The following is a 56746-nucleotide window of genomic DNA, read 5'->3' as shown; positions in this document are numbered from 1 at the left end:
CAGTCCCCTCTCCCCCTGGGAGAGGGTTAGGGTGAGGGGCTTTTGACCTCAGGCTTTACGCCAATTCAAAATCACCAGCGTCAAAACCCCCGCGACGATCCCCCAAAACGCCGAACCAATGGAAAACAACGTCAGCCCCGACGCCGTGACCATAAAGGTAATCAACGCCGCCTCCCGTTCCTTCACCTCGGCCATGGCAATGCTCAAACCATTGATGATCGAACCAAACAGCGCCAGCGCGGCAATCGACAGCACCAATTCCTTCGGCAGCGCGGCAAACAACGCTGCCAACGTGGCGCCGAACACCCCGGCAATCCCGTAGAAAATCCCGCACCAGACCGCAGCGGTGTAGCGCTTGTTGCGATCCTCATGGGCATGCGGCCCGGTGCAAATCGCCGCGCTGATGGCCGCGAGGTTGATGCCGTGGGAGCCGAACGGCGCCAGTAATAGTGAAGCGATGCCGGTGGTGGTGATCAGCGGCGAGGCCGGGACGTTGTAACCGTCGGCGCGCAGGACGGCGATGCCGGGCATGTTCTGCGAGGTCATCGCGACCACGAACAGCGGAATGCCAATGCTGATGGTCGCTGCCAACGAGAAGTGCGGCGTGGTCCACACCGGCGTCGCCACTTCCAGATGAAAACCGCTGAAATCCAGCAGCCCCATGAAGCCAGACAGCGCGGTGCCGATCAGCAGCGCGGCGAGCACGGCATAACGCGGCGACAGACGCTTGACCAGCAAATAAGTGAAGAACATCCCCAGCACCAGCCCGGTGCGATGCTGCGCGGCAACGAAGATTTCGCTGCCGATCTTGAACAGAATCCCCGCCAGTAGTGCTGCCGCCAAGGAGGCCGGGATCTTTTTTACCAGGCGTTCGAAGCTGCCGGTCAGGCCGCAGATCGTCACCAGCACGGCGCAGGTGATGTAGGCGCCAATGGCCTCGCCATAACTGACGCCGCCGAGGCTGGTGATCAGCAACGCTGCGCCCGGTGTCGACCAGGCGATGGTGATCGGCGTGCGATAGCGCAGCGAGAGGCCGATCGAACACACCGCCATGCCGATCGAGATCGCCCAGATCCACGAAGAAATCTGCCCACTGGTCAGACCCGCCGCTTGCCCGGCCTGGAACATCAGCACCAGCGAGCTGGTGTAGCCGGTCATCATCGCGATGAACCCGGCGACGATGGCTGAAGGCGAGGTATCGGCCAGCGGGCGCAGTTGAGTGTGCGTGGCGTCGTTCATGACAACGGTGTTCCTTATACCAATGAAGATGTCCGCCATAACGCAAACCCTTGTAGGAGCTGCCGAAGGCTGCGATCTGTTGATCTTGCTTCTCAAAATCAAAGTCAAAAGATCGCAGCCTTCGGCAGCTCCTACAGGGTAGGTGGTGTTCTGGCAGCGGATTCTGCGATCAAGCCTAAACTCAAACGTAACGGATCGTTGCAATACAGCGGAGGTCACAAACAGCCATACAGTCGTGTTGCCACCATCCATTGTGTACAATCGCGCTGTTTTTTACGCGATACTTGCCAGCGACCTACTGTGCCGTATTACAGTCACGGTCTATTCGCCGCAGTTCTCCCGACTCGAGTGCCCATGAACGAACAGTTGCAACCCCTCAAGAAACAACCGCGAGCAGGCAAAGCCGGCCGCAGCGGAACCCAGGACGATATTGTCTACGCGCATATCTTCGAGGCCATCCTCGAACAGCGTCTGGCGCCCGGCACAAAATTGAGCGAAGAAGCGCTGGGGGAAATCTTCGGGGTCAGCCGCACCATCATTCGCCGCGCGCTCTCGCGTCTGGCCCATGAAGGCGTGGTGCTGTTGCGGCCGAACCGTGGCGCCGTCGTCGCCAGCCCGAGTGTTGAAGAGGCGCGTCAGGTGTTTCTCGCTCGCCGTCTGGTCGAGCGTGCGATCACAGAGTTGGCCGTGCAACACGCCACCGCCGAGCAGATTGCCGAGTTGCGCCAGATGGTCAACGACGAGCGCGACAGCTTCTCGCGCGGTGATCGCGGCGCCGGTATTCGTCTGTCGGGCGAATTCCACCTGAAACTGGCAGAAGCGGCGATGAACGCCCCGTTGATCAGCTTCCAGCGCAGCCTTGTTTCGCAGACGTCGCTGATCATTGCCCAGTACGAAAGCGGCAACCGCTCGCACTGCTCGTATGACGAACACACCCAGTTGATCGACGCGATCGAGAAGCGCGACGGTGAGCTGGCGGTGAATCTGATGATGCATCACATGGATCACATCGACAGCAAGCTCAATCTCGACGAGGAAGGCGCGTCGGATGATCTGCATGCGGTGTTCTCGCATTTGTTGCAGACCAAGAAGCCGGGGCGCCCTGCGGCCAAGCTCTAAATGACACCGAGTCGCCCCAATCGCTGGCAAGCCAGCTCCCACAGGGAGTTGTGGGGTTCACCAAATCTGCGATACATCGAGAAACCTGTGGGAGCTGGCTTGCCAGCGATAGCAATCTGACAGGCAACAAAAAATCCCCCGGGGTACACACCACCGGGGGATTTTTTATGCCTTGGAAAAGCTTAGCGCTGATGCACCAAAGCACCTGCCGCATACGTCTGCTGCACCGTGCGGTCATCGCCCAGTGTCATCAACACAAACAACGTCTCGGCAATATTGTTGGCCTGCTTCAAGCGATAGCTCAGCAGCGGCGTAGCGTTGTAATCCAGCACCAGGAAGTCAGCATCCGAACCCGGTTGCAGGTTGCCGATCTTGTCTTCCAGACGCAGCGCCCGCGCGCCGCCCAGCGTCGCCAGATACAGCGACTTGAACGGGCTCAGTCGCGCACCTTGCAGTTGCATCACTTTGTACGCTTCGTTCAGTGTTTGCAGCAGCGAGAAACTGGTGCCGCCACCGACGTCAGTGCCCAGACCGACATTGAGTTTGTGCTTCTCGGCCATCGGCAAGTTGAACAGACCGCTGCCGAGGAACAAGTTCGAGGTCGGGCAGAACGAGATCGCCGAGCCGGTTTCCGCCAGGCGCGCGCATTCGTCGTCGCACAGGTGCACGCCGTGGGCGAATACCGAGCGCTCGCCGAGCAATTGGTAGTGATCGTAAACGTCGAGATAGCCTTTACGCTCCGGGAACAGCTCCTTGACCCACTCGATTTCCTTGAGGTTTTCGCTGATGTGGGTCTGCATGTACAGATCCGGGTATTCGCTCAGCAGTTGCCCGGCGAGGGTCAGTTGTTCCGGAGTACTGGTCGGCGCGAAGCGTGGAGTAACTGCATAGTGCAGGCGACCCTTGCCGTGCCAGCGCTCGATCAGCGACTTGCTTTCGACGTAGCTCGATTCGGCGGTGTCGGTCAGGTAGTCCGGCGCGTTGCGGTCCATCATCACCTTGCCGGCGATCATGCGCAGGTCGAGCTTTTCGGCGGCTTCGAAGAACGAGTTTACCGACTGCGGGTGCACGCTGCCGAAGACCAGCGCGGTGGTGGTGCCGTTGCGCAGCAGTTCCTTGATGAAAATGTCCGCGACCTCATCGGCGTGGGCCTTGTCGCCGAACTGGCTTTCGCACGGGAAGGTGTAGGTGTTCAGCCAGTCGAGCAATTGCTCGCCGTAGGCACCGACCATGCCGGTTTGCGGCAGGTGAATGTGGGTGTCGATGAAGCCCGGGGTAATCAGCGCGTCTTTGTAGTGCTCGATTTCGATGTCCGCCGGCAGGGTCGGCAGCAAATCACTGGCGTGGCCAAGGGCGCTGATCTTGCCGCCATCGACCACCAGCAGGCCATCCTCGAAATATTCGTAGGAGGCTTCGATCCCGACTTCGGCGGGGTCGGCGATGCTGTGCAGGATGGCGGCGCGGTAGGCTTTGCGAGTCAGAGGCATGAGGGTTCTCTAATCAGTTTGAGGCTTTGAGTTTGGTCGCCTGACTGCGCCGCGAAACCGGCAGCAGTTTGGCAATCGGTTCGGCGCTGGCAGTCTGCTGGCCGAAGTTGGCGTTGTAGGTGGCGATGATTTCGCCGGCGATGGAGATGGCGATTTCCACAGGCAGTTTGCCTTTGACTTCGCCGATGCCCATCGGGCAGCGCATGCGTTGCACGACGCCGCTGTCGAAACCGCGATCACGCAAACGGTGTTCGAACTTCGCGCGTTTGGTCTTCGAACCGATCAGGCCGAAGTAGGCGAAGTCGTTGCGCTTGAGGATCGCGGCAGTGAGTTCAAGGTCGAGCTGATGGTTGTGGGTCATGACGATGCAATAACTGCCGGCGGGCAGCTCATCGATTTCATCCACAGGCTCTTCGGAAACGATTTTACGCACGCCGTGGGGGATCTGTTCGGGGAATTCGGCCTCGCGCGAATCGATCCAGCGCACCCGGCAGGGCAGGCTGGCGAGCAGCGGCACCAAAGCGCGGCCAACGTGACCGGCACCGAACACGGCGATTTGCGCCTGCACCTGGCCCATCGGTTCGAACAGCAACACGGTGGCGCCGCCGCAGCACTGGCCCAGGCTGGCGCCAAGGCTGAAGCGCTCCAGATGAGTGTCCTGCTTGCCGCTGGCGAGCATGTCGCGGGCGATCTGCATGGCTTTGTATTCCAGGTGCCCGCCACCAATGGTGTCGAAGCTCTGGTTCGCGCTGATGACCATTTTCGAACCGGCGTTACGTGGCGTCGAGCCGAGTTCTTCGATGATCGTCACCAGCACACAGGGTTCGCCCTGGTTCTGCAGGTCGGCGAGGGCGTCGATCCAGTTGTACATAGTTCACCCCTACAACATCGTTGTCTGTTCGGGCCTCATCGCTGGCAAGCCAGCTCCCACAGGATTTGCGGTGTAACGCCTATCGGTTAAACGCCACAAAAACCTGTGGGAGCTGGCTTGCCAGCGATTGGCCGCGCCTCGGTCTTTAGAGCGGAGCCAGTTCGGTTTCAGCTTCAACGGCTTTCACCGCTTTGAGCTGACGCATCTGCTCACACCCCCACAACACCCGCTCCGGCGTCGCCGGCGCATCGATCTGCGGCTGATGCTTGTAATCACCGAGGCTCGCCACCGCATCCTTGATCGCACACCACGAAGCAATCCCGAGCATGAACGGCGGTTCACCGACAGCCTTGGAATGGAACACGGTGTCTTCCGGGTTCTTGCGGTTTTCCACCAGTTTCACCCGCAGATCCAGAGGCATGTCCGCCACCGCCGGGATCTTGTAGCTGGCCGGGCCGTTGGTCATCAGCTTGCCTTTGTTGTTCCAGACCAGCTCTTCCATGGTCAGCCAGCCCATGCCCTGGATGAAGCCACCCTCGACCTGACCGATGTCGATGGACGGGTTCAGCGAGGCGCCGACGTCGTGAAGAATGTCGGTGCGCAGCATCTTGTACTCGCCGGTCAGGGTGTCGACGATCACTTCGCAGCACGCCGCGCCGAAGGCGAAGTAGTAGAACGGACGCCCACGCGCCTGGCTGCGGTCGTAGTAGATTTTCGGAGTCTTGTAGAAGCCAGTGCTCGACAGCGACACCTGATTGAAATACGCCTGCTGGATCAGCGCTTCAAAGGTCAGGATATGGTCGCGAACACGCACATGGCCGTTGTGGAATTCAACGTCTTCTTCAGTGACTTTGTAGTGACGGGCAGCGAATTCGATCAGGCGTTTCTTGATGATTTCCGCCGCGTTCTGTGCCGCTTTACCGTTCAAGTCGGCACCGCTCGACGCTGCCGTCGGCGAGGTGTTCGGCACCTTGTCGGTGTTGGTCGCGGTGATCTGCACACGATCGATTTCGACCTGGAACACTTCGGCCACGACCTGCGCGACTTTGGTGTTCAGGCCCTGACCCATTTCGGTGCCGCCATGGTTCAGGTGGATGCTGCCATCGGTGTAGATGTGGATCAGCGCGCCGGCCTGGTTCAAGAAGCTGGCGGTGAAGGAAATACCGAATTTCACCGGGGTCAGCGCCAGGCCTTTTTTCAGGATCGGGCTGTTGGCGTTGTAGCGACGAATGGCTTCGCGGCGCTCGTGGTACTGGCTGCTTTCTTCCAGTTCGGCGGTCATCTCTTCGAGCATGTTGTGCTCGACGGTCTGGTAGTAGTGGGTGACGTTGCGTTCGGTCTTGCCGTAGTAGTTGGCCTTGCGCACGGCAAGTGGGTCGAGCTGCAGGTGACGGGCAATCGCGTCCATCACTTCCTCGATCGCGACCATGCCTTGCGGACCACCGAAACCACGGTAAGCGGTGTTCGACGCGGTGTTGGTCTTGCAGCGGTGACCATTGATGGTCGCATCGCCGAGGTAGTACGAGTTGTCCGAGTGGAACATCGCCCGGTCAACGATCGACGCGGACAAGTCCGGCGAGCAGCCGCAGTTGCCGGCCAGATCCATGTTGATCCCGTGCAGGCGCCCGGTGCTGTCGAAGCCGACGTCGTATTCGACGTAGAACGGGTGACGCTTGCCGGTCATCAGCATGTCTTCGACGCGTGGCAGGCGCATCTTGGTCGGCTGACCGGTGAGGTGCGCAACCACCGCGCACAGGCACGCCGGGCTGGCGGCTTGAGTTTCCTTGCCGCCGAAGCCACCGCCCATGCGGCGCATGTCGACGACGATTTTGTTCATCGACACGTCGAGCACTTCGGCGACCAGTTTCTGCACTTCGGTCGGGTTCTGCGTCGAGCAGTAGACGATCATGCCGCCGTCTTCGGTCGGCATCACTGAAGAGATTTGCGTCTCCAGATAGAAGTGTTCCTGGCCGCCAATGTGCAGCGTGCCTTGAATGCGATGTTCAGCGGTCGCCAGTGCCGAGACCGAATCGCCGCGCTGGTGGGTGTGGCTGTCGAGCACGAAATGGCGTTTGCGCAGGGCTTCGACGACGTCCAGCACCGGCTCGAGATCTTCGTATTCGATGATCGCCGCCATCGCGGCTTTGCGCGCGGTTTCCAGATCTTTCGCGGCGACGGCGAGCACTGGCTGACCGACGAATTGCACGTCATCGATGGCCAGCAGCGGGTCGCCCGGCAACAATGGGCCGATGTCTTTCAGGCCCGGCACGTCTTCGTGGGTGATGGCGATGCGCACGCCTTCGAAGGCGTAGCACGGCGAGGTGTCGATGCTGATGATTTTCGCGTGGGCGCGGTCCGACAGGCGTGCGTACAGGTGCAACTGGTTGGGAAATTCCAGGCGGTCATCGATGTACTGCGCCTCACCAGACACGTGCTTGGCGGCGCTGTCGTGCTTGACGCTGCGGCCGACACCTGTGGTCAGGTCCTTGGCGAACAATTCAGCCAGTTCAGCTTGAGTTTTCTCTACGCCGTGATGGTTAGACATAAGCGGTCACCCGAGTCTCGATGTGCGGTGTTTGCAGTTCGATGAAGTATTTGCGCAGTAGGTTCTGCGCGCTGAGCAGGCGATATTCCTTGCTGGCGCGGAAGTCCGAGAGCGGGGTGAAATCTTCCGCCAGCGCAGCGCAGGCGCGCTCGACCACGGCGTTGTTGAACGGCGCACCGATCAGTGCGGCTTCACAGTGGGCGGCGCGTTTCGGGATCGCGGCCATACCACCGAACGCCATGCGCGCATCGGTGATTACGCCGTTTTCGACGCGCAGGTTGAACGCGGCGCAGACGGCGGAGATGTCATCGTCCAGACGCTTGGAGACTTTGTAGGCGCGGAACAGTTGCTCGGCGCTGGCGCGCGGCACGATGATCTTCTCGATGAATTCACTTTCCTGACGGGCGGTGACTTTGTAATCGATGAAGTAATCGTCGAGGTTCAGGGTGCGGCGGGTTTCGCCTTTGCACAGCACCACCTGCGCGCCGAGGGCGATCAGCAGCGGTGGCGAATCACCGATCGGCGAGGCGTTGCCGATGTTGCCGCCGAGGGTGCCCTGGTTGCGGATTTGCAGGGAGGCGAAGCGGTGCAGCAGTTCGCCGAAGTCCGGGTACTCGGCGTTCAACGCTTCGTAGCAGTCGGAGAGGGCGGTGGCAGCGCCGATTTCGATGCGGTCGTCGAAGGTGTCGATGCGCTTCATTTCGGCGACGTTGCCGACATAGATCATCACCGGCAAAGTGCGGTGGAACTGAGTGACTTCCAGTGCCAGATCGGTGCCGCCGGCGAGCAGGCGCGCTTGTGGGTACGCGTCATAAAGGTCGGCCAGATCAGCGACGGTCAGCGGCACCAGGCAGCGCTTGTCGCCGCTGTTGAGTTCGCCGATATCGGTCGGCGCGATGGCTTTCAGGCGGGCGATGGTCTCCGCTTCGCGGGCATCGAACTGATCCGCTTGCTTGCCGCAGCAGGATTGTTCGGCAGCGGCCAGAATCGGCCGGTAGCCAGTGCAGCGGCAGAGGTTGCCGGCCAGCGCTTCGTGGGCCTTGGCCTGATCCGGTGCATCGCTGTTCTTTTGCAGGGCGAACAGCGACATGACGAAGCCGGGGGTGCAGAAACCGCACTGCGAGCCATGGCACTCGACCATGGCTTTCTGCACGCTGTGCAGTTCGCCTTGGTGTTTGAGGTCTTCCACGCTGATCAGTTGTTTGCCGTGCAACGACGACACAAAGGTCAGGCACGAGTTGAGGCTGCGATAGCGAATGTGTTCGCGGCCAGCGTCATCCGTCTGTAACTCGCCGACCACCACGGTGCAGGCGCCGCAGTCACCGCTGGCGCAACCTTCTTTGGTGCCGGACTTGCCCACGTGGTCACGCAGGTAATTGAGCACAGTCAGATTCGGGTCCAGGGCGTGCTCGCTACGGAGTTCCTGGTTAAGTAAAAACTGGATCACGGAAGGCCTCGCAGACTCATTATTGTTGTTAACCGACGTGAACCGAATTTAGCAGGTCTGACTTTTCGGTCAATGGTTTTCTGACTTAAAGGTCAGGAAAATGCGTTTCGTCGATCAACTACGTGTCTATTCAGTATTGACCCTCATTGGATCCCCTGCTTTTTTGCGGGAATCGTGCCAAAAACCGCTGAGTGGGCACTCCGCCATGACCGTGCATTTGCGCTACACTGCGCCGCTTGTGCAGATCGATAGAGTTTGAAGGACAACCATGACGTTCAAGGCGCCGGACAGCCTCGCCGAGCAAATCGCTCACCACCTCGCCGAACGCATCATTCGTGGCGAAATGAAGCCGGGAGAGCGCATCCAGGAACAGAAGGTCACGCTGGCGCTGAACGTCAGCCGCGGTTCGGTCCGCGAAGCCTTGCTGATCCTCGAACGCCGCCACCTGATCGCGATCCTGCCGCGTCGTGGCGCGCACGTCACCGAACTGACGCCGCACAAGGTGCAGAGCCTATGCACGCTGATGAGCGAGTTGTACATCCTGCTCGGCAATTCGGTGGCCAATGGCTGGCAAGTGCAGTCGGACATGGCGCCGTTCGTGCAGATCCAGCAGCGCCTGACCGCCAGCTACGAGCGTCAGGACATCCGCAGCTTCGTCGATGAAAGCTTCGCCGTGATGCGCGCCGCCTATCCGTTCGCCAACAACCCGTACCTGCAAGAGACCGTCGAGAACCTGCAACCGGCGATGAGCCGCGCCTACTTCCTCGCCCTCGAACAGCGCAAGGCTTCAATGAGCGAGTTCCTCGAACTGTTCGAACGCCTGCTGGCCGCCGTGCTTGCCCGTGATTTACCGCAGATCCGCATCGTGCTGACGGCTTATGCCCAGCGCAGCTGCGATCTGGTGGTTTCCGCCCTGACGGTTGCCTAAGCGTGCGGCTCAAGTGCATCAAACTGGCGGGATTCAAATCCTTCGTCGACCCGACCACGGTGAACTTCCCCAGTAACATGGCGGCGGTTGTCGGGCCGAACGGTTGCGGCAAGTCGAACATCATCGACGCCGTACGCTGGGTGATGGGCGAAAGTTCGGCGAAGAACCTCCGTGGCGAGTCGATGACCGACGTCATCTTCAATGGCTCGACCAGCCGCAAACCGGTGAGTCAGGCCAGTATCGAACTGGTCTTCGACAACTCCGATGGCACCTTGCTCGGCGAGTACGCGGCCTACGCGGAGATTTCCATCCGCCGCAAAGTCACTCGCGACAGCCAGACCACCTATTACCTCAACGGCACCAAATGCCGTCGTCGCGACATCACCGATATTTTCCTCGGCACCGGTCTCGGCCCGCGCAGCTATTCGATCATCGAGCAGGGGATGATCTCCAAGCTGATCGAGTCCAAACCCGAAGACCTGCGTAACTTCATCGAAGAAGCGGCCGGCATCTCCAAGTACAAGGAGCGTCGCCGCGAGACCGAAAACCGTATCCGCCGCACCCACGAAAACCTCGCGCGTCTGACTGACCTGCGCGAAGAACTCGAGCGTCAACTCGAGCGCCTGCACCGCCAGGCCGAAGCGGCGAAGAAGTATCAGGAATTCAAAGCCGAGGAGCGTCAGCTCAAGGCGCAACTGTCGGCCTTGCGCTGGCAGGATCTCAACGATCAGGTCGGCCAGCGCGAGTCAATCATCGGTACCCAGGAAATCAGTTTCGAAGCCTTGGTTGCTGAGCAGCGTAATGCGGATGCGGCCATCGAACGCCTGCGTGACGGTCACCATGACCTGTCCGAGCGCTTCAATCTGGTGCAGGGGCGCTTCTATTCGGTCGGCGGCGACATCGCCCGGGTCGAACAGAGTATTCAGCACGGCCAGCAACGTCTGCGGCAGTTGCAGGACGACTTGAAAGAAGCCGAACGCGCACGCCTGGAAACCGAATCGCACCTGGGCCACGACCGTACGTTGCTGCTGACCCTCGGCGAAGAGCTGGACATGCTCACTCCCGAACAGGAAGTCACCAGCGCTGCCGCCGAAGAGGCTGCTGCCGCGCTGGAAGATTCCGAATCCGTCATGCACGGCTGGCAGGAGCAGTGGGACGCTTTCAACCTGACCGCTGCCGAACCGCGTCGTCAGGCCGAAGTGCAGCAGTCGCGCATCCAGCAGTTGGAAACCAGCATGGAGCGTCTCGCCGACCGGCAAAAACGTCTCGGCGAAGAGCGCGCGTTGCTTTCGGCTGACCCGGAAGACGCGGCGATCATGGAACTCAACGAGCAGCTCGCCGAGTCGGAAGCGACCCTCGAAGACCTGCAGACCAGCGAAGAAGCGCAGGTCGAAAAGCTTGAACAACTGCGTCAGGAATTGCAGCAGGCGTTGACCGCGCAACAACAGGCGCAGGGCGATTTGCAGCGTCTTAACGGTCGCCTCGCGTCCCTCGAAGCCTTGCAGCAAGCTGCGCTCGACCCGGGCACCGGCACCGCCGAATGGCTGAAGGAACACAACCTCGCCGAGCGCCCGCGCCTGGCCGAAGGCCTGAAGGTTGAGGCCGGTTGGGAATTGGCGGTGGAAACCGTGCTCGGCGCTGACCTGCAAGCGGTGCTGGTCGACGATTTCAGCGGTTTCGATTTATCCGGTTTCACCCAAGGCGATCTGCGCCTGCTCAGCCCGGCCAGCGATGGCGTGCGCGTCGCTGGCAGCTTGCTCGACAAGGTCGACGCGCAGATCGATCTGTCGCCGTGGCTCGGTCAGGTCAAACCGGTCGACAGCCTTGAACAGGCTTTGGCCTTGCGCGGGCAGTTGAGCGCTGGCGAGAGTTTGATCAGCCGCGACGGTTACTGGGTCGGCCGGCATTTCTTGCGCGTGCGCCGGGCCAGCGAAGCGGAAAGCGGCATGCTCGCCCGTGGCCAGGAAATCGAAGCGCTGCACCTCGAACGCGAAGAGAAAGAAGCCACGGTCGAGGCCATGGAAACCCGTCTGCAAACCCTGCGCGCACAACAGCGTCAGCAGGAAAACGGCCGCGAACATTTACGTCGTTTGCTGCAAGACGAAGCGCGTCAGCAAGGTGAACTGAAAGCGCAGTTATCTGCCGGCAAAGCCAAGGCCGAACAGTTGACGCTGCGTCGTACCCGTCTTGATGAAGAGCTGGTCGAGCTCGGCGAACAGCGCGAACTCGAGCACGAACAAATCGGCGAAGCGCGCATGCAATTGCAGGAAGCGCTGGATGCCATGGCGCTGGACACCGAGCAACGCGAATTGCTGTTGGCTCAGCGCGACAGCCTGCGCGAACGCCTCGACCGCGTGCGTCAGGAAGCGCGGCAGCACAAGGATCACGCCCATCAATTGGCCGTGCGTCTTGGCTCATTGCGCGCGCAGCACGACTCCACGCGCCAGGCGCTGGAGCGTCTGGAAATGCAGGCCGAGCGTCTGACGGAAAAACGCGAACAGTTGAGTCTGAACCTGGAGGAGGGCGAGGCACCGCTGGAAGAGCTGCGTCTGAAACTCGAAGAACTGCTCGACAAGCGCATGACCGTCGATGAAGAACTCAAGACCGCGCAGATCGCTTTGGAAGATGCCGATCGCGAATTGCGCGACGCGGAAAAACGCCGGACTCAGGCCGAGCAGCAATCGCAGCTGATTCGCGGCCAACTCGAACAGCAGCGTATGGAATGGCAAGCCCTGACCGTGCGCCGCAAAGCCTTGCAGGATCAATTGCTCGAAGACGGCTACGATCTCAACGGCGTGCTCGCGACATTAACCGCGCAAGCCAGTGAACGCGAAGCCGAAGAAGAACTCGAACGCATCAATGCGCGGATTCAGCGCCTGGGTGCGATCAACCTCGCGGCCATCGACGAATACACGCAACAGTCCGAGCGTAAACGTTATCTGGATGCGCAGGATGCCGATCTGGTTGAAGCGCTGGAGACACTTGAGAACGTAATCCGCAAGATCGACAAGGAAACTCGTAACCGCTTCAAAGATACCTTTGATCAGATCAATGGTGGTTTACAGGCGCTTTTCCCAAAAGTTTTCGGTGGCGGGCGCGCGTATTTGGAACTGACGGGCGAAGATCTACTCGATACAGGGGTAACGATCATGGCGCAGCCGCCAGGGAAGAAGAACAGCACCATCCATTTGCTCTCCGGCGGGGAAAAAGCCCTGACCGCACTGGCACTGGTTTTTGCCATCTTCAAGTTGAACCCGGCGCCGTTCTGCATGCTCGATGAAGTTGACGCACCGCTGGATGACGCTAACGTTGGACGCTACGCACGCTTGGTTAAGGAGATGTCGCAGACCGTGCAGTTCATCTATATCACCCACAACAAGATCGCCATGGAAATGGCCGAGCAGTTGATGGGCGTGACGATGCATGAACCGGGTTGTTCGCGACTGGTAGCCGTGGATGTCGAGGAGGCGATGGCGATGGTGGACGCCTGAGTCAGCGTGGTGTCGGAAAGGTAATTTGGTGTTGTAGGACTTTTTTACCGGGTTCGACTTGCTGGCCAATCGACATATTCGCGCAAGCCAATGAGACAGACGGTGTAAAGTTGTCTTTGGTCGTGCTAGTTTAATGTCAATTTTTCGTATACGTGGGCAAAACGCCTGTCAGAACATAGAGTTGGCGCCACGTTTTAAAGCGGTTTGCACAATGTAAACCCCTTATTTTTCAGCATTTTTTATAGAGGCACGGGATTACATGGAAATCGGTCTGCGCGAGTGGCTGATCGTCATCGGCATCATTGTGATAGCCGGTATTCTTTTCGATGGCTGGCGCCGTATGCGCGGCGGCAAGGGAAAACTGAAATTCCGTCTTGACCGAAGTCTGTCCAACCTGCCGGACGAGGACACCAGCGCTGAGCTGTTGGGCCCGGCCCGTGTTCTGGACAACCATAAAGAACCACAGCTGGACGAACACGATCTGCCGTCGGTGAGCATGCCGGCCCGCGAAGCACGCGAGCCTCGCGAATCCGGTTCGAAACGTGGCAAGCGTGGCAGCAACGGTCCGGCGCAGGGTGACCTGAACCTCGACCTGGATCTGGACGGCGGCCCGAGCTTCAGCAGCCGTGACGACGATTTCGCCGAAGACACCAAGCCTTCGCCGGCGGTGGTCGACAAAGACCAGCCGCAAGCTGAAGAAGTGCTGGTGATCAGCGTGATCTGCCGTGACGCTGCCGGTTTCAAAGGCCCGGCATTGTTGCAGAACATCCTCGAAAGCGGTTTGCGTTTCGGCGAGATGGATATTTTCCACCGTCACGAAAGCATGGCCGGCAACGGTGAAGTGCTGTTCTCCATGGCCAATGCGGTCAAGCCGGGCATCTTCGATCTGGACGACATCGACCATTTCAGCACCCCGGCGGTGAGCTTCTTCCTCGGCCTGCCAGGCCCGCGTCATCCGAAGCAAGCCTTCGACGTGATGGTGGCCGCAGCTCGCAAGCTGTCGCAGGAACTGAACGGCGAACTGAAAGATGATCAGCGCAGCGTCCTGACCGCGCAGACCATCGAGCACTACCGTCAGCGCATCGTCGAGTTCGAACGCCGCGCCCTGACCCAGAAGCGCTAAGGCCAAGATCAAAAGATCGCAGCCTCGTTTCACTCGACAGCTCCTGCAGGAATGATTTCTGTAGGAGCTGCCGAAGGCTGCGATCTTTTGCTTCTGCTGCCAGAGATAGATGAATTAGAGCAGCCTCGGCTGCTCTTTTGCTTTATGAGAGAACACCCATGACCGCCGCCAAAAACCGCATTCTCGAGCTGCGCGCTGAACTCGATCAGCACAACTACCGTTACCACGTCCTCGACGAGCCGAGTATTCCGGATGCCGAGTACGACCGGTTGTTCCACGAGCTCAAGGCGCTGGAAGCGGCCAACCCGGAGCTGATCACCAGCGACTCGCCAACTCAGCGCGTCGGCAGCGTGGCGCTGACCGCGTTCACTCAGGTGCGTCACGAAGTGCCGATGCTCAGCCTCGGTAACGCCTTCGAAGAAACCGACATGCGCGAATTTGATCGCCGCGTCACCGAAGGTCTGGATCTGCCGGCCGGCGATCTGTTCGGCGGCAGTGCGGCGGTGGAGTACAGCTGCGAACCGAAACTCGATGGCCTGGCGGTCAGTCTGCTTTATCAGGATGGTGTGCTGGTACGCGGCGCCACGCGCGGCGACGGCACCACCGGTGAAGACATCAGCGTCAACGTGCGCACCGTGCGCAACATCCCGCTGAAATTGCACGGCGAAGGCTGGCCGGCGACCCTGGAAGTGCGCGGTGAAGTGTTCATGTCCAAGGCTGGTTTCGAGCGTCTTAACGCCTCGCAACTGGAAGTCGGCGGTAAGACCTTCGCCAACCCGCGCAACGCCGCCGCCGGCAGCTTGCGTCAGCTCGATTCGAAGATCACCGCCAACCGTCCGCTGGAATTCTGCTGCTACGGCATCGGCCAGGTTTCCCACGACATCTCCGACACGCACATCGGCAACCTCAAGCAGTTGCAGAAGTGGGGCATGCCGATCAGCCACGAGCTGAAACTGGCCAAGGGCATCGGCGAATGCCTGGACTACTACCGCGACATCGGCGAGCGCCGTAACTCGCTGGCTTACGAAATCGACGGCGTGGTGTTCAAGGTCAACAGCATTGCCGACCAGCGCGAACTGGGCTTCCGCGCCCGCGAGCCGCGCTGGGCGATTGCGCATAAATTCCCGGCGATGGAAGAACTCACGGAACTGCTCGACGTCGAGTTTCAGGTTGGCCGTACTGGCGCTGTTACGCCGGTGGCACGATTGAAACCGGTCAAGGTTGCCGGCGTCACCGTGGCCAACGCCACGCTGCACAACATGGATGAAGTCGCGCGTCTGGGCCTGATGATCGGTGACACCGTGATCATTCGCCGCGCCGGTGATGTGATTCCGCAAGTAGTGCAAGTGGTCATGGATCGCCGTCCGGAAAACGCGCGCGCGGTACAGATTCCAGAGAGCTGCCCGGTGTGCGGCTCGCACGTCGAGCGCACGCAACTGATCAAACGCAGCAAGGGCAAGGAAACCGTCAGTGAAGGCGCTGTGTATCGCTGCGTGGGTCGACTGGCCTGTGGCGCGCAACTGAAGCAAGCGATTATTCACTTCGTCTCGCGCCGAGCGATGGACATCGAAGGCCTGGGCGACAAGAGCGTTGAGCAGTTGGTCGATGAAGGTCTGGTCAGTTCGCCGGCCGATCTGTATGCGCTGAAGTTCGATGACATCGTCGATCTGGAAGGTTTTGCCGAAGTCTCCAGCAACAAGTTGCTCGCGGCCATTGAAGACAGCAAGAAACCGGGGCTGGCGCGTTTCATCTATGCGCTGGGCATTCCCGATGTCGGTGAGGAGACGGCCAAGGTGCTGGCGCGCTCGCTGGGTTCGCTGGAGCGTGTGCAGCAGGCGCTGCCGCAAGTGCTGACCTACCTGCCGGATGTCGGTCTGGAAGTAGCGCACGAGATTCACAGCTTCTTTGAAGATGCGCATAACCAGCAGGTCATCACCGAGTTGCTGGGGCATGGTTTGCAAATTCAGGATCAGGGTGAGCTGGGCGCCGAGTTTGCCGCCAGCACCACACTGGGTGGCTTCCTCGACAAGCTGCACATTCCCTCGGTCGGCCCCGGCGGCGCGCAGAAACTGGCGGACAAGTTCGGCTCGCTGGAAGCGGTGATGAATGCTGACTGGCTGGACATGCGTCAGGCCTTGCCGGAGAAGCAGGCGAATTCGGTGCGCGAGTTTTTTGCACTGCCTGAGAACCGGCAACTGGCTGAGGCATCCGAAAAGCAACTGCGCGATTTCGGCATGCACTGGCAGAGCGAGAAGAAAATCGTCGAAGGTTTGCCGCTGTCCGGCGAGACCTGGGTGCTGACCGGCAAGGTTGAGTTGATGAGCCGTGATGTCGCCAAGGAACACCTGGAAAGCCTTGGCGCCAAGGTTGCCGGCTCCGTGTCGGCGAAGACTCATTGTGTTGTTGCAGGCCCCGGCGCCGGCTCCAAACTGACCAAGGCCAATGAGCTGGGCGTGAAGGTGATGGACGAAGAAAGCTTTATCGCCTTCCTCAAAACCCATGGCCTGAACGTTTGATCGTTCCCACGCTCCCGCGTGGGAATGCCGCCCCGGACGCTCCGCGTCCGCTGTGACGCGGAGCGTCACGGGATGCATTCCCACGCAGAGCGTTGGAACGATCAGCTCGCAAGAATGATCTAGTCTTGGCAAGCCCCAGGGAGAGATCGCCATGCACCGCTTTTTCGAGCAGCTCAGTTCCCGCATCATCGCGCCGTTCATGGGCGAATCCTCACGCAACAGCAAAGTCTGGCCGTGCCGCTGCGGCCAGTCGCTGTTCTTTCGCAACAGCCAGTGCCTGGCGTGTAATGCCTTGCTCGGTTATCAACCCGAAGAAAGCCGCCTGACCTCGCTGCAACCGGGGCCCTACGAGGGCACCTGGACGCTCGACGCCGATCCCGACTCGGGATTGTTCCGCCGCTGCGCCAACCTCGACACAGCCGCCGCGTGCAACTGGCTGCTGCCAGCCAACGACCACGACAGCCTGTGCATCGCTTGCAGACTCAACCGCACCATCCCCGACCTGTCCGACCCGGACAACCCTGAGCGCTGGCGCAAAGTCGAAATCGCTAAACGGCGTCTCGTCGCGCAACTGATTACCCTCGGCTTGCAGGTCATCCCGAAAACCGTCGATGAAGACACAGGGCTGGCCTTCGATTTCATCGGCGTCGACCTTGAAGGCAACGCGCCGATGATCGGCCACGCCAACGGCCTGATCACCCTCGACATCAAAGAAGCCGACGACGCCCACCGCGAGCAGGTGAGGGCGGCGATGCACGAACCCTATCGCACACTGCTCGGGCATTTTCGTCATGAGGTCGGGCATTACTACTGGGATCGCCTGATCGCCAACGGCCCGTGGCTCGGCTCATTCCGCAACCTGTTCGGCGACGAGCGCGCCAGTTACGCCGAGGCGCTCGATCGTCACTATCAGCAAGGCGCGCCACTCGACTGGCCGCAGCACTACGTCAGCGCCTACGCAACCATGCATCCGTGGGAAGACTGGGCGGAAACCTGGGCGCATTACCTGCACATGATGGACGCCGTGGACACCGCGCTGGGTTTTGGCATGAGCGCGCGGGAAATGGATTTTGATTACCAGCCGTTTCCCACCAGCACGCTGTACGACCCGGAGCATCCCGGTGGCGAGGCGTTTCTGTCGTTCGTCAACGCGTGGATCGAACTGGCCGGGATGCTCAATGAGCTGTCACGCAGCATGGGCCAGCCGGATTTCTATCCGTTCGTGCTGCCGGCCCCGGCGATTGCCAAGCTGCACTTTATTCATCTGGTGATCCAGCAGGCGGGCGGCAAGGCGGATGAAGTTCTGGCCCTGTAGGCGCTGCCGCTGGCTGCGATCTTTATGTCCTTGAACCCGTTCATATTTTTAATCTGCAACCAACGGTTGTAACTTCGTCTCAGATAGGTACAATGGCGCGGCTCGCCGACAGGCAAGCGTCGTTATGGTGACCCCATCGGTCCCCCCGCAACGATTACCCGTGAACCTGGTCAGAGCCGGAAGGCAGCAGCCACAGCGGGAACATTGTGTGCCGGGGTGTGGCTGGTGGGGTTACCACCTTAACGAACAATCGAACGCTTCAACCAGAACTGCATGGGTTTCGCCCACTGCGGTTTTTTTGTGCTTGCGATTTGTCAGGTCGGCACAAATCCCTTGTAGGAGTGAGCCTGCTCGCGATGGCGGTGTGTCAGTCAGTTCATTTTTGGGAGACAGGACGCCATCGCGAGCAGGCTCACTCCTACAGGGGTTATGGGGTGTTTTCAGAGCTGCCGGTATAGAGCCGGATAATCTCATCAATCTCCCCCGACATTTTCATTCGCAGCAACGTGCGCAAGATCCGCTGCACCGGTACCTTCGGGTCATTCCTCACATAGCAACCCACCTTCTGCTCCTGCAACACGGCGACACCTTGCAGTTGCTGCTCAGGCATCAACCGCTGATTAAACCAGTCCAGCGTCCACTGATTACTCACCGCATAGCGATAACGCCCGGCCAGCAGCTTCTCCAGCACCTGCTCTTGGTTGCGCGCATCTTCACGCTGAAGTTGGTCAGCGTCGAACAGCGGTTGCAGGGTAGGGTAGGTATAACCAAGCACGGTGCCGATGGACTGGCGGGGCAGGCGGGCGGGATCGGCGCTGGCCGGTTGATCCTTGCGGCTGATCAATAGATCTCGCTGAAACAGCAGCGGGATGCTCCAGATGTAATCCCCCGACTGATTCGGCAGCCACGACTGTGCGGCATAGCAGCGCACGTCGATCTCGCCATGCTCCATGGCGGTCTGCACGCGAGCGCGGGGCAGGACGTGAAACTCGGCCGGTACGCCGACCTGCGTGGCCAGGCTGAGCATCAGGTCGTAAAGGATGCCCTGGGTCGGGCGGCCGCGTTCGTATTGCACCATCGGCATCGCCCAGCTGTCGGGCATGGCGAAGCGCAACGGGGTTTCCGCTGCCGTTACGCTCAGGCTGATTCCCAGCAGTGCCCCCAAGGCCCAACGCATAAACGCTCCGGTAATTCCCGATCCCGAGCCGATAAAAGCCTCTGCTGATGCAGCTTAGCCATATTAGACGAGGACACCGGATGCAATTTTGCCCTTGCTCCGCTAGCATTAGCCGCTTCAGCTTCCTTCGTTGCGACGGTTTTCGATGAGTTATCAGGTTCTTGCACGTAAATGGCGTCCGCGCTCGTTCCGCGAAATGGTCGGCCAGACCCATGTGCTCAAGGCTCTGATCAATGCCTTGGACAGCCAGCGGCTGCACCACGCGTACCTGTTTACCGGTACGCGCGGGGTGGGTAAAACCACGATTGCGCGGATCATTGCCAAATGCCTGAACTGTGAGACAGGTATCACTTCCAGCCCGTGCGGCGAGTGCTCGGTGTGCCGTGAAATCGACGAGGGTCGTTTCGTCGACCTGATCGAGATCGACGCCGCGAGCCGCACCAAGGTCGAAGACACCCGTGAACTGCTCGACAACGTGCAGTACGCGCCAAGCCGTGGGCGCTTCAAGGTCTACCTGATCGACGAAGTGCACATGCTTTCCAGTCATTCCTTCAATGCGCTGCTGAAAACCCTCGAAGAGCCGCCGCCGTACGTCAAGTTCATCCTGGCGACCACTGACCCGCAGAAACTTCCGGCAACGATTTTGTCGCGCTGCCTGCAGTTCTCGCTGAAGAACATGACACCGGAGCGTGTGGTCGAGCATTTGACCCACGTTCTCACTGCCGAAAACGTGCCGTTCGAGGACGATGCATTGTGGCTGCTCGGTCGCGCCGCTGACGGTTCGATGCGTGACGCCATGAGCCTGACCGATCAGGCCATCGCCTTCGGTGAAGGCAAGGTTCTCGCTACCGACGTGCGGGCGATGCTCGGCACGCTGGATCACGGTCAGGTCTATGACGTCCTGCATTCGTTGATCGAAGGCGACGCCAAGGCGTTGCTCGAAGCCGTGCGTCACTTGGCTGAGCAAGGCCCAGACTGGAACGGCGTGCTCTCGGAAATTCTCAACGTATTGCACCGGGTGGCCATCGCTCAGGCGTTGCCGGAAGGCGTCGACAACGGGCACGGTGACCGCGATCGCGTGTTGGCATTGGCGCAGGCCTTGCCGGCCGAAGATGTGCAGTTCTATTACCAGATGGGGTTGATCGGTCGTCGCGATTTGCCGCTGGCGCCGGATCCGCGCGGTGGTTTCGAAATGGTCCTGTTGCGGATGCTGGCCTTCCGGCCGGCAGATACGGCGGACGCCCCGAGGCAACCGCTAAAGCCAGTGGGGATCAGCCAGGCCACAGTTGATTCCGCAAACTCCGTGGCTGCCGCGCCTAAACCTGCGCCGGTAGTCGCTGCGGCTGTTGCGCCGACGCCTGCTGCAGCGCCTGCGCCAGTGGCTGCATCTGCACCGGCTCCCGAGCCGGCGCCGGTTGCTCCTGTTGCCGCGCCAGAACCTGAGCCAGCGCCTGTCGTCGCTGAAGAAGTCGTCGACCTGCCGTGGAATGACCCGGTTGAACCCGAGTCAGAGCCCGAACCAGCGCAGCAACCCGCCGTCGAACCGGTGCTGGAAACCGCCGCCGAGCAGCCCGAGTTGCCGCCGATGCCGCTGCCGACCCCGGACAGCGTCGTTCCGGAGGCCCCTGAGTGGGCCGCCGCGCCGATCCCCGAGCCGTCAGTCGCCGACGTCGATGCCGCTACCCCGGGCATGGACATGGACGATGAGCCGCCGCTGGATGAGGATTACATCGAGCCGGACATGGACTCGGCGTACAGCTATCTCGACGAACTGGCCAGTGAGCACGCCGCCGAGCCTGCCCCGGAACCCGAGCCAGAACCGGCTGCGGCACCGGCCACCGGTCTGGCGTTGCAATGGCTGGAGCTGTTTCCGAAACTGCCGATTTCCGGCATGACCGGCAGCATCGCCGCCAACTGCACGTTGATCGCCGTCGATGGCGACCATTGGCTGATGCACCTTGACCCGGCGCACAGCGCACTGTTCAACGCCACGCAGCAGCGGCGTCTGAACGATGCGTTGAACCAGTTCCACGGTCGCACGCTGAGCCTGACCATCGAGCTGATCAAGCCCGAGCAGGAAACCCCGGCCCAGGCCGCGTCCCGTCGCCGTGCCAACCGTCAGCGCGAAGCGGAGGAATCGATTCACGGCGATCCGTTCATCCAGCAGATGGTTCAGCAGTTCGGCGCGGTGGTGCGACACGATACTATTGAACCTGTCGACGCCTTGGTCGCCCAAGGCTAATAACTGAGGGTGCTCGGCCGCGCTGGCCGGGCGCTGTTTTGATCCAAGTACTTTGAGGTGATTCCCATGATGAAAGGTGGCATGGCCGGCCTGATGAAGCAGGCGCAGCAGATGCAGGAAAAAATGGCCAAGATGCAGGAAGAACTGGCCAACGCCGAAGTCACCGGTACGGCCGGCGGCGATATGGTCACCGTGGTGATGACCGGTCGTCACGACGTCAAAAGCGTGAGCATCGACCCAAGCCTGGTCGAAGGCATGAGCGAAGATGACAAAGAGATGCTGGAAGCGGTTATCGCCTCTGCCGTCAACGACGCTGTGCGCAAGATCGAAAAAAACAGCCAGGATAAAATGGGCAACATGACCGCCGGCATGAACCTGCCAGCCGGTATGAAACTGCCATTCTGATTCGCCAATCGGCGGCAGATGAGCTACACAAAATGCCAGGCATTGCGCCTGGCATTTTTGTTTCTGACTGATCGTTCCCACGCTCTGCGTGGGAATGCAGCCCGGGACGCTCCGCGTCCCAAGTACAGAGCCGAACGCGGAGCGTCCGTTGAGGCATTCCCACGCGGAGCATGGGAACGATCAATCCCGGCCATCTGAATAAACATCGAACGCGCAAAAGCCTCAACGGTCTGCTCCCTATACCCGCTGAATTCACCATTCACAGGAGACGCTGACATGTCCGACCCTCTTACTCTCAACCAACGCTTCGTCCTCGCCTCACGCCCGGTCGGTGCGCCGACCCCGGAAAACTTCCGCCTCGAACGCGAAGCGCTGCCGGATCTTGCGGACGGTGAGGTGCTGCTGAAAACCCTCTATCTGTCCCTCGACCCCTACATGCGCGGACGCATGAGTGACGCGCCGTCCTACGCTGCCCCGGTACAAATCGGCGAAGTGATGACCGGCGGCGCGGTCAGCCGTGTCGAGGATTCGCGTCATCCGAAATTCCATAAAGGCGATCTGGTGGTTGGCGCCACCGGTTGGCAGAGCCACAGCATCAGCGACGGCCGCAACATCATTCCGATCCCGGCCGGGCTGCCGAGCCCGTCGATGGCGCTGGGTGTGCTGGGTATGCCGGGGATGACCGCGTACATGGGCTTGATGGACATCGGTCAACCCAAAGAGGGCGAAACGCTAGTCGTCGCTGCGGCATCCGGCGCGGTCGGCTCGGTGGTCGGACAAGTGGCGAAGATCAAAGGCCTGCGCACGGTCGGTGTGGCCGGCGGAGCCGAGAAGTGCAAATACGTGGTCGAGGAACTGGGTTTCGATGCCTGCATCGATCACAAGGCTACCGACTTTGCCGAGCAATTGGCCAAGGCCTGTCCTGATGGCATCGACATCTATTACGAGAACGTCGGCGGTCATGTGTTCGATGCCGTGGTGCCGTTGCTCAACCCCAAGGCGCGCATTCCGCTGTGCGGCCTGATCGCCGGTTACAACGCTTCCGAAGCGCCGCAAGGCCCGGATCGTCTGCCGATGCTGCAACGCACCCTGCTGACCAAGCGCGTGCGCATTCAGGGCTTCATCGTGTTCGACGACTACGGTGATCGTCAGCCGGAATTCATCAGCCATATGGTGCCGTGGGTGCGCGACGGCAAGGTGAAATTCCGCGAAGACGTGGTGGAAGGTCTGGAGCAGGCACCCGAGGCGTTTATCGGCCTGCTGGAGGGGCGCAACTTCGGCAAACTGGTGGTGAAGGTTGCCCAGGACTGAGTATTTGACGCTGGCCGGAGGCGCGGGTATAAACCGCGTCTCGTTGTTTTGTCGGACTTTTTACCCATGAGCTTCAGCCCTTTGATTCGCCAACTGATCGACGCCTTGCGCACTTTGCCGGGCGTGGGTCAGAAAACCGCCCAGCGCATGGCGTTGCAGATGCTCGAGCGTGACCGCAGCGGCGGCTTGCGTCTGGCCCAGGCCCTCAGCCAGGCCATGGAAGGGGTCGGCCACTGCCGCCAGTGCCGCACGCTGACCGAAGACGATCTGTGCCCGCAATGTGCCGACACCCGCCGTGACGACACGCTGTTGTGTGTGGTGGAAGGGCCGATGGACGTGTATGCGGTCGAGCAGACCGGCTTCCGTGGCCGCTACTTTGTGCTCAAGGGGCATTTGTCGCCGCTTGATGGCCTGGGACCTGAGGCGATCGGCATTCCGCAGTTGATGACGCGAATCGAAGAGGCGGGAACGTTTACCGAAGTCATCCTCGCAACTAACCCGACCGTGGAAGGTGAGGCGACGGCGCATTACATCGCCCAGCTGCTGAGCAACAAAGGCCTGATCGCTTCGCGGATCGCTCACGGCGTGCCGTTGGGCGGGGAGCTGGAACTGGTCGATGGCGGCACGCTGGCGCATTCGTTTGCCGGGCGGAAACCGATTTCCCTCTAATAAAAATCAAAAGATCGCAGCCTTTGGCAGCTCCTACCTTGGAACGCGTTTCCCTGTAGGAGCTGCCGACGGCTGCGATCTTTTGATCTTCTGTACCTTGTAAACCAAGCAAGCGCTCGGTTAAGTTCGGCGGACCCTTCCGTGGAGCTCGCCCATGCCCGCCTTTCAGGAATACTTCGACCCCAGCCACCAATTGGTTCGCGACAGCGTCAGACGTTTCGTCGAACGCGAGATCCTGCCGGACATCGATCAATGGGAAGAAGCCGAAAGTTTCCCCCGCGAGCTGTACTTGAAGGCTGGTGCGGCGGGCATTCTCGGCATCGGCTATCCCGAAGCTCTCGGAGGCAGTCATGAAGGCGATCTGTTCGCCAAGGTTGCCGCCAGTGAGGAATTGATGCGCTGTGGCTCTGGCGGCCTGGTAGCGGGGCTGGGATCGCTGGATATCGGTCTGCCACCGATCGTCAAATGGGCGCGCCCCGAAGTGCGTGAGCGCGTTGTGCCGCAAGTGCTCAGCGGCGAAAGGATCAGCGCCCTGGCGGTCACCGAACCCGGCGGCGGCTCCGACGTCGCCAACCTGCAAACCCGCGCCGTGCGCGACGGCGATGTCTATCGCGTCAGCGGCAGCAAAACCTTTATCACCAGTGGCGTACGCGCTGATTTCTACACCGTCGCGGTGCGTACCGGTGCGCCGGGGTTTGGCGGTATCAGTCTGTTGTTGATCGAAAAGGGCACGCCGGGCTTCACCGTCGGCCGTCAGTTGAAAAAAATGGGCTGGTGGGCGTCGGACACTGCCGAATTGTTCTTCGACGACTGCCATGTACCTGTGGGCAATCTGATCGGCGCCGAGAACATGGGCTTCGCCTGCATCATGGGCAACTTTCAGAGCGAACGGCTGGCGTTGGCGTTGATGGCCAACATGACTTCACAGCTAGCGCTGGAAGAGAGTCTGAAATGGGCGCGCGAGCGTGAAGCGTTTGGCAAGCCGATCGGCAAGTTTCAGGTAATCAAACATCGCTTGGCGGAGATGGCCACGGCGCTGGAAGTGTCGCGGGAGTTCACTTACCGGCAAGCGGCGAAGATGGCGGCGGGGCAGAGCGTGATCAAGGAGATTTCCATGGCGAAGAACTTTGCCACGGACACCTCGGACCGGATTACCACGGAGGCGGTGCAGATTCTTGGCGGGTTGGGTTACATGCGCGAAAGTCTGGTGGAGCGGCTGTATCGGGATAACCGCATTCTGTCGATTGGCGGCGGGACGCGGGAGGTGATGAACGAGATCATCAGTAAGCAGATGGGGCTTTAAAGGCAAAAGATCGCAGCCTTCGGCAGCTCCTACAGGGAAACGCACATTCCAATGTAGGAGCTGCCGAAGGCTGCGATCTTTTGATCTTGATTATTTATCGGTCAACGCAAACTGCGTCAGGCAGAAAGTAGGAATGCCCATGTCCTCAAGACGCTGCGAACCTTGCAGCTCCGGCAAATCAATAATTGCCGCCGCCTCATGCACCCGCGCGCCCATGCGGCGAATCAGGTTGGCTGCTGCAATCAACGTCCCGCCCGTGGCGATCAAGTCATCGAACATCACCACCGAGTCGCCTTCACACAGGCTGTCGGCGTGCACTTCCAGAAACGCTTCGCCGTACTCGGTCGCGTAACCTTCGGCCAATACGTCCGCCGGCAGTTTGCCTTGCTTGCGGAACAGCACCAGCGGCTTGTTCAACTGATACGCCAGCACCGAGCCGATCAGAAAGCCCCGGGCGTCCATCGCGCCGATGTGGGTGAAGTCGGCTTCGACGTAGCGGTGGGCGAAGCTGTCCATCACCAGGCGCAGGGCCGTTGGCGACTGGAACAGCGGGGTGATGTCGCGAAAGATCACGCCCGGTTTCGGGAAGTCGATCACAGGGCGGATAAGCGATTTGATGTCGAAGGAGTCGAAGACCATCGTCGAGGTGTCCTGGCAGGGCTGCAAACGGCGCAGTATACCCGCGGCTGAAACGCTTCGCTCAACCGCGGATCGAGATCAGCCTTCGATCGAGCCACCGGCCAGCGCGCAGAGCTGGATCGGGTCGAGGATATGAATCTCTTTGCCCTCGGCGGCGATCAGTTCGTTCTGCTGGAAACGGGTGAAGACGCGGGACACGGTTTCTACCGCCAGACCGAGGTAGTTACCGATTTCATTGCGCGACATGCTCAGGCGGAACTGGTTGGCGGAAAAACCGCGAGCGCGGAAGCGAGCCGACAGGTTGACCAGGAACGTGGCGATGCGCTCGTCGGCGGTTTTCTTCGACAGCAGCAACATCATTTGCTGGTCATCGCGGATTTCCCGGCTCATCACGCGCATCAACTGGCGGCGCAGCTGCGGCAGTTGCAGGGCCAATTCGTCGAGGCGTTCAAACGGTATTTCGCAGACCGAGGTGGTTTCCAGCGCTTGGGCGGAGACCGGATGCTTCTCGGTGTCCATGCCGGACAGGCCGACCAGTTCGCTCGGCAGGTGGAAACCGGTGAGCTGTTCTTCGCCGCTGTCGCTCAGGCTGAAGGTCTTCAGGGCGCCGGAGCGTACTGCATAAACGGAATCGAACGTGTCGCCCTGGCGGAACAGGAACTCGCCCTTTTTCAGCGGGCGGCCGCGTTTAACGATTTCGTCCAGCGCATCCATGTCTTCCAGATTCAGAGAAAGTGGCAGGCAGAGAGGGGCCAGGCTGCAATCCTTGCAATGGGCCTGGTTGTGAGCGCGCAGTTTAACTGGCTCGGACATTTCTTAGATCCTTGTGGGAAAACACACATAAGCCGTAAGGGTAACTCACGGGAGGACATTCAGGCCAGTCTGGGGCGACTTTGCCCTACAGGCGTAAAGCCACAGGGCCAGCAGCCGATAAACAGGTATCAAAGTGCATACAAGGAACGAATCGATGGCCGTCATTGGCACGCTGGGCCCCGGTAACAGCGACGTTGCGGCAGTGCCGGAAACGTTTAAAACGACGTCAGGCAATGCACGCGACCCAGGTTCGTCCGAAGAGGCAACCCCGACCTTGGTCGAGGGCGTCAAAGTGTCGCTGTCCGGTGCGTCGATTGAAAAGGCTGCCAGTACTGGTGGCGAAAACAGCGACATCGAAGACAGCGGCTTGCCGGAGAACATCCAGCAATTGCTGAAAATGATCCGCAAATTGCAAAAGCAGATTGCCGAGAAAAAGGCGCTCATTGAAGCGGTCATGGCCGACAAGCGCCTTTCCAACGAAGAAAAGATCATCAAGGTGGCCGCTCTGCGCGGCGCCATCGCCGCGTTGAATACGGGTCTGATCACCGCCAACCTGGCCTTGTCCAGAGTGGTGGGGCAGTCGGGCCTGACGGCGGATCAGAATATGAAAGTCGGTTCGTTGCTGACGAAAAACTAGATCACCCGCGAAAACCGCTGGCGGTTTTGCTGTTCCAGATACGCATCGAACACCATGCACACTGAGCGCACCAGCAGACGCCCCGCCGGCAACACGGCAATCCGCTCGCGATCCAGCTCAATCAGGCCATCGCTGGCCATGCCTTGCAGCTGCGGCCACAGTGCACCGAAGTAACCCTGAAAATCGATGTTGAACTGCTGCTCGATCTCGGCAAATTCCAGGCTGAAATTGCAGATCAGTTGCTGGATCACCGCTCGGCGCAAGCGATCATCGGCGTTGCACACCAGACCCCGGCTGGTCGCCAGTTGCGCGGCGGCGAGGGTGTTCTGATAGGCGTTGAGGTCGCTGCTGTTCTGGCAGTACAGGTCGCCGATCTGGCTGATGGCCGACACCCCCAGACCAATCAAATCGCAATGACCGTGGGTGGTGTATCCCTGGAAGTTGCGTTGCAGAGTCTGCTCTTCCTGAGCAATCGCCAGTTCATCGTCAGGCAGCGCGAAGTGATCCATGCCGATGTAGCGATAGCCGGCGGCGGTCAGTTGTTCGATGGTGCGCTCGAGCATTTCCAGCTTCTGCGCCGGCGCCGGCAACTCATTGCCATTGATCCGCCGCTGCGGCATGAAGCGCTCCGGCAGGTGTGCATAGTTGAACACCGAGAGTCGGTCCGGTTGCAGGCTGATAACCTCTTCAACGGTGCGGGCGAAGTTTTCCGGGGTCTGCTTGGGCAAGCCGTAAATCAAGTCGATATTGATCGAGCGAAATTGCAGGGTGCGCGCCGCATCGATCACTGCGCGGGTTTCCTCCAGACTTTGCAGGCGATTGACCGCGCGCTGCACCGCCGGATCAAGATCCTGCAGGCCGATGCTGACCCGGTTGAAGCCGAGTTCGCGCAGCAGGCCCATGGTCGACCAGTCGGCTTCGCGCGGATCGATCTCGATACCGTAGTCGCCGGAGTCGTCGTCCAGCAGATTGAAGTGCTTGCGCAGGTGCGCCATCAACTGGCGCAGTTCGTCATGGCTGAGGAAGGTCGGGGTGCCGCCGCCAAAGTGCAATTGCTCGACTTTCTGGGCCGGGTCGAGGTGGCAGGCGATCAACTGGATTTCCTGCTCCAGCCGCTGCAGGTAGGGCAGCGCGCGGCCGCGATCCTTGGTGATGACCTTGTTGCACGCGCAGTAGTAGCAAATGTTCGCGCAGAACGGCACATGCACGTACAGCGACAAGGGGCGCAGAGCCTTGCGGCTGTCGCGCAGGGCATGGAACAAGTCGAACGTGCCGACCTGACTGTGAAATTGCACGGCGGTCGGATACGAGGTGTAGCGCGGCCCCGCCAGGTCGTAGCGGCGGATCAGATCAGAGTCCCAACGAATGGCGTCGAGCATGCGGGCATTCCCCCGGATAGGCTGGCAGTGTGAGCGAGTCTATCGGGGGGCGGCGATGGGGCTCTTGATTTGCATCAACAGCATAAGATCAAAAGATCGCAGCATTCGGCAGCTCCAGGGAAACGCATTCCAAAGGTAGGAGCTGCCGAAGGCTGCGATCTTCTGATCTTAATGGCCCATGAGCCAATGCTGATGAGGGCCAGGCAGGGTCCAGATCCCGAACAGGATCACCAGCAATCCACCGGCCATACGCACGCTGCGTTTGCGCAAAATGGCCGTGACGCGTTCTGCCGCAAGGCCCGTGGCGAGCAATACCGGCCAGGTGCCGAGGCCAAACGCAAGCATCAGCAACGCACTGTCCAGCGCATTGCCCTGACTCGCCGACCACAGCAATGTGCTGTAAACCAGCCCACACGGCAGCCAGCCCCACAACGCGCCAAGCAATAGCGCGCGAGGCAGACTCGACACTGGCAGCAAGCGATTGGCGACCGGCTGAATGTAGCGCCACAGACCGCGCCCCAAACTTTCAATGCGCGTCAGCCCGCTCCACCAGCCGGCCAGATACAAACCCATGGCAATCAACAACAACCCGGCCAGCACACGCATGAACAGCGCCGCCGGACTGTTCGCCACCGCCCACCCGGCCAAGCCGATCAGCAGGCCCGCCGTGGCATAACTGAGAATTCGCCCAAGGTTGTACGCCAGCAGCAAACGAAAGCGGCGGCTGCGCTGTTCCTTGGGAATCGCCAGGGTCAGCGCGCCCATCAAACCGCCGCACATGCCCAAACAATGACCGCCACCGAGCAGGCCGAGGATCAATGCCGAGACCAGCAAGGGCGCCAGTTCAAGCATGGGGTGGGGCCTTGTCGTCGGGTTTGTTGGAATTGGCTTCGTCCACGGCGGCGGTGTGGTTCGGATCCTGATCATCGAAGAGGATGCTGTGCGCCGGGCCGTCGAGGTCGTCGTACTGACCGCTGTCCACCGCCCAGAAAAAGATGTACACGGCGATGGCCACGATCAGCAGCGCGGCCGGAATCATCACGTAAAGAGCTGGCATCTGTACTCCAGGCGCCCGCGCGGCTCAGGCCGGCAGCGGGCGGGTGTGCGATCGGGTGCTGGCGGGCGGCGGACTCGGCAAGCGAGTCAGGCGCAGCGCGTTGAGCACCACGGTCAACGAACTGATCGACATGCCGACGGCGGCCCACACCGGCGTGATCCAGCCGAGGGCGGCGAACGGCAACATGAGGCCATTGTACAGCGCCGCCCACAGCAGGTTCTCGATGATTACCCGACGGGTGCGGCGCGCGAGGGTGAACGCCTGCACCAAAGCGTCGAGGCGGTTGGACAGCAGCACCGCATCAGCACTGGTTTTCGCCAGATCGGTGGCCGAACCCATGGCGACACTGATGTCGGCCGCCGCGAGCACCGGCACATCATTGACGCCGTCGCCAAGCATCAGCACTTTGCGACCTTCCTTGTGCAACTGCTGCAGGACTTGCAGTTTGTCGTCCGGGCGTAAGCCGCCACGGGCTTCGTCGATACCGAGTTCAGCGGCAACGCTGGCGACCATCGGCGAGCTGTCGCCGGACAACAGCAATGTGCGCCAGCCGCGTGCCTTGCAGGCGGCGAGCAGGGCAGGGGCATCGTCGCGCAGGCGATCATCGAGGACGAACCAGGCCAGTGGCCCCTGAGTGTCGGCAAGCAGCAGCCATTGGCCGGCCTCGTTCGGCATCGACGGTGTTGCAGTGCCGCTGAGGGCGCAGACAAACTCCGCCTGGCCGATGCGCAAACGCTGCCCACCCACCAGACCTTCGAGGCCAAGCCCCGGCGTGCTGTGGACGTCTTCAGCGGCCAGCGGCGCACGGCCGAAAGCGCGGGCGATCGGGTGCTCCGAACGGTTTTCCAAAGCGGCGGCGAGGCTCAGACATTGATCACTGTCGAGCGCCGCAAGTGGGCGAATCGAACGCAGCACCAGTCGCCCTTCGGTGAGGGTGCCGGTTTTGTCGAAGATTACTGTGTCGATCTGATTCAGGCCTTCCAGCACATGGCCGCGAGTCAGCAGCAACCCAAGTTTGTGCAAGGTGCCGGTGGCGGCCGTGAGCGCGGTCGGCGTCGCTAGCGACAGGGCGCACGGGCAGGTGGCGACGAGCATGGCCAGGACAATCCAGAACGCCCGAGATGAATCCAGCTCCCACCAGAGCAGGCCAATGGCGGCTGCGGCGATCAGTGATAGCAGCAGGAACCATTGCGCGGCGCGGTCGGCGATTTCCGCCAGTCGCGGTTTTTCTGCCTGGGCGCGGTCGAGCAGACGGACAATGGCCGACAGGCGCGTGTCTTGGCCCAGCGCCTGCACTTCCACGGTCAGCGCGCCCTCGACGTTGAGCGTGCCAGCGGTGACTGCATCGCCGAGCACGCGCGGTTGTGGCAGGTATTCGCCGGTCAGCAGTGATTCGTCGATGCTCGACTGGCCGTCGATGATCTTGCCGTCCGCCGGCAGGATCGAGCCCGCCTGCACCAGAATCCGGTCGCCGAGGCGTAGCTCGTTGAGCAGGATACGTTCGCTCTGACCGGCGGCATCCAGACGCAGGCACGAAGCCGGCAATAGATTCACAAGCTGCGCCGTCGCGGCGGCAGTGCGCTCGCGGGCACGACGTTCCAGATAGCGCCCGGCAAGCAGGAACAGCGCAAACATCCCGACCGCGTCGAAATACAACTCGCCGACGCCGGTGATCGACGTCCAGATCCCGGCAATGTAGGCGCTACCGATCGCCAGCGACACCGAAACATCCATGGTCAGGTGGCGCGTGCGCAGGTCGCGCATTGCGCCTTTGAAGAACGGCGCGCAGCTGTAGAACACAATCGGCGTGGTCAGGAACAGTGCGACCCAGCGCAGGATTGTGTGCAGCTCGGGGCTGAGGTCGATATTGAACTCCGGCCAGGTGGCCATGGTTGCCATCATCGCCTGAAACCACAGCAAACCGGCCACGCCGAGCTGGCGCAGAGCGAGGCGGTTTTCGCTGGCCAGTTGTTCGCTGGCGCGATCGGCCTGATACGGGTGGGCGGCGTAGCCGATGTGGCGCAGTTCGGCGAGGATCTGGCTCAGTGGCAGTTGAGCGTCGGCCCAGCGCACGTGCAGGCGATGGTTGGACAGGTTCAGTCGCGCCTCGGCCACCGCTGGCAACGTGCGCAGGTGTTTCTCGATCAGCCAGCCGCAGGCGGCGCAACTGATGCCTTCCATCAACAGGGTGGTTTCGGCCAGCTCGCCTTCGTGGCGCACGAAGGGTTGCTGCACATCGGCGCGGTCGTACAGCGCGAGTTCGTCGGTCAGTTGCACCGGCAGTGCTTCGGGGTTGGCCGAGGCTTCGCTGCGGTGTTGGTAATAGCTTTCCAGACCACCGGCGACGATCGCTTCAGCCACGGCCTGACAACCCGGGCAGCAGAATTCGCGGGATTGCCCGAGTACAACAGCGGTGAAGCGGCTGCCGGACGGAACGGGCAGGGCGCAGTGGTAGCAGGGGAGTGGGGTGGTCATGGCATCGTTGAGGGGTTAAGCCCTTGCATTAGGGTTGTCCGCTTGCCCTCACCCCAGCCCTCTCCCGGAGGGAGAGGGAGCCGATCGGTGTGAGCCTGGATTTTCACTGTCATACACAAAACGTGCAAACGCTCGAGATCAGTTCCCTCTCCCGGAGGGAGAAGGAGCCGATCGGTGTGAGCCTGGATTTTCACTGTCATACACTAAACGTGCAAACGCTCGAGATCAGTTCCCTCTCCTGGGGGAGAGGGCTAGGGTGAGGGGGCTTTTGAAGTTGTTTACTTCTTCAAGTCTTCGGCACCTTGCAGCGGCTCATCACCGAGCAACAGATCCTTGTCATGGCTCACCAGCTCTTCCTCGAACATGCGCCACACGTGATCATCCTGACTGCCGAGCAATTCGACAAACCGGCGACCTTCAACCTTGTCACCCAATTGACCGATGTAACGCCCGGTTTCAGTTTCGCTGCGGGTCAACACGATCTTGCGATCTTTCTCCGGCTGCGTCGGCGAAATCAGGTTCAACTCCAGTGTTTTAGGCTGACTGTCACCGCTCAAGCGCAAATCGACTTCACCGGTCACGCCATCCAGATGCACCGCCGCACGCATCTTCAGAGTCTGCGCCAACAGTTCACGGTCCAGCGAACGGTTGATGCCTTTGCCGGCCTCGTAATAGTTATCGTTGACGAGGTTGTCCGGGTTGTTCACCGCGATGGTCACCATGGACAGGGTCAGGGTCACCGAACAGGCCAGAATCCCGATGATGATCCATGGCCAAAGGTGCTTGTACCAGGGACTTGCGGCGTTTGCTGCGGGCATGTTCAGTTCTCTCAACGGATTTGTGGGCCGATGAATCGGCTCTTGGCTTCAACGTGGACGCTGTCGTCATCGGCATCCTTGAGGAGGAATTTCACCTCGTTGGTGCTCGATGGCAGTTGTTCCGGTGCGCTCGACAACTCGACCGGCATGCTGACGATGTCGCCGGCCGCGACCTTGATCTCGCGCTTGCCTTGCAGGCGCAGATCCGGCAAACCGCTGGCTTCCAGCACGTAGGTGTGGTCGCGCTGATCCTTGTTCATGATCTTCAGGCTGTAGACGTTTTCGATCCGGCCTTCAGCGTTTTCGCGGTACAGCACGCGGTCCTTGCTGACGTCAAAACCGACCAGCGAACGCATGAAGAACGCGGTGACCAACAGGCTGATCATCGCCAGCAGCACCACGGCGTAGCCGATCAGGCGTGGCCGCAGTTTATGGGTTTTCTGCCCGGACAGGTTGTGTTCGGTGGTGTAGCTGATCAACCCGCGCGGGTAGTCCATTTTGTCCATGATGCTGTCGCAGGCATCGATACACGCGGCGCAGCCGATGCACTCGATTTGCAGACCATCGCGGATGTCGATACCGGTCGGGCAGACCTGCACACACATGGTGCAGTCGATGCAGTCACCGAGGCCTTGGGCCTTGTAATCGATGCCTTTCTTGCGCGGGCCACGGCTTTCGCCGCGACGCGGGTCGTACGAAACAATCAGCGTGTCCTTGTCGAACATCACACTCTGGAAACGCGCATACGGACACATGTAGATGCACACCTGCTCGCGCAACCAACCGGCGTTACCGTAGGTGGCGAGGGTGAAGAAACCGACCCAGAAATACGACCAGCCATCAGCCTGGCCGGTGAAGAACTCGAAGACCAGTTCGCGGATTGGCGAGAAGTAGCCGACGAAGGTCATGCCGGTGACAAAACCGATCAGCAGCCACATCGAGTGTTTCGCGGCTTTGCGCAGCAACTTGTTGGCGCTCATCGGCGCCTTGTCGAGCTTGATGCGCTGGTTGCGGTCGCCTTCGGTGACCTTCTCGCACCACATGAAAATCCACGTCCACACGCTTTGTGGACAGGTGTAACCGCACCAGACGCGCCCGGCATACACGGTGATGAAGAACAGACCGAACGCGGCAATGATCAACAGGCCTGAGAGCAGGATGAAGTCCTGCGGCCAGAAGGTGGCGCCAAAAATGAAGAACTTGCGCTCCGGCAGATTCCACCACACGGCCTGATGGCCGCCCCAGTTCAGCCAAACCGTGCCGAAATACAGCAGGAACAAGGCGGCACCGCCCATCATCCGCAGATTGCGGAACAGGCCGGTGAAGGCACGGGTGTAGATTTTTTCTCTGGAGGCGTAAAGGTCAACGCTGTTGTTCGCGTTTTTGCTTGGTGGTGTGACGTCGTGTACCGGAATCTGATTGCTCATCATTGCATCCCACGGCAGTGGAAAAATGCCTCGGTCGATACGTGCCAACCAAGGTCAAAAAGGGGTGTTGCAGTGGAGCAATGATACGCCGGTCGCTCTGGGTCAAGGGTGCGACCTTTGGTCGCGTTGGGTAAAAAACCTGAATGGTGTAGCGAATGCAGTAAAGCCTGATGCAGGTCAATTGACTTGTTGAGTATGGACGGTTTTGGCGCAGCGGCTAATCCATTGTTGTTCAGGGCGGATCGGTTCGATGCGATTGCCACTGCAAGCCGTGAAAAAACCGGACCGACTTGAGGGCGGCGAGCACGGCCGATGTCATCTTCAGGTTATCAATTGCACAAGATTCCGAATGAATAGTTAAAGGCGCAACGTTGAACATTGCTTTTTGCATCAGGCATTGTTGTAAGTTTTTTTGTGTCGGAAACATATCTACTTGATTGTTGTGGCTTGGTGCTTTGAGGTTTTCTGTTTTTTCTAATAAGTTCTGTTGTCGCGAAAACGTGTTCGCGTGTATTTGATTAATTTAAATGGAATTATAAGTATGGCTTTCAATAAGTTTACAAGCATAGTGCTAGGGGTTTGTTTATGGGCTTCGGTCGTCTCCGCTCAGGCTGTGACTGGAACCCCGAAACACATGGTGTTTGCCTCGGATACTCAATATCCCTGGACCGACAAGACAGATAACCGTGATCCCGAATCCGACTCGGAATTCGAAGTTCGCTCCAAGTGGCTGGTCGACAGTCAACTTGCGAGTATTGCTGATTTCAGAAATCAGCATGGTTCGCAAGCCCAGGTGCCACTGATGATCAATGGTGATATAACCGCTTTCGGTCATGGCTGGCAGCGGTCTTTTATGAAAGATATGTTGAGCAAGTACTTTAAGGGTGAGTACTTGTATGGCTTGGGTAATCACGATTATGAAAACAATGTTGATGATTGTTTTAGCAATAGCTGTGCGGCGGGAAGTATCGTCGAATTCAAGGAGCATCATGAAGGCAAGGTGGACAGCTTTGATCTGAGTATCACCAGTGGATTTCTCGGCAAGACGTATTCCGGCAGTCTTGCCTATTCTAAAAATATCGGCGAAGTTCATATGGTTCAGCTCAATAACGAGCCGACTTACACCACACGGATCGCTCATCCACTGAACCCGACGACGTTTGAAATCAACCATGCACTGGACTGGCTCGAGAAGGACCTGAGACTGGCCCGAGCCTCGGGGTACGCGATCATCATCAATATGCACAAGCCGCTGGACCACAAAGGGACCCAGGCCCAGCAGAAACGCTTTCACGACATGGTCAACAAATATCAAGTGACGGCGATCTTTGCTGGCCATTTGCATAAGGATGGCGGTGATGCCTATTGGGAGGGGAGCGTGCCCATGTACCTGAGCGGCAGTACGTCTCAGCAAACCTATCTGATTGCCAGTTTTACCGAGGACCGCAAGCAGTTGCAGGTCTATCTGGTGAGGAACAATCAGTGGCGCAATCGAACGCTGATCGATACCACGGCGGTGCATTCAATCTTTGCCAACCGTCCATGATCAAAGCCCCGCCAGTGATCTGGCGGGGCTTTCGGATTCAGGGATTGGCAGAGGTCCATGGATTGATCAGATGCACGCCGCTGAGTTGAAAATCGGCAACATTACGGGTGACCAACGTCAGCCCATGTACAAGCGCGGTGGCGGCGATCAAGGCGTCGCATTCATTGCTGCGATCAGGCACATGCAACTGTGCGCATCGGGTAGCGACGGCGCTATCGACCGAGAGGATTCTTCCCGAAAATGCGGGTTTGACGTGACGCTCGAGCCAGTGACGCAGCCTTGCTCCTTGTGGCGGGTCACGGCGTTCGATGCGCAGAATGCCGGTTTCCAGTTCCAGTACGGTAATTGCCGATAGATACAGGCTGGCCGGGGCGACGCTGTTTGCCCATGTCACCACGTGCTGGTCGGCTTGGGGTTTTCGCAGCTCGGAAACGACATTGGTATCGAGTAGGAACATCAGGACAGATCCACGCTACGAGGAGTGATGACGGCGCGCTCGGTTTCGAATTCGATGTCAGACGCATTCGGCATGACCAGCAGATCGACGATGCTCGCCTGGCTACCGGTCAGCTTCTGGTACTCCTCAATGCTCAGCAGTACATGGGCAGGCTTGCCACGATCGGTAATGATGACCGGACCCTGATGCGCGGCTTTTTTCGCAGCGCTGGTGTCCTGATTGAATTCGCGGCTGGAAATGGTCGTGATGGCCATCATTTTTGGCCTCCAGTGATTCGGGTGTAGAAACGTTACTACCTTGAAGTTTGCGCTGCAATCGAAAAGGCGGGTTGCGGACGATCGGTTTATCACTGTCATAACGGCACCGGCGAAAGCGCCCCTGCCAGAAGGCAGGGGCGCTGGGTATTGGGCAAATTTTCGCTGTGTTTTGCTGCTCCGCGTCAGGGCAATCGCCCGCCGCCGAGACCGTCCAGACCGCCCCCGTTACCTGGATGGTCCATGGTGTCTGGCGATGTTGAGCGTGCGGGCGCAGCAGGCGTTTTTACCGGTGTTGCGTGATGATCAGGGCAGGGCTGCAAACGTTTTGGCAATGTGTTTTCGTCATTTTTTGACATGTAGGCTTCATCCTTGAAGGTTGACCCGATGCTGCTCATCGGGGTGATAAAAACCTACAGGGCACCTTTCCTCAGGTCTATTGAGCAAACGTTTCAAGTCATGAATGCCGGCATGAAAAAAGGCCCCGCCAATCAAGATTGGCGGGGCCTTTTCTGTTTCAAGCGATGGCCTTACTCGGCGTTCGCTTCCGGTGCTTTTTCACCGTGGGACAGGCTGTAAACATACGCCGCCAGCAGGTGCACCTTATCGTTGCCTTGCAGTTGTTCCTGCGCAGGCATCTGACCCTGACGGCCGTAACGAATGGTCTGCTGCAGTTGCGCGAAGCTCGAACCGTAGATGAACGCACCCGGGTGGGTCAGGTCAGGCGCGCCCATGGCGGGAGTGCCTTTGCCGGCCGGACCGTGGCAGGCCACGCAGTTGGCGGCGAACAGTTTGCCGCCATTGGCCGGATCAGCCTTGGTGCCTTCCGGCAGTTTGCGCCCATCCAGATTGGTCACGACAAACGCTGCCACGTCGGCAACGCCTTGCTCACCAATGACTTCCGCCCAGGCCGGCATCACCGCGTGACGACCGCCCATGATGGTGGTCTTGATGGTTTCCGGCTCGCCGCCCCAGCGCCAGTCGGCGTCGGTCAGGTTAGGAAAACCGTAGGCACCCTTGGCGTCGGAACCGTGGCACACCGAGCAGTTGGAGGCGAACAGACGGCCGCCCATCTTCAGTGCTTGCGGATCCTTGGCGACTTCTTCGATTGGCATGGCAGCGAATTTGGCGAAGATCGGACCGAACTTGGCGTCCGAGCGAGCCATTTCCTTTTCCCACTCGTGCACGCCGGTCCAGCCGGTCTGGCCGTTGGCGAACGCAGTCTGCTTGTCGTTATCGAGGTAGTTATAGCCCGGCAGCAGGCCTTTCCAGTTGCCCAAACCCGGGTACAGCACCAGGTAACCCAGGGCAAAAATGATGGTGCCGACAAACAGCATGAACCACCATTTCGGCAGTGGGTTGTCGTACTCCTCGATTCCGTCGAAGGAATGCCCGACCGTCTCGTCCGTCTGCTCGCTGCGCTGGCCCTTGCGGGTCGACAGCAGCAGCCAGGTCAGGGCGAAGATCGTACCGAGACTGAGGACTGTGACGTACAGACTCCAGAATGTAGTCATTCTTTGTTACTCCTAGAAGCTTGCTCGACGTGCTTGATGGCTTCGGGATCATCCGCGAAAGGCAGCAAGGTCGCGTCTTCAAACTCCGACTTGCGCTTGGGGCTGAACACCCACAGCGCCAGACCGATGAAGGCCACCATCACAACAACGGTGCCCAGGCCACGAATCATCCCGATATCCATCTGATTCACCGTTTGCTTTTGATGATGGTGCCCAGGCCTTGCAGATAGGCCACCAGCGCGTCCATTTCGGTTTTGCCCTTCACGGCATCCTGTGCACCGGCGATGTCTTCGTCGGTGTAAGGGACGCCGAGGGTGCGCAAAACCTCCATTTTCTTGGCGGTTTCCTTGCCGTCGAGCTTGTTTTCCACGAGGAACGGGTAAGCCGGCATTTTCGACTCAGGCACCACGTTGCGCGGGTTGTACAAGTGCGCACGTTGCCAGTCATCGGAGTAACGACCACCGACGCGAGCCAGATCCGGACCGGTACGTTTGGAACCCCACAGGAACGGGTGATCCCAGACGCTTTCACCGGCGACCGAGTAGTGGCCATAGCGTTCGGTTTCGGCGCGGAACGGACGGATCATCTGCGAGTGGCAGCCGACACAACCGTTGGCGATGTAAACGTCGCGGCCTTCCAGTTCCAGCGCCGAACGCGGCTTCATGCCTTCGACCGGCTTGTTGGTGACGTCCTGGAAAAACAGCGGAACGATTTGGGTCAGGCCGCCAACGCTGACGGCGATGACCATGAAGAAGGCCAGCAGGCCAATATTCTTCTCGACAGCTTCATGCTTCATCAGTGAGCTCCAACGACAGCGATCTGGGCAGCGGCTTCGGCTTCCGCCGGGTTCGAGGCGCGCACGGTGCGCCAGACGTTGTAAGCCATCAGGAACATGCCGCTGGCGAAGAATGCACCGCCCAGCGCACGGACGATGTAGCCCGGGTGGCTGGCTTGCAGCGCTTCAACGAACGAGTAGGTGAGGGTGCCGTCGTCGTTGATTGCACGCCACATCAGGCCCTGAGTGATGCCGTTGACCCACATCGACGCGATGTACAGCACGGTGCCGATGGTCGCGAGCCAGAAGTGCGCGTTGATCAGGCCGACACTGTGCATCTGCGCACGGCCGAACAGACGCGGGATCATGTGGTAGATCGCGCCGATCGAGATCATCGCCACCCAGCCCAGAGCGCCGGCGTGTACGTGGCCGATGGTCCAGTCGGTGTAGTGCGAGAGCGAGTTGACGGTCTTGATCGCCATCATCGGACCTTCGAAGGTCGACATGCCGTAGAACGCCAGCGAGACCACAAGGAAGCGCAGGATCGGGTCGGTGCGCAGCTTATGCCAGGCGCCCGACAGGGTCATCATGCCGTTGATCATGCCGCCCCAGCTTGGCGCCAGGAGGATGATCGACATCGCCATGCCCAGCGATTGTGCCCAATCCGGCAGGGCGGTGTAGTGCAAGTGGTGCGGGCCGGCCCAGATGTACAGGGTGATCAGTGCCCAGAAGTGCACGATCGACAAGCGATAGGAGTAGATCGGACGTTCGGCCTGTTTCGGCACGAAGTAGTACATCATCCCGAGGAAACCGGTGGTGAGGAAGAAGCCTACGGCGTTGTGGCCGTACCACCACTGGATCATCGCGTCGGTCGCGCCCGAGTAGGCGGAGTAGGACTTGAACAGGTTCACCGGCAGCGACATGTGGTTGACGATGTGCAGCATCGCCGTGACCACGATGAACGCACCGTAGAACCAGTTACCCACGTAGATGTGCTTGGTTTTGCGCTTGGTGATGGTGCCGAAGAACACCAGACCGTAGGTGACCCAGACAATGGCCAGCAAAATGGCGATCGGCCATTCCAGTTCCGCGTATTCCTTGGTGGTGGTGTAACCCAGTGGCAAGGTAATGATCGCGCCGACGATTACCGCTTGCCAGCCCCAGAAGGTGAAGGCGGCGAGGCTGTCGGAAATCAGTCGCGTCTGGCAGGTTCGCTGCACGACATAGTAGGAAGTGGCAAACAGTGCACAACCACCGAAGGCGAAAATCACCAGGTTTGTGTGCAACGGGCGCAGGCGTCCAAAGCTCGTCCACGGCAGACCGAAGTTCAACTCCGGCCAAACCAGTTGCGAGGCGATGAAGACACCGAGCCCCATGCCAAGGATCCCCCAGACCACCGTCATGATGGCGAACTGGCGGACTACCTTATAGTTATAAGCAGTCGGACTGATTGCTGTGCTCATTCTAAGGTTCCACGGTTTGGGTGTTTTATTAGGATTAAAATCGGCCGCAAGTATGCAGAGAGCAGGGGGTCATTGCAACGCGCCATGACCTGGGTCAATGCTTTCCAACGCTGATTCTGCGGCCTTTCCATGCGCCGCGTAAGGACAAAATCAGCCTCGGACAAAATGTCGCAGCGGACGAAAAAAGCGAGGGGTTCAGGTCGCTTGTAACGGGGTGTGTTCAAACGCTCGGTTCGGGTGACGGACGGTGAATGGCACGACAGCCGGTATCTACCGGCGTTTGCGGCCACATCAGTCAGCCGGTTCGCGGAACACAGCAGTCAGCGTTGACCTGGAACCGGCACAAGCCAGTCCGCATCGAGCAAGCGTAGACCCGAATCAGAGGAACCGAAAGGAGAGGGTGTGAAGGGGTGCGACAATGCGTCGCAAAGGGGCTGGATGCTGCCGCACCGAGAATGGTGCGGCAGAGGTGTACGCAATGATTACTTCTTGTTGTCTTCAGTAATCAGTTTTTCTGTATTCAATCCGTGCGACAGGCTGTACACATAAGCGGCCAGTAATTGCACTTTATCGTTACCCAGCAGTTCGTTCTGCGCCGGCATATGACCCTGACGACCATGGCGAATGGTCTGCTCGAGTTGGGTCAGGCTGGTGCCGTAGATAAACCCGGCCGGGTGCGTCAGATTCGGCGCACCCATGGCTTCAGTGCCGTGGCCGGTTGCCCCATGACAGGCTACGCAAGTGGTGCTGAACGCTTGCTGTCCGGCTTGCAGGTCGGCCTTGCTGTCGGCGGGCAATGGCAGACCGGCCAGCTCGTGACGCACATAAGCGGCCACGTTCTTCACCCCGGCCTCGCCGAGCACTTCGCCCCAGGCCGGCATCGCCGCCATCCGGCCACCCATGATGGTGGTCTTGATGGTCTCGGCTTCGCCACCCCAGCGCCAGTTGCTGTCGGCGAGGTTAGGGAAACCGAACGCACCTTTGGCGTCGGAGCCGTGGCATACCGAGCAGTTGGAGGCGAACAAGCGGCCACCCATTTTCAGCGCCTGTGGATCCTTCGCCACTTCTTCCACCGGCATGGCGGCAAACTTGGCGAAGATCGGCCCGAACTTGGCATCGGCTTTGTTCATCTCCTTTTCCCACTCGTGCACGCCGGTCCAGCCATCCTCGTAACCCGGCAGGATGCCTTTCCAGTTGCCCAGACCCGGATAGAGGATCAGATAGCCCACGGAAAACACCAGCGTGCCGGCGAATAGCATGAACCACCACTGCGGCAGCGGGTTGTCGTATTCCTCGATGCCGTCGAAGCTGTGGCCCATGGTCTGGTCGACGCTGCCTTTGGTCTCGCCCCGGCGGGTGCCGATCAGCAGCCACGTCAGGCCGATCAGGCTGCCGATGGTCAGTACGCAGATCCACGTACTCCAGAAGGTGGTCATGGCCGGGTACTCCTTGTCTCATTTGCTTGGGTTGTTTCGGCTTGCGGCTCGTCGGCGAACGGCAGCAGGCGCGCTTCGGCGAATTCCGGCGTGCGCTTGCGGTTGAACACCCAAAGCGTCAAACCGACGAAGGCGACGAACACCACGACCGTGCCGAGGCCGCGAATCAGGCCTGCACTCATTTCAATGATCATCGTGCTCACCTCTTGCTCTTGATCGCAGTGCCGAGCACTTGCAGGTAGGAGACGAGGGCGTCCATTTCGGTCTTGCCCTTGAGGCTGGCCACCGCGCCGCTGATGTCGTCGTCGGTGTACGGCACGCCGAGGGTGCGCATGGTCTTGAGCTTGGTTTCGGTGTGGCTGCTGTCGACCGCTTGCGTGACCAGCCATGGGTAGGCCGGCATTTTCGATTCCGGTACGACGTTGCGCGGGTTGTACAAGTGCGCGCGGTGCCAGTCATCCGAGTAACGCGCGCCGACCCGGGCGAGGTCCGGACCGGTACGTTTCGAGCCCCACAGGAACGGGTGATCCCAAACGCTTTCGCCCGCAACCGAGTAGTGCCCGTAGCGCTCGGTTTCGGCGCGGAACGGGCGGATCATCTGCGAGTGGCAACCGACGCAGCCTTCGCGGATGTAGATGTCGCGGCCTTCCAGTTGCAGCGCGGTGTAGGGCTTCATGCCTTCCACCGGTTTGTTGGTAACGTCCTGGAAGAACAGCGGGACGATCTGGGTCAGGCCGCCGATGCTCACGGCGAACACCATGAGCAACATCAACAGGCCGACGTTCTTTTCAATCGTTTCGTGTTTCATGGCGGACTCCTCAGGCCATCTGCGCGGCAGCAACGACGTCAGCAGGCTGCGAGGCCCGCACGGTGCGCCAGGTGTTGTAAGCCATCAGGAACATGCCGCTGAGGAAGATCGCCCCGCCAATCAGCCGCACGACGAAGCCTGGATGGCTGGCCACCAGGGTTTCGACGAAGGAGTAGGTCAGCGTGCCGTCCTCGTTCACTGCGCGCCACATCAGGCCCTGGGCGATGCCGTTGACCCACATCGAGGCGATGTAGAGCACGGTGCCGATGGTCGCGAGCCAGAAGTGCGCGTTGATCAAACCGACGCTGTGCATCTGCGCCTTGCCGAAGATTTTCGGGATCATGTGGTACAGCGCGCCGATCGAGATCATCGCCACCCAGCCGAGGGCGCCAGCGTGGACGTGGCCGATGGTCCAGTCGGTGTAGTGGGAGAGGGCGTTGACGGTCTTGATCGCCATCATCGGACCTTCGAAGGTCGACATGCCGTAGAACGCCAGCGAGACCACGAGGAAACGCAGGATCGGGTCGCTGCGCAACTTATGCCAGGCGCCCGACAGGGTCATCATGCCGTTGATCATGCCGCCCCAGCTCGGTGCCAGCAGGATCAGCGACATCACCATGCCCAGCGACTGTGCCCAGTCCGGCAGCGCGGTGTAGTGCAAGTGGTGCGGGCCGGCCCAGATGTACAGGGTGATAAGTGCCCAGAAATGCACGATCGACAGGCGATACGAATACACCGGACGCTCGGCCTGTTTCGGCACGAAGTAGTACATCATCCCGAGGAAACCGGCGGTGAGGAAAAAGCCTACGGCGTTGTGGCCGTACCACCATTGCACCATCGCGTCGGTTGCACCGGCGTACACCGAGTACGACTTGGTGAAACTCACCGGCAACTCAAGGTTGTTGACGATGTGCAGAATCGCCACGGTGATGATGAACGCGCCGAAGAACCAGTTGCCCACATAAATGTGCTTGGTCTTGCGCTGCATGATCGTGCCGAAGAACACGATGGCGTAGGCGACCCAGACGATGGTGATCAGGATGTCGATCGGCCATTCCAGCTCAGCGTATTCCTTGGAACTGGTGTAACCCAGTGGCAGGCTGATCGCCGCCAGCAGGATCACCAACTGCCAGCCCCAGAAGCAGAACGCGGCGATTTTTGGTGCAAACAACTGGGTCTGGCAGGTGCGTTGCACCGAGTAGAACGAACTGGCGAACAGCGCACAGCCACCGAACGCGAAGATCACCGCGTTGGTGTGCAGCGGGCGCAGACGGCCGAAACTGGTCCAGGGCAAATTGAAGTTGAGTTCGGGCCAGACCAATTGGGCCGCGAGAAAAACCCCGAGGCCCATGCCGACGATGCCCCACACCACCGTCATAATGGCGAATTGGCGGACCACCTTGTAGTTGTAGGCGGTACTGATAGAAGTGTTCATGGTTCCCCATCCACGGTTCAGCCGAAGTGAGCGCGCGCGAGAAACGCCGCGAATCCTTCGTCTGGAGTTATAGGCAGACTAAAAGCGAGGCAAGCATGGACAAACAGCACAAGGCCAGTATTGACGGGGATCAATGGGCGCAGTGCGTGCGTGATCATGGGTGGCTTTGGGATGCCGCCAATGGTGAAGTTTCTGCGACGTTGATCCTGGCGCATGGGGCGGGGGCGCCGATGGACAGTGACTGGATGAATGATATGGCTGGGCGCCTTGCCGGGCTTGGGGTGAATGTGTTGCGGTTTGAGTTTGCGTATATGGCGCAGCGGCGGGTGGATGGGGTGAAGCGGCCGCCGAATCCTGCTGCGAAACTGCAGGAATGTTGGCGTGAGGTGTATGCCGAGGTGCGGCGTCATGTCGCTGGGGTTTTGGCCATTGGCGGGAAGTCGATGGGTGGGCGGATGGCGAGTCTGCTTGCTGATGAGTTGGGGGCTGATGCGCTGGTGTGTCTGGGATATCCGTTTTATGCAGTGGGGAAGCCGGAGAAGCCTCGGGTTGAGCATTTGGCTTCTTTGCAGACTCGGACGTTGATTGTGCAAGGCGAGCGGGATGCGCTGGGCAATCGGGAGGCTGTCGAGGCTTACACCTTGTCACCGAGTATTGAGGTGGCGTGGTTAGCTGCCGGCGATCATGATCTCAAGCCATTAAAGGTTTCCGGGTTTACCCATGAACAGCATTTGGCCAGCGCTGCGCAGAAAATAGCCGAGTTTCTCTGCAACTGACCGAGCTGGGCTGAGATTTTGAACTGCATGAAGATCTGCTCCCTTCCCCCTCGCCCCCATGGGGGAGAGGGCTGGGGTGAGGGGGATCGATTTCAGCTGCGACACAGTTTTTCGTTTTGGGTACATATCCGTTGCTGCGGTAAAGGCCGCTCAGGGTTCCGCCCTTACGGCGGGTCACCTTTTCCAAACGCCGAAAAGGTAACCCAAAAGGCTTGCTCCTACGTGCGGCCCGCTCGCTAAGGCTCGGGGTTCCTTCGCTCCGGGATCGATCCGGGCGCAGCGCCTACGGTTTGCTTCGCTGCACCTCCTCTCGCTGTGTTTGGCTTCGCCAAACGGTCGCTGCGCTCCCACCCCCGGATCAATCCCTCCACTCAGCCTTCCGACGTCGCCCGTGGATCAAGATCAAAAGCAGGCGAGCTGACACTCGGCCTATTGAGTGGTGAAAAGCGGTGTTCGGCTTTGGTTTTGTGGTGCTCTTGCCCCTCATCGGAACGCCGCCCGCCCAGCCCTCTCCCGAGGGAGAGGGAGCCGATGGTGGGTCTCTCAAAATTTGCGTTCAACTCGGACTTTCACGTCGGCGTAACTCTACCAAACACCTCGATCAGTCCCCTCTCCCTCTGGGAGAGGGTTAGGGTGAGGGGCTATTTCGCTGACACGATCAAGAACTGGTAGCGCTCACTACCCAGCATTTCCTGTGCGTAAACATGATTCCGCGAGCGCGTTTAAAGTACACGAGCCGTTACGCCATCGGGCCTACAACACCTTGCGCCGTTACCTACGCGTACGCCAGAATCCGCCGGCTTACACGAACATAGCGCGGGCTATATCGTTTGCCTGCCACTGCCCATCAGTGGTCGGGTTTAGTAGCTCGTATGGTTTTAGTAAGTGCATAGGTCCCATAAAGTCAGGCGCATCTGCCTGTACTCAATGGTGGCTGTGCTCAGGGCGCTTTCGAGCGCGCCGGTCTTGCTAATTCCTCCGGTCTACTAACCTGCGCACAGCCGCCACCCTTCTTTTAGTAGAGAACGGTCGCGGCCCTTGATCAGGAATTAGATATTTATGTTCAAAGCCACGCCAAACCCTCCGGGCATCGACCCAACCCCTCACGACCCAGCGCTTGAGTCTCAAAAGACAAAAGAAGCGACGGATCGCGCCCTCGACTACTACCTCCGACCCGAAGCACTGGGAGCCCCACCAAACTCACCAAAATTTCGCCCCGTCTATCTCGTCGACCCCACGCTGGATGACGAAACCCTCCTGGTCGAGGCTAGCGAGTCGCTTTCATACGCCCATGCCATGGCCGGCAATATCGCCAACTCAATCGGCGGCCGGGAGCGCAAACCGTTGCTGGCGCTGCAACAGGTGATCATGCTCAACGAACTGTTGGTCAATCGACTGCTGGATAAGCTGAAGTTGCCTCAATAAAGTCGTTGGCTGTTATGGCCGCATCGCGAGCAGGCTCACTCCTACAGGGGATTGTTGTCGGGCACATATCTGTGACCACCGCATATCCAATGTAGGAGTGAGCCTGCTCGCGATGACGGCCTGACGACTAACCAACCTCTCACTGATGCACCCGGTCCAAATGTGGGAGCGAGCTTGCTCGCGAAAGCGGCATCACAGACAACATTAAAATCACAGCCCGACTTCGCGCTTTTTCTGCCCGCAAACGCAATCCTGTAAGCACGTTTAAATCACACAATCCGTTACGCCATCGGGCCTACAACACCTTGCGCCGTTACCTACGCGTACGCCAGAATCCGCCGGCTTACGCGGCTATGGGCCGGGCTATATCGTTTGCCTGTCACTGCAAATCAGTGATCGGGTTTGGTAGCCCGTCTGTAATAGCCGTGTGGCAACACCCTGTTCTGTCTCTTTGTAGAGGCCCAGTTCAATGGTGGTCATGCGTGGGGCTCACTCGTGAGCGCCGGGTTCCTATTGCAGCCGGTCTACCAACCCGCGTACGGCCACCACCCACTCGTTTGGTAGCGAGGGTGATGGTTCCTTAAACTGCGATAGGAGTTTCATCCATGTTCAAAATCACGCCCAACCCTCCAGCCACTGATCCAATCCCCCACGACCCAGCGCTCAGCCCGCAAAAGATCAAAGAAGCAACCGACCGCGCCCTCGACTACTACCTCCGACCCGAAGCCCTGGGTGCTCCACCAAGCTCGCCCAAGTTTCGCCCCGTCTATCTCGTCGACCCCACGCTGGATGACGAAACCCTCCTGGTCGAGGCTAGCGAGTCGCTTTCATACGCCCACGCCATGGCCGGCAACATCGCCAACTCAATCGGCGGCCCGGAGCGCAAACCGTTGCTGGCGCTACAACAGGTGATCATGCTCAACGAGCTGTTGGTCAATCGGCTGCTGGATAAGCTGAAGTTGCCTCAATAATTTAACTGGCTGTTATGGCCGCATCGCGAGCAGGCTCACTCCTACAGGGGATTGTTGTCGGGCACATATCTGTGACCACCGCATATCCAATGTAGGAGTGAGCCTGCTCGCGAAAGCGGCATCACAGACAACACCAAAAAATCACAGGCCAACTTCCCGCTATTTCTTTGCGGTACATCAAACAGTATCCGGTAATGCCTCAAAATACTGTTTGGCTTTCAAGTCATCTCTCTTTAAATTGAAAGTACCTTTGGGTCTTATTTGTTCGGGCGTGTCGTCGGGTTTTGTTTTTGTAAATGTCGCTTCGAATTCACCTTCAACAGTCCCTTGTACAGGATCAAGCTTAATGCTCAATGTCGCATCACCCGCTGGGATAACTCGCCAGCCTTTCAGTCCGCCCTTATTGATTGAATGTCTGTGGTCACAGTACAAGCCCGTTGCAAGTGTATAAGTGCCTTTCAGTATGTCTTCGTTGATATACGGCACTGCGAGCATAAAACCAAAAAGATTCTCTGAATCGACGGAGCCTACGGAGCCGTAAAATATCCATGAGTTATTAGTTATCGTGCTTGAGTTATAGAATAGTGTTCTTTGCGCTTCGGTGGATAAAGAATCGATCTGCCACTGAAATTCGTTGTCCTCTGTTTCGAAGTTATTTGTCTGAGGGGTGTTTTCTTCGTTATAAAAATCTCTGAAGTTCACGATGAAATCCTTCTGTCTCGTAGGGGGTATCCCGTCGATTGATCGAGCGGTATTTCATAGATATTCAGTTGTTAGAATGTTGTCTACTGTCAGAGTTGTCAGCTAGACAAAGTTCGCGGAATGTGCATTTTCGCCTTTTTCTTTTTTTCAGGTAATAAAAAACCGGAAGCTTTCGCTGTCCGGTTTTTTTATCCTGCTAGAACAATCAGCGGTTAAACCGCTCCACCAACGAGTATTGCGTGTTAGCCGTCTTCGTCAGTTCTTCACTCAGCAACGCCGAGTTATGCGCCTGTTCCGACGTCTGATCCGCCAGCTCCGAAATATTGCTGATGTTGCGGCTGATCTCTTCAGCCACCGCACTTTGCTCTTCCGTCGCCGCAGCAATCTGCGTGGTCATGTCGGTGATGTTGGCCACCGCTTCACTGATCCCGACCAACGCCTGATCCGCTTCCAGCACTCGCGCCACACCTTCTTCAGCCTGACGATGCCCGGCTTCCATGGTTTGCACGGCACTCGAAGCCGTCTGCTGCAACTTGGCGATCAGGGCATGAATCTGCCCGGTCGATTCGCTGGTGCGTTGCGCCAGTTGACGCACTTCGTCAGCCACCACGGCAAAGCCACGGCCCATCTCACCGGCACGCGCGGCTTCGATCGCAGCGTTCAGTGCCAGTAGGTTGGTCTGGTCGGCGATGCCTTTGATCACATCGACCACGCCGCCGATTTCGTCGCTGTCCTTGGCCAGTTGGGTCACGGTCAGGCCGGTTTCGCCGACGACCACAGACAAACGCTGAATGGCTTCGCGGGTTTCGCCAGCGATGTCACGACCGCGACCGGTCAGGCGATTGGCTTCTTGAGTCGCGTCAGCGGTGCGCTGCACGTGGCTCGCCACTTCCTGAGTGGTCGCGGCCATCTGGTTGACGGCGGTGGCCACTTGTTCAGTTTCCACGCGTTGACGTTCCAGGCCGGTCGAGCTGCTGTGTGCCAGTCGGTCGGATTGCTTGGCCTGATCGGTCAGGTGTTCGGCGGTGTCCTGCAGTCGGGTCAGGCAGGTTTTCAGGCGTGCTTCCTGGCTGAGAATCGACATTTCCAGACGCGCCTGGGCGCCACGGCTGTCGGTGTACATCTGCGCGATCAGCGGGTCGGAAGTGGTTTGCTCGGCCAGACGTAGCAGGCGCTTGAGCCCGCGTTGCTGCCATTGCAGGCCCATAAGACCCAGCGGCACCGAAAGACCGGCGGCGAGGGCGAAGCCCCACTGCGAGTTCAGGGTCGCGCCGATCACGAAGCTCAGTTGGCTGACCAGAATGAACGGCAGCCAGTCTTGCAGCACCGGCAGCCATTTGTCGCTGGAAGGGATCGCCGACTTGCCTTGGTTGATGCGTTGGTAGAGCGCTTCGGCACGGTGGATCTGTTCGGCGGTGGGTTTGATCCGCACCGACTCGTAACCGACTACCTGATTGCCGTCGAACACCGGTGTTACATAGGCGTTAACCCAGTAATGGTCACCGGTCTTGCAGCGATTCTTGACAATGCCCATCCATGGCAAGCCTTGTTTCAGTGTGCCCCACATGTGCGAAAACACCGCCGCCGGGACGTCGGGGTGACGGACCAGGTTGTGCGGCGCACGGATCAGTTCTTCACGCGAAAACCCGCTGATCTCGACGAAGGCGTCGTTGCAGTAGGTGATCACGCCCTTGGCGTCGGTTGTGGAGATCAACCGCTGCTGAGCCGGGAAAGTCCGTTCGCGTTGTGTAATGGGCTGGTTGTTACGCATGGTTTTTCAATCCGCAAGGCTTTGAAAGGTTGTCGGCGGTGACAGCTTTTTATTGAAATTTTTTTTCAATAATCAGCACAGCGTCGCAAAACGGCGCTTGCTTCAGCCAGCGAGCATCGGATAGGTGAACAAACCGAAATGCAGCAGGTTCAGGCCGAAATGCGTGGCGATCGCCGCGCCGAGCCCGCCAAAACGGTAGGCCAGACCATAGCCGACACCCGCCAGACCCGCCAGCAACACCCACGTCCAGCCTGCGCCGGCATGCACCAGACCAAACAGCAGCGAGGCCAGCAGCAGGGCGAGGTTTTCACCGTACGGCAGGTGTTTGAAGCGCTGGCTGAGGCCGCCCTGTATATAGCCGCGAAACAGCGCCTCCTCGACCAAAGTCACCAGCAGCAGGTTGTTCAGCACCCACAGCCACGCCTGATCCGGCCACTTCGGCGCCCAGGCAATCACACCCAGCAACAGCGCACCGCCAAGGGCCAGAACTGCGCTCAGCGTCAGGGCGAGGGCGGTGGCGTACACGCTCAGGCGCAACGAACGTCGCCCGACAATCCACGGGCAGACCAGCAACAGCCAGAAGCCAATCAGTGGTTTGTCGAGATTCAGGTACATCGAAAACGGCACGGCGTTGTCGGTGAAGCGCTGCGGGTTGATGGCGCGACCGTTGGCGAAACCCGGCAGCCAATGCAGGGCCAGCGCCAAAGCCAGCACGATAAACAGGCCATGACCGAGAAAACGTGCGACCGGCACCTGTTGTTGGCGCACGGCAAAGCCTGCGAATACCAGCAGGCCAACGGAAATCAACGCCAGCCAGCCAAGGTGACCGTAACTCAGCGCCCATCCGTAACCGAGGCTGAGAAGCGCCAGATAGAGCCATGGCAAAGCCTTCATCGAAAGTCCCTGTGCAAATTTTGTGGAAGGGCTTTCTACACGGGTGGGGGCGTGGGGACAAGTGAAGGTGTGGTGGCAAACCGGGACAGTGCGCGAACCTGTGACCAACACTGGTCCCCTGTGGGAGCTGGCTTGCCAGCGATGAGGCCTGCACAGCCGACATCTTCATCGACTGGTACACCGCTATCGCTGGCAAGCCAGCTCCCACAGGGTTTTGTGGATGGCTGGGAATCAGTGCAGGTTAAGTTTCGCGGCCACACGCTCGGTGATTTCCGTGCGCAGCTTCAGCGATGGCGCGGCGCGCAAACGGGCCTCATCGACAATCGCCCCCGGCGCAGTCTCCGGGCTGCCCGCGTTGAACGGCGGCGCCGGCGCATATTCCAGTTGCAACTGGATCAGTTGCGCGGTGTCGGCATCCACCAACTCAGCCGCCAACACCAAGGCAAAATCGATCCCCGCCGTAATCCCACCGCCGGTAAACAGATTGCCGTCACGCACCACCCGATCCTTCACTGCAATCGCGCCCAGTGTCGGCAGCAGATCGTGATACGCCCAATGCGTGGTCGCGCGTTTGCCTTGCAGCAGGCCTGCCGCGCCGAGCACCAGCGAGCCGGTGCACACCGATGTCACGTACTTCGCCTGAGCAGCCTGACGCTTGATGAAGTCCAGCGTCACTAGGTCTTCCATCAACGCCCCAACGCCACCACCGCCGGGCACACAGATCACATCCAGATTGGGACAATCCTCAAACGTGATGGTCGGTTTCAGCAGCAGGCCGGTGCTGGCGGTGACCGGCATCAGATCCTTCCAGATCAGATGCACCTGCACGCCCGGCAACGAGGCGAGCACGTCGTACGGCCCGGTCAGGTCGAGTTGCTGAACCTGCGGAAACAATAGAAAACCGATCTGCAGCGTCATTGTTCTTGCTCCATGAAAAGGGGTGGACGGCTTCACTGTAGGCGCGTAGGTTCTGGCGCATACGCCAATAACCCCACGAATTACGCCAAATGCCCAAAGCCATCCACGTACTCGCGTTTGCCAACATGCAGATTCTCGACGTCACCGGGCCATTGCAGGTGTTCGCTTCGGCCAACGACATCGCCCGTCAGCGCCGTTTGCCCATTCCGTATGCGCCGAGCGTGATTGCCAGCGGCGGCGGGGCGGTGATGTCGTCGGCTGGTCTGGCGGTGTTGGCCGAACCGTTGCCCGAAGCGCCCAGCGACACATTGATCATCGCCGGCGGCTGGGGCATCTATCCGGCGGCTGAAGACATGGCGCTGGTGGATTGGGTGCGCGAACACGCCGCCAAATGTCGACGCGTGGCCTCGGTCTGCACCGGCGCGTTTTTGCTGGCTGCCAGCGGCTGGCTCGACGGTCGCCGAGTCGTCACCCACTGGACCCGCTGCGAACAACTGGCGCAGCAGCACCCAAAACTGCAAGTCGAGGCCAATCCGATCTTCATCAACGACGGCCCGGTCTGGACCTCGGCAGGTGTCACCGCCGGCATCGACTTGGCTCTGGCGATGGTCGAAGAAGATCTGGGCAGCGACATCGCGCTGGACGTCGCCCGCCATCTGGTGGTGTTCCTCAAGCGCCCCGGTGGGCAATCGCAGTTCAGCGTGACCCTGTCACTGCAGAATCAGGGCAATCGGTTTGATGAACTGCACGCGTGGATCGCCGAAAACCTGACCTGCGATCTTGGCGTGCCGACCCTTGCCGAGCAGGCGGGCATGAGCGAACGCAGTTTCGTCCGCCATTATCGTGCCGACACCGGCCAGACCCCGGCGCGGGCGATTGAACTGATCCGTGTCGAGACGGCGCGGCGCTTGCTCAGCGACACCGGCCTGCCGGTGAAACGGATCGCGGCCAATTGCGGATTTGGCAGTGAAGAAACCTTGCGCCGTAGCTTTCTACGGGCGATTGGCGTGACGCCGCAGGCGTATCGCGAGCGGTTTTCGCTCAGCACTGCAGTAGATCCGGTAATGCCTTGAGCATTTCCGGCGGGGCTCTCTCCGGGTTCAGATAGACTGCACAGCTTATTCTGCCGACCGACTTCAAGGACGATGCATGTCACTCAAATCGCTGCTTGCTCTGCTGGTATTCGTCGCGATGCTGGCTGGTTGCGCTTCACCGCCACCGTCACTGCCGGACACCCCGCAACGCCGTGAACTGATGGAGCGCATGTTTGCCAAGTCGAAGATCATGCTGTCGTTCAAGGAACTCGACGCACGCGCCGCCGCCGAGCCGGGCGAACCAAAACGCCAAATCTCTGCAGATGAGGCAGTGGCCAAGCATAAACAACAAATGAATGTCGACCTGCCAGCCGCGTACTGGCAGCAGCGCCGCGCCAACCTGGCGCAACTGATCGATGCCAGGGCCAAGGGCGAAGCTATCGGCCTGGCGGCTTATAAAGAGAAGTACTTCGAACAGTTGTCCCAGGCGCCGACACCTATGCTCACGGCGCTGGCTAATGCGCCGAGGATGGACGCGCTGCCAGAGTTTGCGCTGGTGCTGCCCAATGATCATCAACTCAGTTACTTCTACTTGATCACCGTCGCGGATGAGACGTTCTGGGAAATTGAGCAGTTTTACCAGCACATGGCCGATCTGGATGCCCAGTACGGCGTCTGCGCGCTGTTCCCGGATTGCTACCGAGCGGACTTCCGTACGGCTAAGCCTCGGCTTCCGCCATCTGATTAAAGTACTTCGTCCGGTCCGGGGTAAACGTCACCACCATCTTCGTCCGCGAGCACGTCAGCGAACGCTCTTCACTCAAATCAATATTCAGATCCTCGCCGCGCAAGCCTTGCCACTGCGCCAGGTATTTCAGCGAGCCGTATTTTTCGAGCTTTTTCAGGCTGCGACTCACGCCACCTTTCCAGCCGAGCACCGGCAGTTCACCGTCGAGGCACTGTTGGGCGATATGGGGGAAACGCGCGGCGCGCTGTCGGCCGACTTCCCAGCATTTGATCAGACCCTGGTCGGCAGCTTCCCAGAGCTGGGTGCGGGTCAGGCCCGTGCGAAGAGGGGCGGCGATGTTGCGCTGGACGTGCTGGCTCATTCTGGTTCCTTGAATTCGGGTTTTGTTGGACAGCTCCGCTGTGCCCGTTGCGGTGGATGGTAGGGGCGGATGTAACCGCTGGCAACAAGGTATTTCGGGGTGTAAGTGCAAGTTACGAGGGGAGCTTGGCGTGGTGTTTGTGAGTTTTTTGCGGGCATTGATTTACACAAAGTGTCGCCGCAGGTAACCGCTGCAAGGCCCAGCGCCGAAACTCGGCGCTGGGTGATGTGTGTGGCGTGTAGGCCGGCTTCCCACAAGAGGCGTTTAAAATGCGATTTATCTGACAGACGCTGACGAAGAATCGGACGAGTTCAAGGCTGCCACTCACTCTTTTCCCCGCTCAAACGCCGATCCAGAAAACTCGCCGCGCTGATCAACGCCAGATGCGTCAATGCCTGTGGGGTATTGCCCAAGTGCCGGCCATGGGCGTCGAACTCTTCGGCGTAAAGGCCCAGCGGATTGGCATAGCGCAGCAATTGCTCAAACTCCAGATGGGCTTTTTCAACCTGCCCCGCGCGAGCCAGGCATTCGACATACCAGAACGAGCACGCAGCGAAGGCGCCTTCGGTGCCGGCCAGGCCATCGATATTGCTGTCGTCATTGCGATAGCGGTAAACCATGCCGTCGCGCACCAGGGTCTTTTCGATGGCCGCGAGGGTCGCGAGCCAACGCGGATCCTTGGCGCTGACGAAACGCACCAGCGGCATCAACAACATCGAGCCATCCAGCGCCGTGCCGCCCTTGTACTGGACGAAATGCCCGCGCTCCTCGTTCCAGAAGTTGTCCCAGATGTCGGCGTAAATCGCCTGCCGGGTCTTGTCCCATTGCGCAAACGGGGCCGGCAGCGAGCGTTTCGAAGCCAGGCGAATGGCCCGGTCCAGCGCCACCCAGCACATCAGCCGCGAATGCAGAAAATGATGTTGCTCACCGCGCATTTCCCAAATGCCGACGTCCGTGGTCTGCCAGGTTTCACAGACTTGATCGACCACTTCGCGCACGTGTCGCCAGCCCTCGTGGGAAATCGCGTCGCCATATTTGTTGACCAGATACACCGCGTCCATCAGTTCGCCGAAGATGTCGAGCTGGATCTGATCGTACGCGCCATTGCCGATGCGCACCGGTTGCGCGCCGCCGTGTCCGGACAGATGGGTCAGTTCGGTTTCCGGCAATTCCTGTTGCCCGTCAATGGCGTACAAAATATTCAGTTTCATCGGTTGCCCGTGGCAATCGCTGACCCGTCCGCGCAGCCAGCCCATGTAGTCGTTGGCTTCGCCGACAAAGCCCAGACGCATGAACGCGTACACCGTGAACGAGGCGTCGCGGATCCACGTGTAGCGGTAATCCCAGTTGCGCTCGCCGCCCGGCGTTTCCGGCAGACCGAAGGTGGCGGCGGCGAGAATCGCGCCGTGTTTGCGCGAGGTCAGCAACTTGAGCGCAAGGGCTGAACGGTTGACCATTTCGCGCCAGCGTCCACGATAGATTGACTGCCCGAGCCAGTCGCGCCAGAACTTCAGCGTGCGCTCCATGCACAATTGCGCAGCGCCTTCCTCGAAGCGCGGATCGTCTTCGCCGCCGAGCAGAAACGCGGCTGTCTGATCCTGTTTCAAGGTAAATGAGGTTACCGCTGCGTCGGTCTCGATGTGCAGTGGTTGATCCGAGGTCAGCCGCATCGATGGCTGGCCATCGGCACTGAAGATCACTGCTTGCTGGTCCATCCGCGCGCGGGTGGCGGCGCGGGCATAGTCATGGCGCACCGCGCAACGCACGTGGAAGGTCGCTTCACCGCTGACCACGCGCACCCGGCGCATCAGCAACGGCAAATCGTCTGCGTTATCGGCGATCGGCAGCAGGTCGGTGACCTCGACTACCGCACGCTCACTCAGCCAGCGGGTTTGCAGAACATTGGTGTCTGGCAGGTAAATCTGCTCGCGGCGGGCATCGGGCAGGTCCGGCGCCAACTGAAAAATCCCCGCGTCGGGGGTGTCCAGCAACGAACAGAAAATCGACGGGCTGTCGAACTCCGGCCAGCAGAAAAAATCCACGCTGCCACGGTCGTTGATCAGTGCCGCACTGCGCATGTCGCCGATGATGCCGTGGGCGTCGATCGGGCTTTGTCGTTCCAGGTGATGCTCAGCCATTGCCGCGAAACTCCGGATAGAGGCTCATGCCGCCGTCGATGAACAGGGTGGTGCCAACGATGTAATCGGAGGCGTCGGAGGCGAGAAAGACCAGCGCATTGGCGACGTCTTCAGCATCGCCGATGCGCCCGTAGGGAATCAGCTCAAGCAGCTTTTCGCCGGCAGCGCCTTCAGTGGCGTCTTGATTGATCGCCGTGCGAATGGCCCCCGGCGCAATGCCGTTGATACGAATGCGTTGGTGGCTGACTTCCTGCGCGAGGGTCTGCATCAGTTGGTCGACGCCGCCCTTGGACGCGGCGTAATTGACGTGCCCGGCCCAGGGAATGCGCTGGTGCACCGAACTCATGTGGATGATCTTGCCGGCCGCACGGGACACGCCTTCACGAATGCCTTGGCGATTGAAGATGCGCAGGGCAGCGCGGGCGCAGAGGAACTGCCCAGTGAGGTTGACGCCGATCACTGCGTTCCAGTCGTCCAGCGACATATCCACAGCGGCGGCGTCTTTTTGCATACCCGAGTTGGCCACCAGAATGTCCAGTGAACCGAAGGCATCGAGGGTTTCGGCGAACAGCCGTTCAACCTCGTCTTCCTTTGATACGTCGGCGCGGATGGCGATGGCTTGGCCACCATCGGCAATGATCTGTCGGGCCAGTGCCTCGGCTGGTTCTGCCTGCCGGTTGTAGTTGATGATTACTGCGGCGCCGGCGGCGGCGAGGGCTTTTGCGCACGCGTGGCCGATGCCGGAACTGGCGCCGGTGATCAGGGCTGTTTGTCCGGTGAGGGAGATGTGCATGCGGGGTCTCGCCTTGAGTGAGGGCTTATAAAGCTGACTGGTGGCGAGCGATGAGAGTTCAGCTCGAAGATCAAAAGATCGCAGCGTGCCGCAG

Annotated in this window: 49 protein-coding genes and 1 other RNA gene; 19 read left to right on the top strand and 31 right to left on the bottom strand. The window is 59.7% G+C overall.

The annotated features are described in order from the left end of the window. Window positions 1-48: 48 nt before the first annotated feature. Window positions 49-1239, bottom strand: a complete 1191-nt coding sequence (locus ACM6JQ_RS06015; protein WP_095111814.1) for a benzoate/H(+) symporter BenE family transporter — start codon at window positions 1237-1239, stop codon at window positions 49-51. Window positions 1240-1593: 354 nt separating this feature from the next. Here ACM6JQ_RS06015 and ACM6JQ_RS06010 point away from each other — a divergent pair, with 354 nt between their 5' ends. Next, window positions 1594-2358: a GntR family transcriptional regulator gene (locus tag ACM6JQ_RS06010; protein WP_007918375.1), complete on the top strand. Its 765-nt coding sequence runs from the start codon at window positions 1594-1596 to the stop codon at window positions 2356-2358. A gap of 182 nt (window positions 2359-2540) precedes the next feature. On the opposite strand, the gene guaD is transcribed toward ACM6JQ_RS06010, so the two are convergent. From guaD to xdhA, 4 genes are all read right to left on the bottom strand, one after another. Beyond that, window positions 2541-3845: a guanine deaminase gene (guaD, locus tag ACM6JQ_RS06005; RefSeq protein WP_414893393.1), complete on the bottom strand. Its 1305-nt coding sequence runs from the start codon at window positions 3843-3845 to the stop codon at window positions 2541-2543. A gap of 13 nt (window positions 3846-3858) precedes the next feature. Next, the gene (gene xdhC, locus ACM6JQ_RS06000) at window positions 3859-4716 is read right to left on the bottom strand and encodes a xanthine dehydrogenase accessory protein XdhC (protein ID WP_095111812.1); all 858 of its coding nucleotides are present in this window, start codon (window positions 4714-4716) and stop codon (window positions 3859-3861) included. A gap of 145 nt (window positions 4717-4861) precedes the next feature. After that, complete coding sequence (xdhB, locus tag ACM6JQ_RS05995) at window positions 4862-7261, bottom strand: xanthine dehydrogenase molybdopterin binding subunit (RefSeq protein ID WP_414893392.1); 2400 nt, start codon at window positions 7259-7261, stop codon at window positions 4862-4864. Next, the gene (gene xdhA / locus ACM6JQ_RS05990) at window positions 7254-8708 is read right to left on the bottom strand and encodes a xanthine dehydrogenase small subunit (RefSeq protein WP_414893391.1); all 1455 of its coding nucleotides are present in this window, start codon (window positions 8706-8708) and stop codon (window positions 7254-7256) included. The genes xdhB and xdhA overlap by 8 nt, the downstream gene beginning before the upstream one ends. A gap of 268 nt (window positions 8709-8976) precedes the next feature. On the opposite strand from xdhA, the gene ACM6JQ_RS05985 reads away from it, so the two are divergent. From ACM6JQ_RS05985 to ffs, 6 genes are all read left to right on the top strand, one after another. Then, window positions 8977-9636, top strand: coding sequence for a GntR family transcriptional regulator (locus ACM6JQ_RS05985; RefSeq protein ID WP_007918384.1), 660 nt, complete (start codon window positions 8977-8979; stop codon window positions 9634-9636). Window positions 9637-9638: 2 nt separating this feature from the next. After that, the gene (gene smc, locus ACM6JQ_RS05980) at window positions 9639-13127 is read left to right on the top strand and encodes a chromosome segregation protein SMC (RefSeq protein WP_414893390.1); all 3489 of its coding nucleotides are present in this window, start codon (window positions 9639-9641) and stop codon (window positions 13125-13127) included. 259 nt (window positions 13128-13386) lie between these two features. Next, entirely contained in the window at window positions 13387-14250 is an 864-nt protein-coding gene (gene zipA / locus ACM6JQ_RS05975) for a cell division protein ZipA (protein ID WP_007916269.1), read from the top strand. A gap of 158 nt (window positions 14251-14408) precedes the next feature. Beyond that, on the top strand, window positions 14409-16766 hold the full coding sequence (gene ligA / locus ACM6JQ_RS05970; RefSeq protein WP_414893389.1) for an NAD-dependent DNA ligase LigA: 2358 nt from the start codon (window positions 14409-14411) through the stop codon (window positions 16764-16766). 151 nt (window positions 16767-16917) lie between these two features. Further along, window positions 16918-18081 (top strand): putative zinc-binding metallopeptidase, encoded by a 1164-nt coding sequence (locus tag ACM6JQ_RS05965; RefSeq protein WP_414893388.1) that lies wholly within the window; start codon window positions 16918-16920, stop codon window positions 18079-18081. A gap of 134 nt (window positions 18082-18215) precedes the next feature. Beyond that, window positions 18216-18312: signal recognition particle sRNA small type (gene ffs / locus ACM6JQ_RS05960), an RNA gene on the top strand. Window positions 18313-18508: 196 nt separating this feature from the next. Here ffs and ACM6JQ_RS05955 read toward each other — a convergent pair. Then, entirely contained in the window at window positions 18509-19258 is a 750-nt protein-coding gene (locus ACM6JQ_RS05955) for a substrate-binding periplasmic protein (protein ID WP_414893387.1), read from the bottom strand. A gap of 145 nt (window positions 19259-19403) precedes the next feature. Between ACM6JQ_RS05955 and dnaX the strand changes: the two genes are divergently transcribed. From dnaX to ACM6JQ_RS05930, 5 genes are all read left to right on the top strand, one after another. Continuing rightward, window positions 19404-21500: a DNA polymerase III subunit gamma/tau gene (dnaX, locus tag ACM6JQ_RS05950; protein WP_414893386.1), complete on the top strand. Its 2097-nt coding sequence runs from the start codon at window positions 19404-19406 to the stop codon at window positions 21498-21500. A 66-nt stretch (window positions 21501-21566) separates the two neighbouring features. Continuing rightward, window positions 21567-21905, top strand: coding sequence for a YbaB/EbfC family nucleoid-associated protein (locus ACM6JQ_RS05945; protein ID WP_095111805.1), 339 nt, complete (start codon window positions 21567-21569; stop codon window positions 21903-21905). 276 nt (window positions 21906-22181) lie between these two features. Beyond that, window positions 22182-23216: an NADP-dependent oxidoreductase gene (locus tag ACM6JQ_RS05940; protein WP_007918336.1), complete on the top strand. Its 1035-nt coding sequence runs from the start codon at window positions 22182-22184 to the stop codon at window positions 23214-23216. A 66-nt stretch (window positions 23217-23282) separates the two neighbouring features. Further along, complete coding sequence (recR, locus tag ACM6JQ_RS05935; RefSeq protein ID WP_007918335.1) at window positions 23283-23885, top strand: recombination mediator RecR; 603 nt, start codon at window positions 23283-23285, stop codon at window positions 23883-23885. Window positions 23886-24039: 154 nt separating this feature from the next. Further along, window positions 24040-25188, top strand: a complete 1149-nt coding sequence (locus ACM6JQ_RS05930) for an acyl-CoA dehydrogenase family protein (RefSeq protein WP_414893385.1) — start codon at window positions 24040-24042, stop codon at window positions 25186-25188. Between the two features lie 90 nt (window positions 25189-25278). On the opposite strand, the gene ACM6JQ_RS05925 is transcribed toward ACM6JQ_RS05930, so the two are convergent. Both ACM6JQ_RS05925 and fnr read right to left on the bottom strand, forming a co-directional pair. Next, on the bottom strand, window positions 25279-25827 hold the full coding sequence (locus ACM6JQ_RS05925) for an adenine phosphoribosyltransferase (protein WP_007918333.1): 549 nt from the start codon (window positions 25825-25827) through the stop codon (window positions 25279-25281). A 78-nt stretch (window positions 25828-25905) separates the two neighbouring features. Further along, the gene (fnr, locus tag ACM6JQ_RS05920; protein ID WP_007918332.1) at window positions 25906-26640 is read right to left on the bottom strand and encodes a fumarate/nitrate reduction transcriptional regulator Fnr; all 735 of its coding nucleotides are present in this window, start codon (window positions 26638-26640) and stop codon (window positions 25906-25908) included. Window positions 26641-26794: 154 nt separating this feature from the next. Between fnr and ACM6JQ_RS05915 the strand changes: the two genes are divergently transcribed. Then, entirely contained in the window at window positions 26795-27277 is a 483-nt protein-coding gene (locus ACM6JQ_RS05915; RefSeq protein WP_414893384.1) for a hypothetical protein, read from the top strand. Here the strand turns inward: ACM6JQ_RS05915 and hemN are convergent. From hemN to ccoG, 6 genes are all read right to left on the bottom strand, one after another. Further along, window positions 27274-28656 carry an oxygen-independent coproporphyrinogen III oxidase gene (hemN, locus tag ACM6JQ_RS05910; protein WP_007918330.1) on the bottom strand — a complete coding sequence of 461 codons (1383 nt, stop codon included), beginning with the start codon at window positions 28654-28656 and terminating at the stop codon, window positions 27274-27276. The genes ACM6JQ_RS05915 and hemN overlap by 4 nt on opposite strands. A gap of 168 nt (window positions 28657-28824) precedes the next feature. Next, a complete protein-coding gene (locus tag ACM6JQ_RS05905) occupies window positions 28825-29508 on the bottom strand; it encodes a sulfite exporter TauE/SafE family protein (RefSeq protein WP_016984739.1) in 684 nt (227 codons plus the stop codon). Further along, entirely contained in the window at window positions 29501-29713 is a 213-nt protein-coding gene (gene ccoS / locus ACM6JQ_RS05900) for a cbb3-type cytochrome oxidase assembly protein CcoS (protein ID WP_007918328.1), read from the bottom strand. The genes ACM6JQ_RS05905 and ccoS overlap by 8 nt, the downstream gene beginning before the upstream one ends. Window positions 29714-29737: 24 nt before the next feature. Further along, window positions 29738-32188 (bottom strand): heavy metal translocating P-type ATPase, encoded by a 2451-nt coding sequence (locus tag ACM6JQ_RS05895; RefSeq protein WP_414893383.1) that lies wholly within the window; start codon window positions 32186-32188, stop codon window positions 29738-29740. Window positions 32189-32466: 278 nt separating this feature from the next. Then, window positions 32467-33006, bottom strand: a complete 540-nt coding sequence (locus ACM6JQ_RS05890; RefSeq protein WP_007917181.1) for a FixH family protein — start codon at window positions 33004-33006, stop codon at window positions 32467-32469. Window positions 33007-33017: 11 nt separating this feature from the next. Then, on the bottom strand, window positions 33018-34433 hold the full coding sequence (gene ccoG, locus ACM6JQ_RS05885) for a cytochrome c oxidase accessory protein CcoG (protein ID WP_007917180.1): 1416 nt from the start codon (window positions 34431-34433) through the stop codon (window positions 33018-33020). A gap of 541 nt (window positions 34434-34974) precedes the next feature. On the opposite strand from ccoG, the gene ACM6JQ_RS05880 reads away from it, so the two are divergent. Beyond that, window positions 34975-35979 (top strand): metallophosphoesterase family protein, encoded by a 1005-nt coding sequence (locus tag ACM6JQ_RS05880; RefSeq protein ID WP_414893382.1) that lies wholly within the window; start codon window positions 34975-34977, stop codon window positions 35977-35979. Between the two features lie 37 nt (window positions 35980-36016). On the opposite strand, the gene ACM6JQ_RS05875 is transcribed toward ACM6JQ_RS05880, so the two are convergent. From ACM6JQ_RS05875 to ccoN (ACM6JQ_RS05830), 10 genes are all read right to left on the bottom strand, one after another. Next, window positions 36017-36436, bottom strand: coding sequence for a type II toxin-antitoxin system VapC family toxin (locus tag ACM6JQ_RS05875; RefSeq protein ID WP_007917175.1), 420 nt, complete (start codon window positions 36434-36436; stop codon window positions 36017-36019). Beyond that, on the bottom strand, window positions 36436-36690 hold the full coding sequence (locus ACM6JQ_RS05870; RefSeq protein WP_042705038.1) for a type II toxin-antitoxin system Phd/YefM family antitoxin: 255 nt from the start codon (window positions 36688-36690) through the stop codon (window positions 36436-36438). Before ACM6JQ_RS05870 ends, ACM6JQ_RS05875 begins: the two co-directional genes overlap by 1 nt. A 530-nt stretch (window positions 36691-37220) precedes the next feature. Next, complete coding sequence (ccoP, locus tag ACM6JQ_RS05865; RefSeq protein WP_007917163.1) at window positions 37221-38204, bottom strand: cytochrome-c oxidase, cbb3-type subunit III; 984 nt, start codon at window positions 38202-38204, stop codon at window positions 37221-37223. Next, window positions 38201-38386: a CcoQ/FixQ family Cbb3-type cytochrome c oxidase assembly chaperone gene (locus ACM6JQ_RS05860; RefSeq protein WP_003175465.1), complete on the bottom strand. Its 186-nt coding sequence runs from the start codon at window positions 38384-38386 to the stop codon at window positions 38201-38203. Before ACM6JQ_RS05860 ends, ccoP (ACM6JQ_RS05865) begins: the two co-directional genes overlap by 4 nt. A gap of 5 nt (window positions 38387-38391) precedes the next feature. Then, window positions 38392-39000 carry a cytochrome-c oxidase, cbb3-type subunit II gene (gene ccoO, locus ACM6JQ_RS05855; protein ID WP_007917161.1) on the bottom strand — a complete coding sequence of 203 codons (609 nt, stop codon included), beginning with the start codon at window positions 38998-39000 and terminating at the stop codon, window positions 38392-38394. Further along, the gene (gene ccoN, locus ACM6JQ_RS05850) at window positions 39000-40442 is read right to left on the bottom strand and encodes a cytochrome-c oxidase, cbb3-type subunit I (protein ID WP_007917159.1); all 1443 of its coding nucleotides are present in this window, start codon (window positions 40440-40442) and stop codon (window positions 39000-39002) included. The genes ccoO (ACM6JQ_RS05855) and ccoN (ACM6JQ_RS05850) overlap by 1 nt, the downstream gene beginning before the upstream one ends. Before the next feature lie 482 nt (window positions 40443-40924). Beyond that, window positions 40925-41878 (bottom strand): cytochrome-c oxidase, cbb3-type subunit III, encoded by a 954-nt coding sequence (gene ccoP, locus ACM6JQ_RS05845; protein WP_007917157.1) that lies wholly within the window; start codon window positions 41876-41878, stop codon window positions 40925-40927. Beyond that, complete coding sequence (locus tag ACM6JQ_RS05840) at window positions 41875-42072, bottom strand: cbb3-type cytochrome oxidase subunit 3 (protein ID WP_077572245.1); 198 nt, start codon at window positions 42070-42072, stop codon at window positions 41875-41877. The genes ccoP (ACM6JQ_RS05845) and ACM6JQ_RS05840 overlap by 4 nt, the downstream gene beginning before the upstream one ends. A 5-nt stretch (window positions 42073-42077) precedes the next feature. Continuing rightward, window positions 42078-42686: a cytochrome-c oxidase, cbb3-type subunit II gene (gene ccoO, locus ACM6JQ_RS05835; RefSeq protein WP_003223389.1), complete on the bottom strand. Its 609-nt coding sequence runs from the start codon at window positions 42684-42686 to the stop codon at window positions 42078-42080. Window positions 42687-42696: 10 nt separating this feature from the next. Further along, window positions 42697-44121 (bottom strand): cytochrome-c oxidase, cbb3-type subunit I, encoded by a 1425-nt coding sequence (ccoN, locus tag ACM6JQ_RS05830; RefSeq protein WP_008082029.1) that lies wholly within the window; start codon window positions 44119-44121, stop codon window positions 42697-42699. A 95-nt stretch (window positions 44122-44216) separates the two neighbouring features. Between ccoN (ACM6JQ_RS05830) and ACM6JQ_RS05825 the strand changes: the two genes are divergently transcribed. The 3 genes from ACM6JQ_RS05825 (at window position 44217) to ACM6JQ_RS05815 (ending at window position 47293) form a co-directional block, all read left to right on the top strand. Continuing rightward, window positions 44217-44897, top strand: coding sequence for an alpha/beta family hydrolase (locus ACM6JQ_RS05825; RefSeq protein ID WP_414893418.1), 681 nt, complete (start codon window positions 44217-44219; stop codon window positions 44895-44897). 1059 nt (window positions 44898-45956) lie between these two features. Further along, window positions 45957-46322, top strand: a complete 366-nt coding sequence (locus tag ACM6JQ_RS05820) for a DUF6124 family protein (RefSeq protein ID WP_095111796.1) — start codon at window positions 45957-45959, stop codon at window positions 46320-46322. 605 nt (window positions 46323-46927) lie between these two features. Next, window positions 46928-47293: a DUF6124 family protein gene (locus tag ACM6JQ_RS05815; protein WP_095111795.1), complete on the top strand. Its 366-nt coding sequence runs from the start codon at window positions 46928-46930 to the stop codon at window positions 47291-47293. A 177-nt stretch (window positions 47294-47470) separates the two neighbouring features. Here ACM6JQ_RS05815 and ACM6JQ_RS05810 read toward each other — a convergent pair whose 3' ends face one another. From ACM6JQ_RS05810 to inhA, 4 genes are all read right to left on the bottom strand, one after another. Beyond that, on the bottom strand, window positions 47471-47995 hold the full coding sequence (locus ACM6JQ_RS05810; RefSeq protein ID WP_414893381.1) for a hypothetical protein: 525 nt from the start codon (window positions 47993-47995) through the stop codon (window positions 47471-47473). A gap of 205 nt (window positions 47996-48200) precedes the next feature. After that, window positions 48201-49766, bottom strand: a complete 1566-nt coding sequence (locus tag ACM6JQ_RS05805) for a methyl-accepting chemotaxis protein (protein ID WP_095111793.1) — start codon at window positions 49764-49766, stop codon at window positions 48201-48203. Window positions 49767-49868: 102 nt separating this feature from the next. Beyond that, window positions 49869-50660, bottom strand: coding sequence for a CPBP family intramembrane glutamic endopeptidase (locus ACM6JQ_RS05800; protein ID WP_095111792.1), 792 nt, complete (start codon window positions 50658-50660; stop codon window positions 49869-49871). 231 nt (window positions 50661-50891) lie between these two features. Further along, entirely contained in the window at window positions 50892-51578 is a 687-nt protein-coding gene (inhA, locus tag ACM6JQ_RS05795) for an isonitrile hydratase (protein ID WP_414893380.1), read from the bottom strand. Between the two features lie 89 nt (window positions 51579-51667). Here inhA and ACM6JQ_RS05790 point away from each other — a divergent pair, with 89 nt between their 5' ends. After that, on the top strand, window positions 51668-52651 hold the full coding sequence (locus ACM6JQ_RS05790; protein ID WP_095111790.1) for a GlxA family transcriptional regulator: 984 nt from the start codon (window positions 51668-51670) through the stop codon (window positions 52649-52651). Between the two features lie 76 nt (window positions 52652-52727). Beyond that, entirely contained in the window at window positions 52728-53360 is a 633-nt protein-coding gene (locus ACM6JQ_RS05785) for a hypothetical protein (RefSeq protein ID WP_414893379.1), read from the top strand. On the opposite strand, the gene ACM6JQ_RS05780 is transcribed toward ACM6JQ_RS05785, so the two are convergent. From ACM6JQ_RS05780 to ACM6JQ_RS05770, 3 genes are all read right to left on the bottom strand, one after another. After that, window positions 53332-53721: a hypothetical protein gene (locus tag ACM6JQ_RS05780; protein WP_007917131.1), complete on the bottom strand. Its 390-nt coding sequence runs from the start codon at window positions 53719-53721 to the stop codon at window positions 53332-53334. The two genes, ACM6JQ_RS05785 and ACM6JQ_RS05780, sit on opposite strands and share 29 nt — an antisense overlap. 311 nt (window positions 53722-54032) lie before the next feature. Then, window positions 54033-55859 carry a glycoside hydrolase family 15 protein gene (locus ACM6JQ_RS05775; RefSeq protein ID WP_007917130.1) on the bottom strand — a complete coding sequence of 609 codons (1827 nt, stop codon included), beginning with the start codon at window positions 55857-55859 and terminating at the stop codon, window positions 54033-54035. Next, entirely contained in the window at window positions 55852-56652 is an 801-nt protein-coding gene (locus ACM6JQ_RS05770) for a glucose 1-dehydrogenase (RefSeq protein WP_414893378.1), read from the bottom strand. Before ACM6JQ_RS05770 ends, ACM6JQ_RS05775 begins: the two co-directional genes overlap by 8 nt. Between the last annotated feature and the right edge of the window lie 94 nt (window positions 56653-56746).

Origin of the sequence: Pseudomonas sp. IT-232MI5 (genome assembly GCF_949767845.1) — a bacterium.
Taxonomy (GTDB): domain Bacteria; phylum Pseudomonadota; class Gammaproteobacteria; order Pseudomonadales; family Pseudomonadaceae; genus Aquipseudomonas.
Note: the sequence above shows the minus strand (reverse complement) of the source record. Positions and strands in the feature narration are given on the sequence as shown.

Excerpts from the sequence above, each read along its gene's own strand:
- recR (WP_007918335.1), top strand. The coding sequence starts at position 23,283 with ATGAGCTTCAGCCCTTTGATTCGCCAACTGATCGACGCCTTGCGCACT.
- ACM6JQ_RS05870 (WP_042705038.1), bottom strand. The coding sequence starts at position 36,690 with ATGGCCATCACGACCATTTCCAGCCGCGAATTCAATCAGGACACCAGC.
- ACM6JQ_RS05800 (WP_095111792.1), bottom strand. The coding sequence starts at position 50,660 with ATGAAGGCTTTGCCATGGCTCTATCTGGCGCTTCTCAGCCTCGGTTAC.
- ccoS (WP_007918328.1), bottom strand. The coding sequence starts at position 29,713 with ATGCCAGCTCTTTACGTGATGATTCCGGCCGCGCTGCTGATCGTGGCC.
- ACM6JQ_RS05925 (WP_007918333.1), bottom strand. The coding sequence starts at position 25,827 with ATGGTCTTCGACTCCTTCGACATCAAATCGCTTATCCGCCCTGTGATC.
- ACM6JQ_RS06015 (WP_095111814.1), bottom strand. The coding sequence starts at position 1,239 with ATGAACGACGCCACGCACACTCAACTGCGCCCGCTGGCCGATACCTCG.
- ACM6JQ_RS05915 (WP_414893384.1), top strand. The coding sequence starts at position 26,795 with ATGGCCGTCATTGGCACGCTGGGCCCCGGTAACAGCGACGTTGCGGCA.
- ccoG (WP_007917180.1), bottom strand. The coding sequence starts at position 34,433 with ATGAGCAATCAGATTCCGGTACACGACGTCACACCACCAAGCAAAAAC.
- ACM6JQ_RS05825 (WP_414893418.1), top strand. The coding sequence starts at position 44,217 with ATGGACAAACAGCACAAGGCCAGTATTGACGGGGATCAATGGGCGCAG.
- guaD (WP_414893393.1), bottom strand. The coding sequence starts at position 3,845 with ATGCCTCTGACTCGCAAAGCCTACCGCGCCGCCATCCTGCACAGCATC.
- ACM6JQ_RS05785 (WP_414893379.1), top strand. The coding sequence starts at position 52,728 with ATGTCACTCAAATCGCTGCTTGCTCTGCTGGTATTCGTCGCGATGCTG.
- ACM6JQ_RS05890 (WP_007917181.1), bottom strand. The coding sequence starts at position 33,006 with ATGCCCGCAGCAAACGCCGCAAGTCCCTGGTACAAGCACCTTTGGCCA.
- ACM6JQ_RS05780 (WP_007917131.1), bottom strand. The coding sequence starts at position 53,721 with ATGAGCCAGCACGTCCAGCGCAACATCGCCGCCCCTCTTCGCACGGGC.
- ACM6JQ_RS05790 (WP_095111790.1), top strand. The coding sequence starts at position 51,668 with ATGCCCAAAGCCATCCACGTACTCGCGTTTGCCAACATGCAGATTCTC.
- dnaX (WP_414893386.1), top strand. The coding sequence starts at position 19,404 with ATGAGTTATCAGGTTCTTGCACGTAAATGGCGTCCGCGCTCGTTCCGC.
- ACM6JQ_RS05945 (WP_095111805.1), top strand. The coding sequence starts at position 21,567 with ATGATGAAAGGTGGCATGGCCGGCCTGATGAAGCAGGCGCAGCAGATG.
- ACM6JQ_RS06010 (WP_007918375.1), top strand. The coding sequence starts at position 1,594 with ATGAACGAACAGTTGCAACCCCTCAAGAAACAACCGCGAGCAGGCAAA.
- ACM6JQ_RS05985 (WP_007918384.1), top strand. The coding sequence starts at position 8,977 with ATGACGTTCAAGGCGCCGGACAGCCTCGCCGAGCAAATCGCTCACCAC.
- ACM6JQ_RS05895 (WP_414893383.1), bottom strand. The coding sequence starts at position 32,188 with ATGACCACCCCACTCCCCTGCTACCACTGCGCCCTGCCCGTTCCGTCC.
- ACM6JQ_RS05815 (WP_095111795.1), top strand. The coding sequence starts at position 46,928 with ATGTTCAAAATCACGCCCAACCCTCCAGCCACTGATCCAATCCCCCAC.
- ACM6JQ_RS05860 (WP_003175465.1), bottom strand. The coding sequence starts at position 38,386 with ATGGATATCGGGATGATTCGTGGCCTGGGCACCGTTGTTGTGATGGTG.
- ccoO (WP_003223389.1), bottom strand. The coding sequence starts at position 42,686 with ATGAAACACGAAACGATTGAAAAGAACGTCGGCCTGTTGATGTTGCTC.
- ACM6JQ_RS05940 (WP_007918336.1), top strand. The coding sequence starts at position 22,182 with ATGTCCGACCCTCTTACTCTCAACCAACGCTTCGTCCTCGCCTCACGC.
- ACM6JQ_RS05905 (WP_016984739.1), bottom strand. The coding sequence starts at position 29,508 with ATGCTTGAACTGGCGCCCTTGCTGGTCTCGGCATTGATCCTCGGCCTG.
- ACM6JQ_RS05965 (WP_414893388.1), top strand. The coding sequence starts at position 16,918 with ATGCACCGCTTTTTCGAGCAGCTCAGTTCCCGCATCATCGCGCCGTTC.
- fnr (WP_007918332.1), bottom strand. The coding sequence starts at position 26,640 with ATGTCCGAGCCAGTTAAACTGCGCGCTCACAACCAGGCCCATTGCAAG.
- ccoN (WP_008082029.1), bottom strand. The coding sequence starts at position 44,121 with ATGAACACTTCTATCAGTACCGCCTACAACTACAAGGTGGTCCGCCAA.
- ACM6JQ_RS05955 (WP_414893387.1), bottom strand. The coding sequence starts at position 19,258 with ATGCGTTGGGCCTTGGGGGCACTGCTGGGAATCAGCCTGAGCGTAACG.
- xdhB (WP_414893392.1), bottom strand. The coding sequence starts at position 7,261 with ATGTCTAACCATCACGGCGTAGAGAAAACTCAAGCTGAACTGGCTGAA.
- zipA (WP_007916269.1), top strand. The coding sequence starts at position 13,387 with ATGGAAATCGGTCTGCGCGAGTGGCTGATCGTCATCGGCATCATTGTG.
- ccoP (WP_007917163.1), bottom strand. The coding sequence starts at position 38,204 with ATGACTACATTCTGGAGTCTGTACGTCACAGTCCTCAGTCTCGGTACG.
- ACM6JQ_RS05770 (WP_414893378.1), bottom strand. The coding sequence starts at position 56,652 with ATGCACATCTCCCTCACCGGACAAACAGCCCTGATCACCGGCGCCAGT.
- ligA (WP_414893389.1), top strand. The coding sequence starts at position 14,409 with ATGACCGCCGCCAAAAACCGCATTCTCGAGCTGCGCGCTGAACTCGAT.
- ACM6JQ_RS05880 (WP_414893382.1), top strand. The coding sequence starts at position 34,975 with ATGGCTTTCAATAAGTTTACAAGCATAGTGCTAGGGGTTTGTTTATGG.
- ccoP (WP_007917157.1), bottom strand. The coding sequence starts at position 41,878 with ATGACCACCTTCTGGAGTACGTGGATCTGCGTACTGACCATCGGCAGC.
- ccoN (WP_007917159.1), bottom strand. The coding sequence starts at position 40,442 with ATGAGCACAGCAATCAGTCCGACTGCTTATAACTATAAGGTAGTCCGC.
- ACM6JQ_RS05775 (WP_007917130.1), bottom strand. The coding sequence starts at position 55,859 with ATGGCTGAGCATCACCTGGAACGACAAAGCCCGATCGACGCCCACGGC.
- inhA (WP_414893380.1), bottom strand. The coding sequence starts at position 51,578 with ATGACGCTGCAGATCGGTTTTCTATTGTTTCCGCAGGTTCAGCAACTC.
- ACM6JQ_RS05805 (WP_095111793.1), bottom strand. The coding sequence starts at position 49,766 with ATGCGTAACAACCAGCCCATTACACAACGCGAACGGACTTTCCCGGCT.
- ACM6JQ_RS05820 (WP_095111796.1), top strand. The coding sequence starts at position 45,957 with ATGTTCAAAGCCACGCCAAACCCTCCGGGCATCGACCCAACCCCTCAC.
- ACM6JQ_RS05875 (WP_007917175.1), bottom strand. The coding sequence starts at position 36,436 with ATGTTCCTACTCGATACCAATGTCGTTTCCGAGCTGCGAAAACCCCAA.
- hemN (WP_007918330.1), bottom strand. The coding sequence starts at position 28,656 with ATGCTCGACGCCATTCGTTGGGACTCTGATCTGATCCGCCGCTACGAC.
- ccoO (WP_007917161.1), bottom strand. The coding sequence starts at position 39,000 with ATGAAGCATGAAGCTGTCGAGAAGAATATTGGCCTGCTGGCCTTCTTC.
- ACM6JQ_RS05930 (WP_414893385.1), top strand. The coding sequence starts at position 24,040 with ATGCCCGCCTTTCAGGAATACTTCGACCCCAGCCACCAATTGGTTCGC.
- ACM6JQ_RS05840 (WP_077572245.1), bottom strand. The coding sequence starts at position 42,072 with ATGATCATTGAAATGAGTGCAGGCCTGATTCGCGGCCTCGGCACGGTC.
- xdhC (WP_095111812.1), bottom strand. The coding sequence starts at position 4,716 with ATGTACAACTGGATCGACGCCCTCGCCGACCTGCAGAACCAGGGCGAA.